51 protein-coding genes and 1 riboswitch (2 of these 52 running past the window's edge) are annotated in these 57,671 nt (G+C 56.4%); of the genes, 29 read left to right on the forward strand and 22 right to left on the reverse strand.

Translation table 11 applies throughout. The features are described 5' to 3' along the window. From mdtC to FA91_RS11695, 11 genes are all read left to right on the forward strand, one after another. Positions 1 to 3,015, forward strand: the 3' portion of a protein-coding gene (gene mdtC, locus FA91_RS11645) for a multidrug efflux RND transporter permease subunit MdtC (protein ID WP_034915912.1). 51 nt of this gene lie to the left of the window's left edge; 3,015 of the gene's 3,066 nt are visible here — the last part of the coding sequence; its start codon lies off the left edge, out of view; its stop codon occupies positions 3,013 to 3,015. Continuing rightward, complete coding sequence (gene mdtD, locus FA91_RS11650) at positions 3,015 to 4,415, forward strand: multidrug transporter subunit MdtD (protein WP_034915915.1); 1,401 nt, start codon at positions 3,015 to 3,017, stop codon at positions 4,413 to 4,415. Before mdtC ends, mdtD begins: the two co-directional genes overlap by 1 nt. Then, on the forward strand, positions 4,415 to 5,800 hold the full coding sequence (gene baeS / locus FA91_RS11655; RefSeq protein WP_034915918.1) for a two-component system sensor histidine kinase BaeS: 1,386 nt from the start codon (positions 4,415 to 4,417) through the stop codon (positions 5,798 to 5,800). Before mdtD ends, baeS begins: the two co-directional genes overlap by 1 nt. An 11-nt stretch (positions 5,801 to 5,811) precedes the next feature. Next, positions 5,812 to 6,516 carry a two-component system response regulator BaeR gene (gene baeR / locus FA91_RS11660; RefSeq protein WP_034915921.1) on the forward strand — a complete coding sequence of 235 codons (705 nt, stop codon included), beginning with the start codon at positions 5,812 to 5,814 and terminating at the stop codon, positions 6,514 to 6,516. Between the two features lie 76 nt (positions 6,517 to 6,592). Then, entirely contained in the window at positions 6,593 to 7,975 is a 1,383-nt protein-coding gene (gene yegQ / locus FA91_RS11665) for a tRNA 5-hydroxyuridine modification protein YegQ (protein WP_034915923.1), read from the forward strand. Positions 7,976 to 8,215: 240 nt separating this feature from the next. Next, on the forward strand, positions 8,216 to 9,118 hold the full coding sequence (yegS, locus tag FA91_RS11670; RefSeq protein ID WP_034915925.1) for a lipid kinase YegS: 903 nt from the start codon (positions 8,216 to 8,218) through the stop codon (positions 9,116 to 9,118). 199 nt (positions 9,119 to 9,317) lie between these two features. Then, positions 9,318 to 10,532, forward strand: a complete 1,215-nt coding sequence (gene manD / locus FA91_RS11675) for a D-mannonate dehydratase ManD (RefSeq protein ID WP_034915927.1) — start codon at positions 9,318 to 9,320, stop codon at positions 10,530 to 10,532. A gap of 17 nt (positions 10,533 to 10,549) precedes the next feature. Next, complete coding sequence (locus FA91_RS11680) at positions 10,550 to 11,560, forward strand: Zn-dependent oxidoreductase (RefSeq protein ID WP_034915928.1); 1,011 nt, start codon at positions 10,550 to 10,552, stop codon at positions 11,558 to 11,560. A 69-nt stretch (positions 11,561 to 11,629) separates the two neighbouring features. After that, the gene (locus tag FA91_RS11685) at positions 11,630 to 12,913 is read left to right on the forward strand and encodes an MFS transporter (RefSeq protein ID WP_034915929.1); all 1,284 of its coding nucleotides are present in this window, start codon (positions 11,630 to 11,632) and stop codon (positions 12,911 to 12,913) included. Positions 12,914 to 12,961: 48 nt separating this feature from the next. Beyond that, positions 12,962 to 14,422: a fructuronate reductase gene (locus FA91_RS11690; RefSeq protein ID WP_034915932.1), complete on the forward strand. Its 1,461-nt coding sequence runs from the start codon at positions 12,962 to 12,964 to the stop codon at positions 14,420 to 14,422. Positions 14,423 to 14,520: 98 nt separating this feature from the next. After that, a complete protein-coding gene (locus FA91_RS11695) occupies positions 14,521 to 15,207 on the forward strand; it encodes a GntR family transcriptional regulator (RefSeq protein ID WP_034915934.1) in 687 nt (228 codons plus the stop codon). 125 nt (positions 15,208 to 15,332) lie between these two features. On the opposite strand, the gene thiD is transcribed toward FA91_RS11695, so the two are convergent. After that, the gene (gene thiD / locus FA91_RS11700) at positions 15,333 to 16,133 is read right to left on the reverse strand and encodes a bifunctional hydroxymethylpyrimidine kinase/phosphomethylpyrimidine kinase (protein WP_034915936.1); all 801 of its coding nucleotides are present in this window, start codon (positions 16,131 to 16,133) and stop codon (positions 15,333 to 15,335) included. A gap of 203 nt (positions 16,134 to 16,336) precedes the next feature. Continuing rightward, positions 16,337 to 16,433, reverse strand: a riboswitch (TPP riboswitch). A gap of 155 nt (positions 16,434 to 16,588) precedes the next feature. On the opposite strand from thiD, the gene FA91_RS11705 reads away from it, so the two are divergent. Next, positions 16,589 to 16,837, forward strand: coding sequence for a hypothetical protein (locus FA91_RS11705; protein ID WP_034919241.1), 249 nt, complete (start codon positions 16,589 to 16,591; stop codon positions 16,835 to 16,837). Positions 16,838 to 16,840: 3 nt separating this feature from the next. Continuing rightward, entirely contained in the window at positions 16,841 to 17,263 is a 423-nt protein-coding gene (locus FA91_RS11710) for a GNAT family N-acetyltransferase (protein WP_034915938.1), read from the forward strand. Positions 17,264 to 17,271: 8 nt separating this feature from the next. On the opposite strand, the gene pagP is transcribed toward FA91_RS11710, so the two are convergent. Together pagP and apbC are read right to left on the reverse strand one after the other, a co-directional pair. Beyond that, the gene (gene pagP / locus FA91_RS11715) at positions 17,272 to 17,898 is read right to left on the reverse strand and encodes a lipid IV(A) palmitoyltransferase PagP (RefSeq protein WP_082212587.1); all 627 of its coding nucleotides are present in this window, start codon (positions 17,896 to 17,898) and stop codon (positions 17,272 to 17,274) included. 165 nt (positions 17,899 to 18,063) lie between these two features. Next, on the reverse strand, positions 18,064 to 19,176 hold the full coding sequence (apbC, locus tag FA91_RS11720; protein WP_034915941.1) for an iron-sulfur cluster carrier protein ApbC: 1,113 nt from the start codon (positions 19,174 to 19,176) through the stop codon (positions 18,064 to 18,066). A gap of 86 nt (positions 19,177 to 19,262) precedes the next feature. Between apbC and metG the strand changes: the two genes are divergently transcribed. From metG to sanA, 6 genes are all read left to right on the forward strand, one after another. Further along, positions 19,263 to 21,365, forward strand: a complete 2,103-nt coding sequence (gene metG, locus FA91_RS11725; RefSeq protein WP_072032304.1) for a methionine--tRNA ligase — start codon at positions 19,263 to 19,265, stop codon at positions 21,363 to 21,365. Between the two features lie 108 nt (positions 21,366 to 21,473). Beyond that, positions 21,474 to 21,863, forward strand: a complete 390-nt coding sequence (locus FA91_RS11730) for a CidA/LrgA family protein (RefSeq protein WP_034915945.1) — start codon at positions 21,474 to 21,476, stop codon at positions 21,861 to 21,863. Then, positions 21,856 to 22,548: a CidB/LrgB family autolysis modulator gene (locus FA91_RS11735; RefSeq protein WP_034915946.1), complete on the forward strand. Its 693-nt coding sequence runs from the start codon at positions 21,856 to 21,858 to the stop codon at positions 22,546 to 22,548. The genes FA91_RS11730 and FA91_RS11735 overlap by 8 nt, the downstream gene beginning before the upstream one ends. 125 nt (positions 22,549 to 22,673) lie before the next feature. Further along, positions 22,674 to 23,558, forward strand: a complete 885-nt coding sequence (gene cdd, locus FA91_RS11740) for a cytidine deaminase (RefSeq protein ID WP_034915948.1) — start codon at positions 22,674 to 22,676, stop codon at positions 23,556 to 23,558. A gap of 131 nt (positions 23,559 to 23,689) precedes the next feature. Then, on the forward strand, positions 23,690 to 25,387 hold the full coding sequence (locus FA91_RS11745; protein ID WP_034919246.1) for an NAD-dependent malic enzyme: 1,698 nt from the start codon (positions 23,690 to 23,692) through the stop codon (positions 25,385 to 25,387). A 161-nt stretch (positions 25,388 to 25,548) separates the two neighbouring features. Beyond that, complete coding sequence (sanA, locus tag FA91_RS11750; protein ID WP_034915950.1) at positions 25,549 to 26,280, forward strand: outer membrane permeability protein SanA; 732 nt, start codon at positions 25,549 to 25,551, stop codon at positions 26,278 to 26,280. Positions 26,281 to 26,321: 41 nt separating this feature from the next. Here sanA and mglC read toward each other — a convergent pair whose 3' ends face one another. From mglC to FA91_RS11785, 7 genes are all read right to left on the reverse strand, one after another. After that, entirely contained in the window at positions 26,322 to 27,332 is a 1,011-nt protein-coding gene (gene mglC / locus FA91_RS11755) for a galactose/methyl galactoside ABC transporter permease MglC (RefSeq protein ID WP_034915953.1), read from the reverse strand. A 19-nt stretch (positions 27,333 to 27,351) separates the two neighbouring features. Next, positions 27,352 to 28,872 (reverse strand): galactose/methyl galactoside ABC transporter ATP-binding protein MglA, encoded by a 1,521-nt coding sequence (mglA, locus tag FA91_RS11760; RefSeq protein ID WP_034915955.1) that lies wholly within the window; start codon positions 28,870 to 28,872, stop codon positions 27,352 to 27,354. An 87-nt stretch (positions 28,873 to 28,959) separates the two neighbouring features. Continuing rightward, positions 28,960 to 29,955 (reverse strand): galactose/glucose ABC transporter substrate-binding protein MglB, encoded by a 996-nt coding sequence (gene mglB, locus FA91_RS11765; RefSeq protein ID WP_034915957.1) that lies wholly within the window; start codon positions 29,953 to 29,955, stop codon positions 28,960 to 28,962. 310 nt (positions 29,956 to 30,265) lie between these two features. Continuing rightward, positions 30,266 to 31,306, reverse strand: a complete 1,041-nt coding sequence (gene galS / locus FA91_RS11770; RefSeq protein ID WP_034915958.1) for an HTH-type transcriptional regulator GalS — start codon at positions 31,304 to 31,306, stop codon at positions 30,266 to 30,268. A gap of 149 nt (positions 31,307 to 31,455) precedes the next feature. Continuing rightward, positions 31,456 to 32,619: a DUF418 domain-containing protein YeiB gene (gene yeiB, locus FA91_RS11775; RefSeq protein ID WP_034915960.1), complete on the reverse strand. Its 1,164-nt coding sequence runs from the start codon at positions 32,617 to 32,619 to the stop codon at positions 31,456 to 31,458. Positions 32,620 to 32,628: 9 nt separating this feature from the next. After that, positions 32,629 to 33,294: a GTP cyclohydrolase I FolE gene (folE, locus tag FA91_RS11780; protein ID WP_034919247.1), complete on the reverse strand. Its 666-nt coding sequence runs from the start codon at positions 33,292 to 33,294 to the stop codon at positions 32,629 to 32,631. A gap of 125 nt (positions 33,295 to 33,419) precedes the next feature. Beyond that, a complete protein-coding gene (locus FA91_RS11785) occupies positions 33,420 to 34,556 on the reverse strand; it encodes a YbfB/YjiJ family MFS transporter (RefSeq protein WP_034915961.1) in 1,137 nt (378 codons plus the stop codon). A gap of 117 nt (positions 34,557 to 34,673) precedes the next feature. On the opposite strand from FA91_RS11785, the gene FA91_RS11790 reads away from it, so the two are divergent. From FA91_RS11790 to fghA, 3 genes are read left to right on the forward strand one after another with little or no spacing between them, the layout of a single operon-like run. After that, positions 34,674 to 35,564: a LysR family transcriptional regulator gene (locus FA91_RS11790; protein ID WP_034915963.1), complete on the forward strand. Its 891-nt coding sequence runs from the start codon at positions 34,674 to 34,676 to the stop codon at positions 35,562 to 35,564. Between the two features lie 35 nt (positions 35,565 to 35,599). Continuing rightward, a complete protein-coding gene (locus FA91_RS11795) occupies positions 35,600 to 36,724 on the forward strand; it encodes an S-(hydroxymethyl)glutathione dehydrogenase/class III alcohol dehydrogenase (protein WP_034915966.1) in 1,125 nt (374 codons plus the stop codon). Positions 36,725 to 36,736: 12 nt separating this feature from the next. Further along, entirely contained in the window at positions 36,737 to 37,579 is an 843-nt protein-coding gene (gene fghA, locus FA91_RS11800; RefSeq protein WP_034915967.1) for an S-formylglutathione hydrolase, read from the forward strand. A 32-nt stretch (positions 37,580 to 37,611) separates the two neighbouring features. Here fghA and cirA read toward each other — a convergent pair whose 3' ends face one another. The 7 genes from cirA to FA91_RS11835 form a co-directional block, all read right to left on the reverse strand. Next, a complete protein-coding gene (cirA, locus tag FA91_RS11805) occupies positions 37,612 to 39,570 on the reverse strand; it encodes a catecholate siderophore receptor CirA (RefSeq protein ID WP_034915968.1) in 1,959 nt (652 codons plus the stop codon). A gap of 135 nt (positions 39,571 to 39,705) precedes the next feature. After that, positions 39,706 to 40,485 (reverse strand): ABC transporter ATP-binding protein, encoded by a 780-nt coding sequence (locus FA91_RS11810; RefSeq protein ID WP_034919250.1) that lies wholly within the window; start codon positions 40,483 to 40,485, stop codon positions 39,706 to 39,708. Next, on the reverse strand, positions 40,482 to 41,552 hold the full coding sequence (locus FA91_RS11815; protein ID WP_034915970.1) for an iron ABC transporter permease: 1,071 nt from the start codon (positions 41,550 to 41,552) through the stop codon (positions 40,482 to 40,484). The genes FA91_RS11810 and FA91_RS11815 overlap by 4 nt, the downstream gene beginning before the upstream one ends. 15 nt (positions 41,553 to 41,567) lie before the next feature. After that, complete coding sequence (locus FA91_RS11820; protein ID WP_231566766.1) at positions 41,568 to 42,659, reverse strand: ABC transporter substrate-binding protein; 1,092 nt, start codon at positions 42,657 to 42,659, stop codon at positions 41,568 to 41,570. Positions 42,660 to 42,793: 134 nt separating this feature from the next. Beyond that, positions 42,794 to 44,257 (reverse strand): amino acid permease, encoded by a 1,464-nt coding sequence (locus FA91_RS11825; RefSeq protein ID WP_034915975.1) that lies wholly within the window; start codon positions 44,255 to 44,257, stop codon positions 42,794 to 42,796. A 124-nt stretch (positions 44,258 to 44,381) separates the two neighbouring features. Beyond that, positions 44,382 to 45,248 carry a DNA-binding transcriptional regulator YeiE gene (yieE, locus tag FA91_RS11830; RefSeq protein ID WP_034915978.1) on the reverse strand — a complete coding sequence of 289 codons (867 nt, stop codon included), beginning with the start codon at positions 45,246 to 45,248 and terminating at the stop codon, positions 44,382 to 44,384. Positions 45,249 to 45,263: 15 nt separating this feature from the next. After that, positions 45,264 to 45,620, reverse strand: a complete 357-nt coding sequence (locus FA91_RS11835) for a YkvA family protein (RefSeq protein WP_231566767.1) — start codon at positions 45,618 to 45,620, stop codon at positions 45,264 to 45,266. Between the two features lie 203 nt (positions 45,621 to 45,823). Here FA91_RS11835 and nfo point away from each other — a divergent pair, with 203 nt between their 5' ends. Continuing rightward, positions 45,824 to 46,666: a deoxyribonuclease IV gene (gene nfo, locus FA91_RS11840; RefSeq protein ID WP_034915980.1), complete on the forward strand. Its 843-nt coding sequence runs from the start codon at positions 45,824 to 45,826 to the stop codon at positions 46,664 to 46,666. A 41-nt stretch (positions 46,667 to 46,707) separates the two neighbouring features. Here nfo and fruA read toward each other — a convergent pair whose 3' ends face one another. The 4 genes from fruA to FA91_RS11860 form a co-directional block, all read right to left on the reverse strand. Next, positions 46,708 to 48,402: a PTS fructose transporter subunit IIBC gene (fruA, locus tag FA91_RS11845; protein WP_034915981.1), complete on the reverse strand. Its 1,695-nt coding sequence runs from the start codon at positions 48,400 to 48,402 to the stop codon at positions 46,708 to 46,710. Between the two features lie 16 nt (positions 48,403 to 48,418). Then, positions 48,419 to 49,357 carry a 1-phosphofructokinase gene (gene fruK, locus FA91_RS11850; protein WP_034915984.1) on the reverse strand — a complete coding sequence of 313 codons (939 nt, stop codon included), beginning with the start codon at positions 49,355 to 49,357 and terminating at the stop codon, positions 48,419 to 48,421. Then, positions 49,354 to 50,487: a fused PTS fructose transporter subunit IIA/HPr protein gene (gene fruB / locus FA91_RS11855; protein WP_034915986.1), complete on the reverse strand. Its 1,134-nt coding sequence runs from the start codon at positions 50,485 to 50,487 to the stop codon at positions 49,354 to 49,356. The genes fruK and fruB overlap by 4 nt, the downstream gene beginning before the upstream one ends. A 326-nt stretch (positions 50,488 to 50,813) precedes the next feature. Then, positions 50,814 to 51,080: a YkgJ family cysteine cluster protein gene (locus FA91_RS11860; RefSeq protein WP_034915988.1), complete on the reverse strand. Its 267-nt coding sequence runs from the start codon at positions 51,078 to 51,080 to the stop codon at positions 50,814 to 50,816. Positions 51,081 to 51,251: 171 nt separating this feature from the next. Here FA91_RS11860 and yeiP point away from each other — a divergent pair, with 171 nt between their 5' ends. Beyond that, positions 51,252 to 51,824 (forward strand): elongation factor P-like protein YeiP, encoded by a 573-nt coding sequence (yeiP, locus tag FA91_RS11865; protein WP_034915990.1) that lies wholly within the window; start codon positions 51,252 to 51,254, stop codon positions 51,822 to 51,824. A 63-nt stretch (positions 51,825 to 51,887) separates the two neighbouring features. Here yeiP and FA91_RS11870 read toward each other — a convergent pair whose 3' ends face one another. Beyond that, entirely contained in the window at positions 51,888 to 52,196 is a 309-nt protein-coding gene (locus FA91_RS11870; RefSeq protein WP_034915991.1) for a hypothetical protein, read from the reverse strand. Positions 52,197 to 52,295: 99 nt separating this feature from the next. Here FA91_RS11870 and FA91_RS11875 point away from each other — a divergent pair, with 99 nt between their 5' ends. The 5 genes from FA91_RS11875 to FA91_RS11895 form a co-directional block, all read left to right on the forward strand. Next, positions 52,296 to 53,261, forward strand: coding sequence for a GTP-binding protein (locus FA91_RS11875; protein ID WP_034915994.1), 966 nt, complete (start codon positions 52,296 to 52,298; stop codon positions 53,259 to 53,261). Positions 53,262 to 53,311: 50 nt separating this feature from the next. Further along, entirely contained in the window at positions 53,312 to 54,019 is a 708-nt protein-coding gene (locus FA91_RS11880) for a phosphatase PAP2 family protein (protein WP_034919253.1), read from the forward strand. Positions 54,020 to 54,523: 504 nt separating this feature from the next. Further along, positions 54,524 to 55,099, forward strand: a complete 576-nt coding sequence (gene mepS / locus FA91_RS11885; RefSeq protein ID WP_034915996.1) for a bifunctional murein DD-endopeptidase/murein LD-carboxypeptidase — start codon at positions 54,524 to 54,526, stop codon at positions 55,097 to 55,099. Between the two features lie 245 nt (positions 55,100 to 55,344). After that, positions 55,345 to 56,916: a cyclic di-GMP phosphodiesterase gene (locus FA91_RS11890; RefSeq protein WP_034915997.1), complete on the forward strand. Its 1,572-nt coding sequence runs from the start codon at positions 55,345 to 55,347 to the stop codon at positions 56,914 to 56,916. A 108-nt stretch (positions 56,917 to 57,024) separates the two neighbouring features. Beyond that, positions 57,025 to 57,671 carry the 5' end (the start) of an extracellular solute-binding protein gene (locus tag FA91_RS11895; RefSeq protein ID WP_034915999.1) on the forward strand. Its footprint extends 1,162 nt past the window's final position, so only the first 647 of its 1,809 coding nucleotides appear in the window; the start codon lies at positions 57,025 to 57,027; its stop codon lies beyond the right edge, outside the window.

Genomic DNA, 57,671 nt, shown 5'->3' on the forward strand with positions numbered 1-57,671 from the left:
ACGCTTGCCATCACCCTGGCGGGCGTGCTGGGTTTTCGTCTGCTGCCGGTGGCGCCGCTGCCGCAGGTGGATTTCCCGGTGATTGTTATTTCCGCCTCGCTACCCGGCGCCTCGCCGGAAATCATGGCATCATCGGTCGCCACGCCGCTGGAGCGCGCGCTGGGGCGTATTTCCGGCGTCAGCGAAATGACCTCCACCAGCTCGCTGGGCAGCACGCGCATCATTCTTGTTTTTGATTTTGACCGCGACATCAACGGCGCGGCGCGTGACGTGCAGGGCGCGATCAACGCCTCGCAAAGCCTGCTGCCCACCGGCATGCCCGACCGCCCGAAATGGCGAAAAATCAATCCCTCCGACGCGCCGATAGCCATCATCAGCCTCACTTCGGATAGCTGGACGCCAGGTCAGATGTACGATTACGCCTCCACGCAGCTGTCGCAAAAGCTGGCGCAGATTGAAGGCGTGGGCGACGTCACGGTCGGCGGCAGTTCGCTCCCGGCGGTGCGCGTGGCGCTGAATCCGCAGGCGTTATTTAACCAGGGCGTCTCGCTGGACGCAGTACGCGAAACCATTGCTAACGCCAACCAGCGCAGGCCGCAGGGCGCCATTGAAGATCAGCAGCAGCGCTGGCAGGTGAAAACCAACGACGAGTTGAAAACCGCGGCGGAATATCAGCCGCTGGTCATTCATCACAGCAACGGCGCGGCGGTACGGCTGAAGGACGTCGCGACGGTAACGGACTCGGTGGAAGACGTGCGCAACGCCGGGATGGCAAACGCCAGGCCCGCGATCCTGATGCTGATCCGTAAGCTGCCCGAAGCCAATATCATCGATACCATCGATCGCATTCGCCAACAGTTGCCCGAGCTGCGCGCAGGCATGCCTGCCGCCATCAACCTTGAGGTTTCACAGGATCGCTCACCCACCATCCGCGCTTCGCTGGAGGAAGTGGAGCAGTCGCTGGCTATCGCCGTGGGGCTGGTGATCGCCGTGGTTTTTCTTTTCCTGCGCTCGGGCCACGCCACGCTGATCCCCGCCGTGGCAGTACCGGTATCGCTTATCGGCACCTTTGCCGCCATGTACCTGTGCGATTTCAGCCTCAATAACCTGTCGCTGATGGCGCTGACCGTGGCGACCGGCTTCGTGGTGGATGATGCGATCGTGGTGCTGGAGAATATTTCGCGCCATGTCGAAGCCGGAATGAAACCGCTTCAGGCATCGTTGCAGGGCGTACGTGAAGTGGGCTTTACCGTGCTGTCGATGAGCATTTCGCTGGTGGCGGTATTCCTGCCGCTGCTGATGCTCGGCGGGCTGATAGGACGCTTCTTTAAAGAGTTTGCCGTCACCCTCTCTGTCTCCATACTGATTTCACTGGTTGTCTCACTGACGCTGACGCCGATGATGTGCGCACGGCTGTTGCGCGCGCGGCCTGCCTCTGCACAGCCGCGCAAGCGGCGCATCGGCAGCGTGCTGAACGGGCTACAGCACGCTTACGGCCGGTCGCTGAAGCAGGTGTTAAATCACTCGCGCTGGACGCTGCTGCTGTTCCTCGGCACCATCGGCCTGACCCTGTATCTTTACGTGGCCATTCCGAAAACCTTCATGCCGGAGCAGGATACCGGACGGCTGATGGGCTTTATTCAGGCGGATCAAAGCATCTCGTTCCAGTCGATGCGCAGCAAGCTGGAAGACTTTATGAAGATCGTACGCAGCGATCCGGCCGTAGAGAGCGTGGTGGGCTTTACCGGCGGTTCACGCACCAACAGCGGCTCAATGTTTATTTCGCTGAAGCCGCTCGGCCAGCGCAGCGAGAGCGCGCAGCAGGTTATCGCCCGGCTGCGGGTGAAACTGGCGAAAGAGCCGGGTGCTAATCTTTTCCTGATGGCGGTGCAGGATCTGCGCGCGGGTGGACGCGAGTCCAGCGCCAGCTATCAGTACACGTTGCTGTCGGACAACCTTGACGATCTGCGCCTGTGGGAACCGAAGATCCGCAAAGCGTTCGCCACTCTGCCTGAACTGGCCGATATCAACTCCGATCAGCAGGACAATGGCGCAGAGCTGGCACTCACCTACGATCGCGCAACCATGTCGCGGTTAGGGATCAGCGTTTCAGATATCAACAACCTGCTGAATGACGCGTTCGGGCAGCGGCAGATATCCACCATTTATCAGCCGCTGAATCAGTATAAGGTGGTGATGGAGGTGGATCCGCGCTATACCCAGGACGTCAGCGCGCTGGATTTGATGTATGTCCTTAACAGCGACGGCAAGGCCATTCCGCTGTCGTACTTTGCCCGCTGGCAACCGGCCAACGCGCCGATTTCAGTCAACCATCAGGGGCTTTCCGCTGCGTCGACCATTTCCTTCAACCTGCCGGAAGGCGTCTCGCTATCTCAGGCCTCGACCGCTATCGATCGCAGCATGACCGCGCTCGGCGTGCCGAACAGCGTACGCGGCAGCTTCGCCGGCACCGCGCAGCTTTTTCAGCAGTCGCAGGGCAGTCAGATCTGGCTGATCCTGGGCGCTATCGCCACGGTCTATATCGTGCTCGGCATGCTGTATGAGAGCTACGTGCATCCGCTGACCATCCTCTCGACCCTGCCCTCGGCAGGCGTCGGCGCGCTGCTGGCGCTGGAGCTGTTTGGCACGCCGTTCAGCCTGATTGCGCTGATTGGCATTCTGCTGCTGATTGGCATCGTGAAAAAGAATGCGATTATGATGGTGGACTTCGCGCTGCATGCGCAGCGCAGCGGCCATCTCAGCGCGCGCGAGGCGATTTTTGAAGCCAGCCTGATGCGCTTCCGGCCCATTATGATGACCACCCTGGCCGCGCTGTTTGGCGCGCTGCCGCTGGTGCTGGCCAGCGGCGACGGTGCCGAGCTGCGTCAACCGCTCGGCATCACTATCGCTGGCGGCCTGGTGATGAGCCAGCTATTAACCCTTTACACCACGCCCGTGGTTTATCTGTATATGGATAAGCTGCGCCGCAAAAGAGGAATGGAGACTGTTAGCTGATGAATACGCTCCCCGCCACCGTGCGCTGGCAACTGTGGATCGTCGCCTTCGGTTTCTTTATGCAGACGCTGGATACCACCATCGTCAACACCGCCCTGCCCTCTATGGCCGCCAGCCTGAACGAAAGCCCGCTGAATATGCACTCGGTGATCGTCTCCTATGTGCTGACGGTGGCGGTGATGCTGCCGGTCAGCGGCTGGCTGGCCGACCGTTTTGGCGTACGCAATATCTTTTGTAGCGCGATTATTCTGTTCAGCATCGGCTCGCTGTTCTGTGCGATGTCGACCTCACTGGATCAGCTCATCGCCGCGCGCGTAGTGCAGGGCATCGGCGGCGCGATGATGGTGCCGGTGGGCCGCCTGACGGTGATGAAACTGGTGCCGCGCACGCAGTATATGGCGGCGATGACTTTTGTTACCCTGCCCGGCCAGATCGGCCCGCTGCTTGGCCCGGCGCTGGGCGGCGTGCTGGTCGAGTACGCCAGCTGGCACTGGATCTTCCTGATTAATCTGCCGGTCGGGCTGGCGGGCGCCGTGGCGACGATTATGCTGATGCAGAATCTGTCGCTGCCGCCGAAACGCTTCGATTTTCTGGGTTTCCTGCTGCTGGCGGCGGGCATGGCGACGCTGACGCTGGCGCTGGATGGTCAGCGCGGCTCAGGCATTCCACCGCTGCTGCTCTGTCTGCTGATCCTGACGGGCGTCTTTTCCCTGCTGTTCTATCTGCTGCATGCGCGCGGCAATGAAAAAGCGCTGTTCAGCCTGCGGCTGTTCGACAACCGGGTTTACACGCTGGGGCTGCTGGGCAGCCTGGCGGGACGTATCGGCAGCGGTATGCTGCCGTTTATGACACCGATTTTCCTGCAAATTGGCATGGGCTATTCGCCGTTTCACGCCGGATTGATGATGATCCCTATGGTGCTGGGCAACATGGGCATGAAGCGCATCGTGGTGCAAATCGTTAACCGTTTTGGCTACCGTAACGTGCTGACCGGCTCAACGTTTGCGCTGGCGGCGGTCGTGCTGCTGCTGCTGTTCGTGGCGATGATGGGCTGGAACCTGCTGCTGCCGGTGGTGCTCTTTTTCCAGGGGATGGTGAACGCCATTCGTTTTTCGGCGATGAATACGCTGACGTTAAAAGAACTGCCTGACGACCTGGCGAGCAGCGGCAACAGCCTGCTGTCGATGGTGATGCAGTTATCAATGAGTATCGGCGTGACCGTCGCTGGCCTGCTGCTCGGCACCTTTGGTCAGCCGACACAGTCCGATGGCCTTCACCAGGCCTTTATCTACACCTGGTTATGTATCGCGCTGATTATCGCGCTGCCGGCGCTGATCTTCTTGCGGGTGCCCAATGATATCAGTAAGAACGTCGTGCTCAGGCGCAGGAGGAAACCCTGATGTTTGCAAAGCTGCGCATTGGCATTACCGCCAAGCTCTTCGCCGCCATATTCTCCACCTGCATGCTGGTGCTGATCACCATGCACTGGGGCGTACGCTTAAGCTTTGAGCATGGCTTTATTGACTACATCAAGAAGGGAAACGAGCAGCGGCTGAATATGCTCAGCGACGCGCTGGCCGATCAGTACGAGCAGCACGGCAACTGGGATTTTTTGCGCCACAATAACAAACTGGTGTTTCAGATCCTGCGCTCGCTGGAACAGAATCCCGATGCCAATAATCAGCTGCCGCCGCACGGCTGGCGCACGGCATTTTGGGTACTCGATCAGCGTTTCCATGTGATGATCGGCCCGCGCGATCCAATACCGCCGGAAGGGTCGCGGCGCAATATCACCCTCAGCGATGGGCGCGTGGTCGGCTGGGTGATCGGTTCACCGCCGGAGCGACTGACGCGCAGCGCCGATATTAACTTCGATCAGCAGCAGCGCAGAACCAGCTGGATCATCGTGGGCCTGACCATGCTGTTGGCGGCGCTGGTCACCTGGCTGATGTCGCGCGGCCTGCTGGCGCCGGTGAAACGGCTGGTCGAAGGCACGCACCGCCTGGCGGCGGGCGAATTCACCAGCCGGGTGCAGGCCAACAGCCGCGACGAACTGGGCAGGCTGGGGCAGGATTTTAATCGTCTTGCCAGCACGCTGGAAAAAAATGAGAGCATGCGCCGCGCGTTTATGGCGGATATTTCTCACGAGCTGCGCACGCCGCTGGCGATCCTGCGCGGCGAACTGGAGGCGATTCAGGATGGCGTGCGCAAACTGACGCCTGAGTCCATCGTCTCGCTTCAGGGCGAGGTGGCGACACTGACCAAGCTGGTGGATGATGTGCATCAGCTCTCGCTTTCCGACGAGGGCGCGCTCGCCTACCGTAAAAGCAATACCGATCTGGTGCCGCTGCTGGAGCTGGTCGCCGGAAACTTTACCGGGCGCTTCGCCGCTCACGGCCTGACGCTGACGCTGAGGCTGCCGGAGCGTGCTGATATGTTTGGCGATCCCGATCGCCTGATGCAGCTCTTCACTAACCTGATGGAAAACAGCCTGCGTTATACCGATGCCGGCGGCGGCCTGGTTGTCACCCTGCTTTCACGGCCTGACAGCCTTATCATACAGTTTGACGACAGCGCGCCCGGCATTACCGACGCGCAGCGCCAGCAAATTTTTGAGCGTTTTTATCGCGCGGAAAGCTCGCGCAACCGCGCCAGCGGAGGTTCCGGTCTGGGGCTGGCCATTTGTCAGAATATCGTTGAGGCGCACGACGGCACTATCACTGCGCATCACGCTGATGCGGGCGGCCTGCAAATTGCGGTAAACTTACCGCTCAAGCATAACTGAAGCAGAGCGCTATGAACGAAACGCATGAACCGCTGATCCTTATCGTGGAAGACGAACCTAAGCTTGGCCAGCTGCTGGTGGACTATCTTCAGGCAGCAAACTATCGCACGCATCACCTGCTGCGCGGCGACGAAGTGCTGGCGTGGGTTCAGCAGACGCCACCCGACCTGATCCTGCTCGATTTAATGCTGCCGGGCATGGACGGTCTGTCGCTGTGCCGCGAAATCCGCCGTACCAGCGAGGTGCCGATCGTGATGGTCACGGCGAAAACTGAAGAGATCGATCGCCTGCTGGGGTTGGAAATTGGCGCCGACGACTACATCTGCAAGCCGTTCAGCCCGCGTGAAGTGGTCGCCCGCGTCAAAACCATTCTCAAACGCTGCCTGCGCTCACCGGAAGAAGCACAAAAAAGCTCGCGACTGGTGGTGGATGAAGGCCGCTTTCAGGCAAGCTGGGAAGGCGACGCGCTGGATCTCACGCCCGCCGAGTTTCGCATGCTGAAAACGCTCGCGCAGGAGCCGGGAAAAGTATTCTCACGCGAGCAGTTGCTCAACCACCTTTATGATGATTATCGCGTGGTGACCGATCGCACTATTGACAGCCATATCAAGAACCTGCGGCGCAAGCTGGAGTCCCTTGATGCCGATCAGCCCTTTATCCGCGCGGTTTACGGCATGGGCTACCGCTGGGAAGCAGATGTGTGCCGCTTGATCTAGCGCAATTTACATTCTTTCGGGCAACTTCTACAATTCCCGCTCTTTTGCGAGGTTGCCCGTTCACACCGAGATACTCATGTTTAAACCCGAACTTCTCTCCCCGGCAGGTACGCTGAAAAATATGCGTTTCGCCTTCGCCTACGGCGCTGACGCGGTATACGCGGGCCAGCCCCGCTACAGCCTGCGCGTGCGTAACAACGAATTTAACCACGAGAACCTGGCGACCGGCATCAATGAAGCCCACGCGCTGGGTAAAAAGTTTTACGTCGTGGTGAATATCGCGCCGCATAACGCCAAGCTGAAAACCTTTATTCGCGATCTGCAACCCGTGGTAGAGATGGGGCCGGACGCGCTGATCATGTCCGATCCGGGCCTGATCATGATGGTTCGCGAGGCGTTCCCGCAGATGGATATCCATCTGTCAGTGCAGGCCAACGCGGTAAACTGGGCAACGGTGAAATTCTGGCAGCAGATGGGATTAACCCGCGTCATTTTATCGCGTGAACTTTCGCTCGAAGAGATTGCTGAAATTCGTCAGCAGGTGCCGGACATGGAACTGGAGATCTTCGTGCACGGCGCGCTGTGCATGGCCTATTCCGGGCGCTGCCTGCTCTCTGGCTACATCAACAAACGCGATCCTAACCAGGGCACCTGCACCAACGCCTGCCGCTGGCAATATAACGTGCAGGAAGGCAAGGAAGATACGCTGGGAAATATCGTGCACCAGCAGCAGCCGATTCCGGTGCGCCACGTTGAGCCCGTACTTGGCGAAGGTCAGCCCACCGACAGCGTATTTATGATTGAAGAAGCGTCGCGCCCCGGCGAATACATGACGGCTTTTGAAGACGAGCACGGCACCTATATCATGAATTCGAAGGATCTGCGCGCGGTCGCACACGTCGGGCAGCTGACGAAAATGGGCGTCCATTCGCTGAAAATCGAAGGCCGTACCAAATCTCACTACTACTGCGCCCGCACCGCGCAAGTGTATCGCCGCGCGATTGACGATGCGGCAGCGGGCAAGCCGTTCGACGCTTCGCTGCTTGAGACGCTGGAGTGCCTGGCCCATCGCGGCTATACCGAGGGCTTCCTGCGCCGCCACACGCACGACAGCTATCAGAATTATGAACGCAGCCACTCCGCCTCGGACAGCCAGCAGTTTGTGGGTGAGTTTACCGGCGAGCGTCGCGGGCATCTGGCGCAGGTTGAAGTAAAGAACAAGTTCAGCGTCGGCGACAGTCTGGAAATGATGACGCCGCAGGGCAACGTGACCTTTCATCTGGCTGAGATGGAAAACAATAAAGGTCAGGCTGCACAGGTGGCGCCGGGCAACGGCCATATCGTCTGGATCCCGGTGCCGGAAGAGATTGATCTGGCCTTTGCGCTGCTGATGCGTAATTTCCCGGTCAGCCCCGCGCAGACTGATGGAAATGCCGCATTGGGACACCGCGTCTCATAATGTGACGGATATTAGAATTCGATCACACTCCGTACGCCGTTTTCTCGTTATCATGCTGCCTGCTTACAACGAGTAATTCTAAACAGCAGCGTAATCTCGTACCACCTCCTTGGCCCGACCGGCTCCCCCGGTCGGGCTTTTCTTTTTCCGGTTTCGTCCATGCCTTAACCGGATGCTTTCAAATATGCTATAAATGATGCACCTCAGGCTCGTGCGGCCTGCACTAACCGGACAGACTCTATGGATAAACATTCGCTCACGCTGCTCATTCTGAACGGCAAAGGAGCAGGGAATGAAGCCCTGCGCGAGGCCATTGTCACGCTGCGCAGGGAAGGTTTGCCCATTGAAGTTCGGGTAACCTGGGAATATGGCGACGGCGAGCGCTATGTGAACGAGGCCGTAGCGTTACAGGCCACAACGGTCGTGGCGGGCGGCGGCGATGGCACCATCAACGAAGTGGCCACCGCGCTGGCGGGACTGCCTGAAGGACAGCGGCCGGTGCTGGGCATTATCCCACTCGGCACCGCCAATGACTTTGCCACCAGCGCGGGTATCCCTGAAACGATGGATGCGGCTCTGCGTCTGGCGGTGTTTGGCAAGGCACAGCCCATTGATTTAGCGCGCGTCAACCAGACGCGCTATTTTATCAATATGGCGACCGGAGGATTCGGCACCCGTATCACCACCGAAACGCCGGAGAAGTTAAAGTCCGCGCTTGGTGGTGTTTCCTATTTTATTCACGGCCTGATACGCATGGATGCGCTGAAAGCTGATAGCTGTGAACTAAGCGGCCCTGATTTTTCCTGGCAGGGCGACGCGCTGGTGATCGGTATCGGCAACGGCCGCCAGGCGGGCGGTGGTCAGCGGCTTTGTCCGGCCGCGCTGATCAACGACGGTCATTTAGAGGTCAGCATCGTGACCTCCAGAGAGCTTCTGCCGGCGCTGTTCAATTCAGTGATTGGCGGCGACGATGACAATCCCAATATTGTCCGTGCTTCGTTGCCGTGGCTTGAAATCCGCGCGCCTCATGAAATGACCTTCAACCTCGACGGCGAACCGCTCAGCGGCACTTCGTTCCACATTGAAGTGATCCCTGCCGCGCTCGCCTGCCGTTTGCCGCCCTCCTGTCCCCTGCTCGCTTAATTCCCTTATTCTCAGGGCCGTTCTTTAGCGGCCCTCACCCGTGACCAGGGCTGCATCAGCGCCACATTAAACATTAATTTAACAATCAACCTTTCTGACCAACAAATGTGATCGCCGTCGAACATTCAATACGCCTTACTTGTATGGTAGTACGTCAAAGCGTAGGTTTATTTCATTGCTTCATATAAGGATCAAAGAGATGAAAATTACCCACGCTGAAGTCTTTGTCACCTGCCCCGGCAGGAATTTCGTGACGGTTAAAATCACCACCGACCAGGGTTTAACCGGTATTGGCGACGCCACGCTGAACGGCCGCGAGCTGCCGGTCGCTTCCTACCTGAAAGATCACGTTTGCCCACAGCTGATTGGCCGCGATGCCCATCAGATTGAGGACATCTGGCAGTTCTTCTACAAGGGCGCCTACTGGCGGCGCGGGCCGGTGACCATGTCCGCCATTTCGGCGGTGGATCAGGCGCTGTGGGACATCAAAGGTAAAGCGGCCAATATGCCGGTTTACCAGCTTCTGGGCGGCGCCTCGCGTACCGGCGTGATGGTTTACTGTCATACCACCGGCCACAGCGTGGATGAAGTTATTGACGACTACGCCAGACACAAAGAGATGGGATTTAAGGCCATTCGTGCGCAATGCGGCGTACCGGGCATGAAAACCACCTACGGCATGGCGAAGGGTAAAGGCCTGGCCTACGAACCCGCTACGAAAGGCAACTGGCCGGAAGAACAGCTCTGGTCAACAGAGAAGTATCTCGACTTCACGCCGAAGCTGTTTGAAAAAATCCGCGACAGGTTCGGCTTCGAAGAACATCTGCTGCACGATATGCACCATCGCCTGACGCCGATTGAGGCGGCACGCTTTGGTAAAAGCATCGAGGATTCACGCCTGTTCTGGATGGAAGATCCCACGCCTGCCGAAAATCAGGAGTGCTTCCGTCTGATCCGTCAGCACACCGTCACGCCGATTGCCGTTGGCGAAGTATTCAACAGCATCTGGGACTGTAAGCAGCTGATCGAAGAGCAGCTGATCGACTATATCCGCACCACCATTACTCACGCTGGCGGCATTACCGGCATGCGCCGTATCGCCGATTTCGCGTCGCTTTACCAGGTGCGCACCGGCTCTCACGGCCCGTCCGATCTTTCGCCGATTTGTATGGCCGCCGCGCTGCATTTTGATCTCTGGGTGCCAAACTTCGGCGTGCAGGAATATATGGGCTACTCCGAGCAGATGATGGAAGTCTTCCGGCACAACTGGACATTCGATAACGGCTACATGCATCCTGGCGACAAGCCAGGCCTTGGCATTGAGTTCGATGAGAAACTGGCGGCGAAGTATCCCTACGAGCCTGCCTACCTCCCGGTTGCGCGCCTTGAAGACGGCACGCTGTGGAACTGGTAAACGGACGAGGAGACGCTATGAAAAGTGTGGTAATTGAATGTCCCGGCACGCTGACGCTTCAGGAGCGTCCGCTGCCTGAGCCGACAGCAGGTGAGGTGCGGGTGAAAGTTCACTATGCCAGCATCTGCGGTTCCGACGTGCATATCTGGCATGGACACAACCCGTTTGCGCGCTATCCGCGCGTTATCGGCCATGAGTTTTTTGGCCTGATTGATGCGGTGGGCGAAGGCGTTTCCCCGGCGCGCATCGGTGAGCGCGTCGCGGTCGATCCGGTCGTGAGCTGCGGTCACTGCTACCCCTGCTCCGTTGGCCGCCCTAACGTCTGTAGCGAGCTTCAGGTGATTGGCGTGCATCGCGACGGCGGCTTCAGCGAATACGCCGTCGCGCCCGCCGCCAACGCGTATCGCCTGCCGGAGAGCATTCCTGACCACTTCGCCAGCCTGGTGGAGCCGTTTACCATTGCGGCCAATATCACCGCCTTTCTTAAGCCGCAGCCCAATGACGTGGCGCTGATTTATGGCGCCGGGCCGATGGGCCTGACCGCCATTCAGGTGCTGAAAGGTGTCTACAACGTTCGTGAAGTGATTGTTGTCGATCGCCTCAGCGAACGGCTGGCGCTGGCGAAAGACAATGGTGCGGACCGGGTATTGGATAACAGTGAAATCCCGCTGGCGGCGCAGCTTGAAGGCATAAAGCCTACCATCATCATCGACGCCGCCTGCCATCCTTCTATTTTGAGCGAGGCCGCGGCCATCGCCTCACCGGCCGGACGCATCGGCCTGCTCGGTTTTTCCGGCGATGCCTGCACCATCACACAGCAGAGCCTGACCAGTAAAGAGCTGTCGCTGTTTACTTCCCGTCTCAACAGCCATCGCTTCCCGGCCGTGATTGAGTGGATGGAAAAAGGGCTGATCCACCCGGAAAAACTGGTAACCCACACCCTGCCGTTGAACGAGATTGAGCAGGCGATGACGCTGTTTGAAAAAGATCCCCGACGCTGCTGCAAGGTTATTTTAGCCATTAGTTAACACCAGACGCGCCGGCCTGCACGGCGCATAATTCCTTACCTCCTACGATAAATATAACGAGGCATAACTATGTTTAAGAACCTCCGCTGGACAATAGTACTGCTGCTGTTTTTCGTCTACATGATCAACTATCTCGATCGCGTCGCGCTGTCGCTGACCGTACCGATGATCGAGAAAGATTTAATGCTTAACGCCGAACAGTTCGGTCTGATCTTCGGTAGTTTCTTCTTCGGCTATGCGCTGTTTAACTTTATCGGTGGCCTGGCAACGGACAAATTCGGCCCGACCATCGTCATGGGTGTCGCGGTGGGCATGTGGTCGCTGATGTGCGGCTTTACCGCGCTGGCTACCGGTTTCTGGTCGATGTTGATCCTCCGCGTAATGTTCGGCATGGCGGAAGGGCCGATCTGCGCCTCGGCAAACAAAGCCATCAACGGTTGGTTCCCGAAAAAACAGGCGGCTACCGCAATGGGCTTCCTCAGTGCCGGTTCACCGCTGGGCGGCGCCGTTGCCGGTCCGATTATAGGTTACCTCGCCCTCGCCTTCGGCTGGCGTCCGGCGTTTGTGATCATCTGCGCAATCGGTATCGTCTGGATGGTGATTTGGTTCTTTATCGCGTCGGATAATCCACTGAAAAGCCGTCGCGTCAGCGAAGAAGAGCGCACGCTGATTGCATCATTGAAAGAAGAGCAGACCAGCCCTGAGGAAGAACTGTCCCATGCCGCACATGGACTTGGCTACTACCTGCGTCAGCCGATCATCCTGGTGACCGCTTTCGCCTTCTTCTGTTACAACTACATCCTGTTCTTTTTCCTGAGCTGGTTCCCGGCCTATCTGGTACAGGCGCATAACCTTGATATTAAATCGATGAGTATGACGACCATGATCCCCTGGATCGTCGGTTTCGTCGGTCTGGCGCTGGGCGGCTGGATTTCAGACAAAATATTCAACATTACCGGCAAACTGCTGCTGTCGCGCAAAATCGTGCTGGTGACCTCGCTGCTGGCGGCGGCGATATGCGTCGCGCTGGCGGGATCGGTAAAAGGTGTCTATCCAGCGGTGATTTTAATGTCGGTGTCCATCTTCTTCCTCTATATCACCGGCGCAATTTACTGGGCTATTATTCAGGACGTAGTACACAAAAGCCGCGTTGGCGGCATCAGCGGTTTTATTCATCTGATCGGCAGTGTTTCAGGTATTGTCGGCCCCATCGTGACCGGCTACATCGTGCATCATACCGGCAAGTTTGACAGCGCCTTTGTACTGGCGGGTGTTGTTGCCGCGCTGGGCGCGCTGCTGGTGCTGTTTGTTATTAAAAATCCGAAAACGCAAAACAAAGCGGTTTCAGTTTGAACATCACAGGGCGCGGCAGTCCGCGCCCTGGCTGAGAAAGGACACACTATGCTCTCATCTGAATACCCCGGTAACATTATTCGTCCCGATTATGACCGCAGCAAACTGCGCACTCGCATGGTGCACATCGGTTTCGGCGCTTTTCATCGCGCTCATCAGGCACTCTGCACTGATAAACTGGCCAGCGCGCATCAGAGCGACTGGGGCTACTGCGAAGTCAATCTCAACAGCGGCGAACTGATTCAGGCACTGAAGCAGCAGAACTACTGTTATTCCGTGGCGGAAATGGCCGATGAGCAGATATTACTCCGCGTTGTTGGCGTGATCACCGCCGCCCTGCATGGACGCTCAGACGGCATTGATGCGGTGATTGACGCGATGAGCCAGCCGGATATCGCCATCGTTTCCATGACCGTCACGGAAAAAGCCTACTGCCATGAGCCGTCGAGCGGCAGACTGAACCTGACACATCCCGCTATCGCGCATGATATTGCCCACCCCGATGCCCCTGATTCCCTGCCGGGTTTGATCGTCGCCGCGCTGCGTCGTCGTCGGGAGCGCGGGCTGCCGCCGTTTAGCGTCATGTCCTGCGATAACATGCCGGAAAATGGTCATGTGACCCGCAACGTGGTGATCGCTCTGGCAAAGCAACAGGATACAGATCTGGCCGACTGGATCGGTGAAAATGTCACCTTCCCTTCCACGATGGTGGACCGCATCGTCCCGGCCATGACCGGGGAAACGCACGCGGTGCTGCGTGACAGACTGGGCTGCAACGATCCGGTTGGCGTGGCCTGCGAGCCTTTTTTTCAGTGGGTAATTGAGGACAACTTTGTCAGCGGCCGCCCCGCGTGGGAAAAAGCCGGTGCGGAGTTGGTCAGCGACGTGCTGCCGTATGAAGAGATGAAGCTGCGCATGTTGAACGGCAGCCACTCTTTTCTCGCCTACCTTGGCAATCTTGCTGGTTACCAGCACATCAGCGATTGTATGGCCGACACCCATTTTCGCACGGCGGCGCGTAAGCTGATGATGGCTGAGCAGGCACCCACGCTGCATACGCCCGATGTTGATTTGGCAGCCTATGCCGATTCGCTGATCGCCCGCTATGAAAATCGCGCCATTAAGCATCGCACCGCGCAAATCGCCAATGATGGCTCGCAAAAGCTGCCGCAGCGCTGGCTGGACAGCATCCGCTGGCATCTGCGAAACGGCTCTGACTTTACGCTGCTGGCACTGGGCGTGGCGGGCTGGATGCGATACGTCAGCGGCGTGGACGAACGCGGTGAACCGATTGAGATTAACGATCCTATGCGTGACAGGCTGGCGCAGATCGTTGCTGAGACGTCGTCAAATCAATCACGCGTGGCGGGTTTGCTGGCAGTGAATGCAATATTTGGTGAAGACTTGCCCACCGAGGGTAAATTTGTCGCCCGCGTTAATGATTTTTATCAGCAACTCACCACGCTTGGCGCAAAAGAAACGGTGAAACAGGCGCTATCGGCTGCCTGAGTCAATAAGCGCTGGCGCGCAGCCAGCGCGCTGTTTAGACTGAGGCTTTTATGCATTGTGCGGCTGGCTCAGGCCATCCGCTATACGGATATCGCCCAATGTCGATTGCCTATGTTATTACCGCTACCGAGCCGGTAAATCAGCAGATTTATCGCTTCCTGCGACAGGATATTGTGACCTGCGCTATTCCGCCCGGCTCGCTGCTGTCAGAAAAAGAGGTTTCCTCACGGTTCAGCGTATCGCGCCAGCCGGTGAGAGAAGCCTTTATCAAGCTGGCGGAAGCCGGACTGGTGCAGGTGCTGCCGCAGCGTGGCACCTTTGTGCGTAAGATCTCCGCGCAGCGCGTGGCGGATGGCCGTTTTATACGCGAAGCCGTCGAGGTGGCGGTAATACGTCGCGCTGCGCTGGAGGCAGGCGCAGACTCGCTTGCCAGCCTCGAGCATAATCTTCAGCTTCAGCGAATGGCCGCATCGCGTCACGACAGTCAGGCTTTTCTGCTGCTGGATGACGACTACCATCGGCTGATTGCGCAAAGCATCAACTGCGAACTGGCGTGGGAGACGGTGGAGAACATTAAAGCGGCAATGGATCGGGTGCGCTTTTTGACCCTGAGTAAAGTTTCTCCGCCGGAGAGTCTGATTCAGCAGCATGAAGAGATTTATCATGCGCTGCTCGCCAGAGATGCCGATGCGGCTGAACAGGCACTGCGGCGCCATCTTCAGGAGATGATTTTCTCCATTACCCCTATTGCCGAGCAAAACAGCGAATGGTTTGAGCAGTCCTGACCTGCTCCCGGTGAGAAGCAGGTCAGCGACCGTCAGACAACGGTGGCGACTTTGGCTATCAGCCTCACGCATGATGCAAACCGCTGACTCTATTTTGCAGAGCGTTCCCGGCTGAAAAAGTGTCGCTACCACCATTGCCAGAAATGGTGAACCGGGCCGATGCCGCTGCCGACTTCCAGCGAATCCGCCTGCGTCAGCGCGCCCTGTAGCCAGGTTTTTGCCTCCTGCACCGTCGATTCCCAGTCGCTGTGGCGGGGACGCAGCGCCGCCAGCGCCGCAGAGAGCGTACAGCCGGTGCCGTGGGTGTTATTTGTCGGCACGCGCGGCGCGCTGAAACGCTGCTCCCTGTCATGCGTAAACAGCCAGTCGGGGCTTTCTGCATCGCTCAGGTGGCCGCCCTTCATCAGCACCGCCTGGCAGCCCAGCCGGAGCAGCGCGTTGCCCTGTTGACGCATCTCCTTTTCATTCTGTGCCGGTGAACAGCCCAGCAGCGTGGCGGCTTCAGGCAGATTTGGCGTAATCAGTGAAACCATCGGCAACAGCGTGTCACGCAGCGTCGCCACGGCGCGCGGAGAAAGTAACGCATCGCCGCTTTTTGCCAGCATCACCGTATCCAGCACGATCCACGGCACCGCCGCGCTTTCGAGGCTTGCTGCCACCGTTTCAACGATGCCGCTCTCCGCCAGCATGCCGATTTTAATGCTGTCGATACGCACGTCATCCAGCACCGAGGCGAGCTGCGCCGCCACGAATTCGGCATCGATATGATGCACTGCCTGTACGCCGTGGGTATTTTGCGCCACCAGTGCCGTTACCACGCTGGCGCCATAGGCGCCGAGCGCGGAAAACGTTTTCAGATCCGCCTGAATGCCCGCGCCGCCGCTGGGATCGGTTCCGGCGATGGTCAATGCATTGATACGTTTCATCGCGTTACCTCCATGCGCAGCGTGCAGAGGAATGCCAGAGAGAAAGCGTAAGATGTTAGTAACCGGTTGTCGGTAAAGGTCTGCATTACGTCACGGGTCAGGGAACGTTGATGATACTGCGCGAGAGAGGCGGCGGCGTCAGCCGCAAGAACGGTGTGAGGTTGGATCATACATACTCCCAACCGGCGATCAAGAAGGCGATGCGCTCAGGCATCTGACTTCCCTACGCTGGCATTATCCAGTTCAGGTTCAACGGGTATTTCTCAGCCTTCGCGTGGAAGGGCACCCCGAGTCAGGTGGTAAACAGACTACTGGTCTGCTCGCCAGACAGTAAAGCAGATTGCAGAACGCGTTGTACAGCACTGCACCGTCGCCTGCTGCTAATTTTTACTATCCTCTGCCAATCCGCTACCCTGTTCAGCATCAGGCCGAAAGCGAAGCCGATGGAAGAAACGATGATAAGACCTCTTAACGAACAGTACGGCATCAGCCTGGCCGCGCTACGCATGCTGCACTATCTGGAACAGATCGCCCGCGGCGATCGCACATTTTCGATTCGTGATAGCACGCTGAATCACCGTTGCAACGTGACGCCGCCGGATAACTTTGCCTTACTGGATCAGCTATTTGAAGCCGGTAAGATCGATTATGACTATCGCGGCACCGGCATTGATGGTGAGCGCTACGTCATGCTGGTGGGATAAACGATGCACATTCGCCGCTTTACCGAAGACGACCGCCCTTTTCTGCGCACGCTTTTTCTGGCCTCGCGCAAAGCGAACTGGCGCTGGCTCGATGACAGCGACTGGCGGCTGGAAGACTTTGACCGGGTGACGCTGGGGGAGCGGGTCTGGGTGGCCGAGCAGGACGGCCGCCGTCTTGGCTTTGCCGCCGTGCTGCCTAATGATAATTTTCTGCACAGCCTGTTTATCGATCCTGACTGTCAGCGCCAGGGCGTTGGCAGCGCGCTGCTGAATGCAGTGCAGGAAAAATTTACCTCAACGGGCGCGCTGAAGTGCCTCAAAGCCAATGAGGCCGCGACCGCGTTCTATCAGCGCCACGGTTGGGAGATTGTTTCCGATGGCGAAGCCGAACACGGCGCGTACTGGCTGATGCACTTTGTGCGTTAACTCCCGGTTTAAAAGTGATATTTCAGCCAGGCGAAAAAGACGTTTCCATTATTGTAAGTGCCCGGAATATAGGTCATTTGCAAATCCAGATTGCCGTATCCCACCGCTGCCAGCGGCAGTACAGCGGACACAGGAATGTATTTCCAGTTATCGCGCGCGGTAAAACCGGCGGTATAGCCTGCTCCCCAGTGAAATTTGTCATCCGCTAACGGCCGCCAGGTGGCCACCCAGCCGTAACCACCAAAGGGCTCCCACTTGTTGAAAGAGTCTTTAAACGCCATCAGATAGAGACCATGCCAGTTACCTTTCTGGTCGTAGCGCGAAACGCCGCCACCGGCTCCCCAGGGGCGCTCGTTATATTTTTCGATATGTTCGTCATCGTAAGTCCAGCGGTTATGCCAGGTGATCGCCGGCAGGTAGATGTCGCCGCCGTCAGACTGTTGCCAGGTTTGCGCAACGTTATCGCTGAACGTATTCCAACTGTTTTTAATCTTTTGTGAAACGGTGGCTGAATGCGCAGAAAATGTCCCGCTGATCAGAAGCGCAATTGAAAGCGCGAAACCACGCTGCGCATCTCTTACCCTCTTCTCATGGAGGATGTGCGGCGCAAAACGCCTCAATCTTGCCGCTGTCATGAATATGTATCCCCGGATATTTTAAAGCGGCTGATAATAAGGACCGAAGTATAAATATTCAATGAACGACACGGTGGTCAGCGCAGGCAGAGGATAAAAAAGGAAGCTGGCCGCCGCGATTGGGCGGCCTGAAGACGGGAACGATCAACGATCCCGTTTTTCATACTAAAGCGCGCGGAAGGAGATATCGTCCGGGATCACCTCACCCTGCCAGTAGATCTGCGCGGCGACCGCACCTGCCAGATCGCGGTAAAGCTGAGTAAACTCGCTCTCCGGGCGACGCACCACCGTCGGCTGCCCGTCGTCCAGATCTTCCCGTACGGTAATGTGTAACGGAAGCTGCCCCAGCAGACGCGTATTATATTGCTGAGCAAGTTTCACTGCCCCGCCGCTGCCGAAAATCGGTTCGTGATGTCCACAGTTGCTGCAAATATGCATGCTCATGTTCTCTACAATCCCCAGCACCGGCACGCTGACCTTTTCAAACATTACGATGCCTTTGCGGGCGTCAACCAGCGCAATGTCCTGCGGCGTGGTCACCACCAGCGCGCCGGTGACCGGTACGTTCTGCGACAGCGTGAGCTGGATATCGCCGGTGCCCGGCGGCATATCCAACACCAGATAGTCCAGGTCCGGCCACAGCGTTTCGTTAAGCAGCTGCATCAGCGCTTTGCTGGCCATCGGGCCGCGCCAGACCATGGCGTTATCATCGGTCACCAGATAGCCGATAGAGTTGGTCGCCAGGCCGTGCGACATAATCGGTGCCATGTGCGTGCCGTCCGGCGAACTCGGGCGCTCACTCCGCGTACCGAGCATGTCCGGGATCGAAGGGCCATAGATATCCGCATCCAGCAGGCCGACCTTCGCGCCTTCAGCCACCAGCGCCAGCGCAAGATTCACAGCTGTGCTGGATTTTCCTACGCCGCCTTTGCCTGAACTGACTGCGATGATGTTTTTTACGCCGTTTACGCCGGGCTGATTTTTTACGCGCTTCATGGTCGCCACATCGTGGTTAAGGCGCCAGCTGATGGCCGTGGCGTGGGTTAAACGCAACAGTTCGGCGCTGGTCGCTTCCTTCAGCGCCTCAAAGCCGCTGCGCCAGACAAACGGCATCATCAGGTCGATATGCAGCGTATTATCCATCATGGCGCAGTGATGCAGCGACTTCAGCGTGGTCAGATTGTGCTTCAGCGTGGGATGTTCAAACGTGGTCAACACGCCCATCACCATAGCGCGCAGCGCTTCCGGCGAATGTTGCCCGGCAGAGTGAGAGGTCATCCTGGCTCCTTCTTTTTTCGATAAGTTCTGTACCGCACAGCATATCAGATGCGGCGGCGGCCGGATGCGAAAATCAACAGTAGAACATTTACCCGGACAGCACACTCGGTTACCATCTAGACCCTTTCTTTAACAGGTATGAGCTAAGTCTTACTATGACTCAAGTCGCGAAAAAAATATTGGTAACGTGCGCACTGCCGTACGCAAACGGCCCTATCCATCTCGGTCACATGCTTGAACACATCCAGGCGGACATATGGGTGCGTTACCAGCGAATGCGCGGCAACCAGGTTTACTTCATCTGCGCGGATGACGCCCACGGCACGCCGATTATGCTGAAAGCTCAGCAGTCCGGCATTGCCCCCGAGCAGATGATTGCCGAAATGAGTCAGGAGCATCAGACCGACTTTGCTGGCTTTAATATCAGTTATGACAACTATCACTCAACGCACAGCGATGAAAATCGCGAGCTGTCCGGGCTGATCTACACGCGCCTGAAAGAGAACGGTTTTATTAAAAACCGCACCATCTCTCAGCTTTACGATCCTGAAAAAGGCATGTTTCTGCCGGATCGCTTTGTGAAGGGCACCTGTCCGAAATGCAAATCCGCCGACCAGTATGGCGATAACTGTGAAGTGTGCGGCGCGACCTACAGCCCGACTGAGCTGATCGAACCCAAATCGGTGGTATCCGGCGCCACGCCGGTGATGCGCGAGTCGGAGCACTTTTTCTTCGACCTGCCAGCCTTCAGCGACATGCTGCAAGCCTGGACCCGCTCCGGTGCCCTACAGGAGCAGGTGGCGAACAAGATGCAGGAGTGGTTTGAGTCGGGCCTGCAACAGTGGGATATTTCCCGCGATGCGCCCTACTTCGGCTTTGAAATTCCGAACGCGCCGGGCAAGTATTTTTACGTCTGGCTGGACGCGCCAATCGGCTACATGGGCTCATTTAAAAATCTGTGCGATAAGCGCGGTGACATTGATTTTGACGCCTTCTGGCAGAAAGATTCTGATGCCGACCTTTACCACTTCATCGGCAAAGATATCGTCTACTTCCACAGCCTGTTCTGGCCGGCGATGCTGGAAGGCAGTAATTTCCGTAAGCCGACCAATCTGTTTGTACACGGGTATGTGACGGTGAACGGAGCCAAAATGTCGAAATCGCGCGGCACCTTTATTAAAGCCAGCACCTGGCTTAATCATCTGGACGCCGACAGCCTTCGTTATTACTACGCCGCCAAGCTCTCCTCACGCATTGATGATATCGACCTGAACCTGGAAGATTTCGTGCAGCGCGTGAACGCCGATATCGTAAACAAAGTGGTGAACCTTGCCTCACGTAACGCCGGTTTCATCACCAAACGCTTCGACGGAAAACTTTCTGCCGAACTGGCCGATCCGGCGCTGTATAAAACCTTCACCGACGCCGCAGCCGGTATCGGCGAAGCCTGGAGCAACCGTGAATTCAGCCGCGCGGTGCGCGAAATCATGGCGCTGGCCGATGTGGCCAACCGCTACGTTGACGAGCAGGCGCCGTGGGTCGTGGCGAAGCAGGAAGGCCGCGACGCCGATCTTCAGGCAATTTGTACCATGGGTATCAACCTGTTCCGCGTGCTGATGACCTGGCTGAAGCCGGTGTTGCCGAGCCTGAGCGAACGCGCTGAAGCATTCCTGAATCAGCCGCTACGCTGGGACGAGATTGAACAGCCGCTGCTGAACCACACGCTTTCTCCTTTCAAAGCGCTGTATAACCGTATTGAGATGGATAAGGTTAATGCGCTGGTTGCCACCTCCAAAGAGGACGCCGCTGCCGCGAACAAACCGGCCCTGACCGGCCCGCTGGCCGACGATCCGATTCAGGAAACCATTACCTTTGATGACTTCGCCAAAGTGGATATGCGTATCGCGCTGATCCAGAACGCCACCTTTGTGGACGGCTCCGATAAGCTGCTGAAGCTGACGTTGGATTTAGGGGGCGAAACGCGCCAGGTATTCTCCGGCATTCGTTCTGCCTACCCGGACCCGGCGGTGCTGATTGGCCGTCACACGGTAATGGTGGCAAATCTCGCGCCGCGCAAAATGCGCTTTGGACTGTCAGAAGGCATGGTGATGGCGGCGGGCCCTGGCGGTAAAGACATTTTCCTGCTCAGCCCGGACAGCGGTGCACAGCCGGGTATGCAGGTAAAATAACCGGCGACATCAAAAAAACAGGGCGACTTTCGCCCTGTTTTTTATCGTGAAATGTGACACACAACACGTCCCGACGTATGATTAGCATTCAGCAAACAGGAGCTTATCATGCGTACCGCGCTGTCGGTTCTCTGGCGCTATCTTCGCGCCTTTATCATTATTTATCTCGCGCTTTTTGTCGGTAACGGCCTGGCGGCCCTGCTGCCGGTGACCATCCCCGGTAGTATTCTCGGTATGCTTATTCTTTTTATCCTGCTGGCGATACGCATCATTCCCGCGCAGTGGGTGAAGCCCGGCAGTCATCTGTTGATCCGCTATATGGCGCTGCTTTTTGTGCCGATAAGCGTTGGCGTAATGAGCTATGTGGACGTGCTGACCGCCCAGTTTGGCCCGATTGTCGTCTCCTGCACCGTCAGCACGCTTATTGTGCTGGTCACCGTCGGTTTCTGTTCTCAACGACTGCACGGCGGACTGCCTTCAGGAGCGAAAGATGAGTGATATCTGGTGGTCGCTGCCGCTGACGGTCGCGGTTTTTTTTGCCGCCCGGCGGCTGGCGGCAAAGGTGAAAATTTCGCTGCTTAATCCGCTGCTGATTTCAATGGCGGTAATTATTCCGCTGCTTCTGCTGCTCAACCTGCCCTACGCGCGCTATTTTCAGGGCAGCGCAATGCTTAATCAGCTCCTTCAGCCCGCGGTAGTGGCGCTGGCGCTGCCGCTCTATGAGCAGATGCATCAGATCCGCGCGCGCTGGAAATCAATTATCGGCGTCTGCTTTATCGGCAGTCTGACGGCGATGGTATCCGGCACCGCCATTGCGTTGTGGATGGGCGCAACGCCGCAAATCGCCGCGACCATTTTGCCCAAATCGGTCACCACGCCGATTGCTATGGCCGTCTCCGCCACGCTGGGCGGCGTACCGGCGATCAGCGCAATCTGTGTGCTGATCGCGGGCGTACTGGGCGCGGTCTTTGGTCATATGCTGTTAAATTTACTGAAAATTCGGGCAAGGGCTGCGCGCGGTCTGGCGATCGGCAATGCCTCGCATGCGCTGGGCACCGCGCGCTGTGCGGAGATCGATCTTCAGGAGGGCGCGTGGAGTTCGCTGGCGCTGGTGCTTTGCGGCATTATCACTTCACTGCTGGCGCCGTTTGTTTTTCCATTGCTGCTTCAGCTCTTGGGCTGAACTTGCGATAAGTCGCGCAATGTTTGCATCTCTTTCATGAATTGCACTGCTAATGTGATTAAAATCACATACAACCGTGACACGGGCCGCCAGAATAGGCGGCCGAACATGCCAGAGAGGCCAATATGCACCCACGTTTTCAACCGGCGTTTACCACGCTGCCCGCGCCGTTGCAGAGTGCGCTGCATCCGATAGTGGATGCCGATGACTTTCCCGCTTTTTTTTCTCCTGAGCAGGTAGATGCTCTTCAGAAGGCCACCGGCCTTGACGTGCATGCGTTGTCCTTTGCGCTGCTGCCGCTGGCCGCAGCCTGTGCGGTTGCGCCGCTCTCTGGTTTTAACGTCGGCGCGCTGGCGCTCGGCAAAAGCGGACGCCTCTATTTTGGCGCTAATATGGAGTTCTCCGGCGCCACCATGCAGCAAACGATACATGCTGAACAAAGCGCGATAACCCATGCGTGGCTGCGCGGTGAGCCCTCGCTGACGTCCATTACCGTTAACTACACACCCTGCGGCCACTGCCGCCAGTTTATGAACGAACTGAACAGCGGCACCGCGCTCGGCATTCATCTTCCGGGCCGTAAACCCGCCACGCTGGGCGATTATCTGCCGGACGCCTTCGGCCCGCGCGATCTGGCCATTGAGACATTACTGTTGGACAACGTCGATCATGGCGTGCCTCTCAGAGGCGATGCGCTGACACGCGCGGCGCTTCAGGCCGCGAACCGCAGCCACGCCCCGTATACCCAGGCATGGAGCGGGGTGGCGCTTCAGGCAGAAAACGGCGACATTTTCGCCGGTTCCTACGCGGAGAACGCCGCGTTCAACCCCAGTCTGCCGCCGCTTCAGGCCGCGCTGATCCTGCTCAACCTGACGGGGCATAATTTGTTCACCCTTCAACGCGCCGTGCTGGCGGAAGCGCCGGAGGGCAAAGTGGTGCAGCGCCAGGCCACCGTCGCCACACTTCAGGCGCTGGGCTGCGGCAATATCACCACCGTTCCGCTGGTTTAAATAGTTACATTACCTCCGCTTTTCAACGAAGATCCCAGCTTTTGTTATAGCTTGTTAACAAAAGCTGTACTTTCAGACGATTTATTTTAGGATTGCCACACGACATCCCGCTTCGAATGAGTATTGACCGCATGGAACTCGAATACGAAAGTAAACGATCGCTCTATATCCCTTACGCTGGCCCTATCCTGCTGGAATTTCCGCTGTTGAATAAAGGCAGCGCTTTCTCCGTGGAAGAGCGTAATGATTTCAACCTTAATGGCCTGCTGCCCGAAACCGTGGAAACCATTGAAGAGCAGGCCCAGCGCGCATGGCGTCAGTTCCAGGAATTCAAAAACGATAACGACAAACACGTTTACCTGCGAAACATTCAGGACACCAACGAGACGCTGTTTTACCGCCTGCTGGATAATCACCTTGAAGAGATGATGCCGATTATCTACACCCCAACCGTGGGTGCGGCGTGCGAGCATTTCTCGGAGATCTATCGCCGTGCGCGCGGTCTGTTTATCTCCTATCCGAATCGCGCAAACATTGAAGACATGCTGCAAAACGCCACCAAACAAAACGTTAAAGTTATCGTCGTGACCGATGGCGAACGTATTCTTGGCCTGGGCGATCAGGGCATTGGCGGCATGGGCATTCCCATCGGTAAGCTCTCGCTCTATACCGCCTGTGGCGGCATCAGCCCGGCCTATACCCTGCCGGTGGTGCTGGACGTCGGCACCAATAATCAGCAGTTGCTGAACGATCCGCTTTACATGGGCTGGCGTCACCCGCGTATTACCGGCGAAGAGTATGAAAGCTTCGTCAACGAATTTATTCAGGCGGTGAAAAGCCGCTGGCCAAACGTGCTGCTTCAGTTTGAAGATTTTGCACAGAAGAATGCGATGCCGATCCTGGAGCGCTATCGTGATGAAGTGTGCTGTTTTAACGATGATATTCAGGGCACGGCGGCCGTTACGCTCGGCACGCTGATTGCCGCCAGCCGCGCCGCAGGCAGCCTGCTGCGTGAACAGACAGTGGTCTTTCTTGGCGCGGGTTCCGCGGGCTGCGGCATCGCTGAACAGATTATCGCGCAGATGAAATCAGAAGGCCTGAGTGATGAAGAAGCACGCGCTCGCGTGTTTATGGTCGATCGTTTTGGTTTGCTGACCGATCGTCTGCCTAATCTGCTCAATTTCCAGAGCAGGCTGGTGCAGAAAAGTGAAAAGCTGGCGAACTGGGACGTTGAATCGGAATCCCTCTCCCTGCTTGATGTGGTGCGCAACGCACGCCCGGATATTCTGATCGGCGTCTCCGGCCAGCCGGGGCTGTTCAGTGAAGAGATCGTGCGTGAAATGCACAAGCACTGCGCACGCCCGATTGTGATGCCGCTTTCCAACCCCACATCGCGCGTTGAAGCCACGCCGCAGGACATTATGGCCTGGACCGACGGCGCGGCGCTGGTGGCAACCGGCAGTCCGTTCTCCCCGGCGCACTGGAAGGATAAAATTTATCCTATCGCGCAGTGCAACAACTCCTATATCTTCCCTGGTATCGGTCTTGGCGTCATTGCGTCCGGCGCCGTCCGCGTGACCGACAGCATGCTGATGGCCGCAAGCCGCGCGCTGGCCGACTGCTCGCCGCTGGTTAACGATGGCGCAGGCCCGGTATTGCCGGAGGTGAAAGATATTCAGGGCGTCTCAAAAATCATCGCGCTGGCAGTGGGCAAAGCCGCACAGCTGGCGGGCGTGGCCGTTGTTACCTCGGAAGATGTGCTCTCCGCATCGATTGCCGCCAACTTCTGGCTGCCGCAGTATCGCAACTATCGTCGTACATCAATTTGATGTGTGATTATCGGGCACTAAGGTGCCCGATACCTCCTTCTTCCTTCCCTCTCTTTTCCTGCGTGAAAAGCCGCCATCCGCGATGACTGCCGCTTGCTTCACCACGCCGGGTAAAGTAGCCTTGAGCCATCTTTTTTCTGCGAGTCTGAGCAGCATCCGGCATGATAAAACGCGTGATATCAGGGTTGATAATCATCATATTATTGATGATGGGGACCGCGCTTGCCCTTGATCGCTGGATCGGCTGGAAAACCGCGCCCTACGTTTATGATGATCTGAAGGCGCTGCCGCATCGTCAGGTCGGCGTTGTGCTTGGCACCGCTAAGTATTACCGCACCGGCGTGATCAATCAGTATTACCTCTATCGCATGCAGGGCGCGCTTAACGCCTATAACAGCGGGAAAATTAACTACCTGCTGCTGAGCGGCGACAATGCGCAGCAAAGCTATAACGAACCGATGACCATGCGACGCGATCTGATTGCGGCAGGCGTTGCGCCAGCGGATATCGTGCTCGACTATGCGGGTTTCCGCACGCTGGACTCTATCGTCCGTACCCGCAAAGTGTTTGATACCAACGACTTTATTATTATCACCCAGCGTTTTCACTGCGAGCGCGCGCTGTTTATCGCCCTGCATATGGGGATTCAGGCGCAGTGCTATGCCGTACCTTCGCCAAAAAACATGCTGAATATTCGTGTGCGTGAAGTGGGCGCGCGGTTAGGCGCGCTGGCGGATTTATATTTACGGAAACGTGAACCGCGTTTTCTCGGGCCGCTGGTGCCCATTCCCGCCAGTCAGTCGGTGCCGGAGGATGCGCAAAGCTATCCTGCGGTTACGCCGGAGCAGTTGCTTGAACTGCAACAGAAGCTGAAACCGCGCGACGCGCAATAAAAAAGGCCAGGCATTGCCTGGCCGCGATAACCACGAAAGCGTTATTTCTTACGTGCGTACTTCAGCGAATCCAGCGCCACGGCAAAGATAATGATGCCGCCCTTAATGATGTACTGCCAGTAAGGGTTCACCCCGATATAGGTCAGACCGTAGTTGATAACGGTGAAGATCAGCACCCCGGTCACCACGCCAGCCACCGTGCCCACGCCGCCGGCAAATGACACGCCGCCAACCACACAGGCGGCAATCGCATCCAGCTCGTACATAAAGCCCAGGTTGTTGGTTGCTGAGCCGATGCGGCCTGCTTCGAGCATCCCGCCAAAAGCGTAGAACACGCCGGACAGCGCATAGATCAGGATCAGGTTGAAGTTTACGTTCACGCCTGACACTTTCGCCGCTTCAGGGTTGCCGCCGATAGCAAAAATGTTTTTACCAAAGCGGGTTTTATTCCACAGCACCCAGACGAAAAATATCGCGATGGCGGCGTAGAAGGTGATGTAGGAGAGTTTGAAATCGCCAAGACGAATAAAGCCCTGGGCAAAGGTTGAGAACTTCTCATCAAAACCGGCAATAGGCGACGCGCCCACGTAGTCGTAATAGAGCGAGTTGATGCCATAAACGATGATCATGGTACCCAGCGTGGTGATAAACGGCGTCACCTTCAGGTAGGCGATGATCAGGCCGTTAACCAGGCCGATAATGCCGCCGATGATGCACACCGTCAGGATCACCAGTGGGATCGGCACGGTATTCATATCAGGAAAGACTTTGTTGGCATTGTCCATTGCCTGTAGCAGCGTGGCGGCAACCACCGCCGCCAGACCTACCTGGCGTCCCGCAGAAAGATCGGTGCCCTGGGTGACAATCAGTCCCGCCACGCCGAGCGCAATAATAATACGGACGGATGACTGGGTTAAAATATTACTTAAGTTCATCAAACTTAAAAAAGTGGGGTCCTGGAAGATAATGATTGCCAGCAGCACCAGCAATACAACGTATATCCCGCCCTCTTTTAACCAGGTGAGCGCATTCTTTTTATTTACAGCATTCATGGTAACAGCCCTTACCCTATTAAAGATGCAACGATGCCAAACGTAAGATTTCGTTCTGCGTAGTCGTTTTCGTTTCAACAATACCTGCAACCATGCCGTTACTCATTACCAGTATCCTGTCGGTAATACCTAAAAGCTCCGGCATCTCAGAAGAAATAATGATGATGCCTTTCTCTCTTTTCGCCAGCTCAGAAATTAACTGATAAATTTCAAACTTGGCGCCCACGTCAATGCCGCGCGTCGGTTCATCAAGCATCAGTATTTCAGGCTGGGTTAACAGCCAGCGACCAATAATCACTTTTTGCTGGTTGCCGCCCGACAGTGAGCCAATGGAGGTGCGATGTCCCGGTGTTTTAACCCGCATAGAATCGATAACCCATTGGGTATCGCTTTTCATCCGGCTGTTATCCAACAATCCGAGGCTGTTTTTATATTTACGAATATTGGAAATGAGCGAGTTAAAACCGATATCCAGAAACGCATAAATACCGGTCGCGCGGCGTTCTTCGGTCACCAGCGCAAAGCCGTGATTAATGGCTTCGTTGGCGCTGTGATTATTAATCGCTTTGCCGTGCAGCTTAATGGTGCCGCCAGACTTTTCACGAATGCCGAACAGCGTTTCCACAATATCGGTACGCTTCGCGCCCACCAGCCCTGCCACGCCGAGGATCTCGCCTTTACGCAGGTCAAACGAAATATCGCGTATCGACGGCTGGCGCAGTGAGGTTAAGTTGCGAACTTCAAGAATGGTTTCGCCCGGCACGTTGCTTTTATCCGGGAAGCGCTGATTCAGTGAACGCCCCACCATCATGGCGATGATCCTGTCCATATCCAGCCCTTCCAGCGGCTGGGTGGCGATCCACTGCCCGTCGCGCAAAATCGTAATTTCATCGCAGAGCTGGAATATTTCTTCCATCTTGTGCGAGATATAAACGATGCCGCAGCCGCGCTCTTTCAGTTTACGGATAATAGTGAACAGATGGTTCACCTCTTTTTCCGTTAATGAAGAGGTTGGCTCATCCATAATGACGATTTTCGCGTCATAGGAGAACGCCTTGGCTATTTCCACCATCTGCATTTGCGAAACCGACAGCGTAATAACTTTGTCACGCGGATCGATATCAATATCCAGCTCGTCAAAAATGGCTTTGGTATCGCGGTACATTTTGTCCTGATCGACAAAAAAACCTTTACGTGGATAACGTCCCAGCCACATGTTATCCATTACCGTGCGCTGTAAAACCAGGTTGAGTTCCTGATGCACCATTGATACGCCATTTTCCAGCGCTTCTTTGGAGCTTTTGAAATCAATCTCATTGCCCTGAAAAACAATGCTCCCCGCATCTTTACTGTAAATGCCAAACAGGCATTTTAATAACGTGGATTTACCCGCGCCGTTCTCGCCCATCAGGGCATGAACTGAGTGAGGGCGAATTTTTAAATTCACGTTGTCCAGCGCTTTAACGCCGGGAAATGACTTGCTGACGCCAGTCATCTCCAGCAGATATTCACGCTGAGTCTGCACTTTATCGCTGCCCATAATTCTACCTGGCTAAACGTGGCATATTATCGGGCCGCCCGCAGGCGGGCCCGTAAAGGGGCGCGATCGCGCCCATAAACATCGTAATTACTTAGGTAACTCAGACAGATTATCTTTATCCACCGGCACGTAGGCTACGCGTACCACTTTCCCGTCCAGTTTGTAGTCGGTGCCTTCGGTGGCAGGTTTACCGTCCGCCAGGTTTTTGGCCATCTGGAAAGTAGCGCGCGCCTGGTTTTTCGCATCATTCAGCACCGTACCGGCCATTGCGCCTGATTTCACCATCGCCAGCGCTTCTGGCAGCGCATCCACGCCAAACACCGGTACACTGGCTTTATTATGCGATTTCAGCGCTTCAACTGCGCCCATCGCCATGGCGTCGTTATTGGCGATAACCACTTCAATCTTGTTACCGTTCGGGCCAGACAACCACGCGTCGGTTTTATCTTTAGCCTGTGCGGTATCCCACATGGCGGTATCCATATGCAGCTGCTGAGTTTTGATACCGTCTTTGTTCAGGGTTTCGATAACATATTTGGTACGCGCTTCAGCATCAGGATGGCCCGGCTCGCCTTTCAGCAGCACGAACTGGATCACGCCGTCTTTATTCAGATCCCAGGCCGGCGTGGCTTTCCAGTGTTTTTCAATCAGCTCGCCCTGCTTAACGCCGGACTCTTTTGAATCGGTGCCGACGTAATAGGCTTTATCATAGCTGGCCAGCGCTTTCGCGGTCGGCTCTTTGTTGAAGAAGACAACAGGAATGTCGTTGGCTTTCGCTTTGCTGATCACCACCGCGGCGGCAGCCGGATCAACCAGGTTAATAGCCAGCGCCTTCACGCCTTTCGCGACCATAACGTCAACCTGATCGTTCTGGGTGGACTGGCTGTTTTGAGAGTCATTCATCAGCAGTTGAACGCCGCTGCTGTTTTTTGCTTCTTTCTCAATATCTTTACGCACAACGGACATAAAGTTGTCATCGTATTTATAGATGGTCACGCCGATACGGGTATCAGCGGCGTGAGCCGTTGCGCCAAAAATCATGCTGGCAGCCAGGGCAGTGAGCGTGAAAGCCTTCTTATTCATGGTATCTCCGGTTTTATGTAGGGTCGTACTCAGCGCCGCGCCCGTTGACCAGGCGAGACGCTAATTTACCGGCGAGGCAGTAAGGTTAAGATAACGTTACGCAAAGCCGTTTAATTGTTAAAACAATGCCCGACTTCCCTGTACGGTAACGCTTCCAGAATGCTGTGAAATAAACCGTTTCATGAGCAGTGCAACGGGCGGTTCAGGGGGGCTGAACGGCGTTACATCATGTTTCACCCTCATTGAGTCGCTGCAATCATAGAGAAGACGATGTTAATTAACTGTGAATTTACTCACAAATTGAAAACGGTTACACCGCAGAATCGCTTGGGTTAGTGACTGCCGCCACACTTTGGCAGATCGCCACGGAATGGCGGCGCACCAGCGTCGGCATAAAACAGTGCTGCGCGGTGTCATCAAGCAGCCCGGCAGCGCCCATTAATGCCAGCTCAGTCGCTGTTTTTGCCATTGAAACAATGGGATAGCGGACTGTCGTCAGTTGCGGGTCGGTATAGCGGGAAATGGGAATGTCATCAAAGCCAATGACGGACATTTGCTGCGGCACCGCAATGCCGTTGTCCTTCAGCGCCGCCAGCGCGCCCGCCGCCATGCTGTCGTTGTAGGCAAACACTGCGCTGAGGTGCAGATTACGCCCCAGCAGCTCAACCATCGCCGCCTCGCCGCCCTGCATATCGGGTTCGGCGCTGGCCGTCCAGCTTTCCGGCGGGTTAATGCCCTGCCCCACCAGCGCCTGCTTCCAGCCGCTGCGCCGCTGCTCCACGTCCTCAATCGGATGGCTGGATCCCAGAAAACCAATTCGCTGGTGTCCCTGCTGTTGCAGCATGCGCGTCGCCATCAGCGCACCGCTGATGTTATCCAGACAAACGCAGCGATGCGCGAAACCCGGAATGATACGGTTTATCAGTACCATGCCCGGCACCTGCTGCATCAGCGCGCTGAGTTCGCTATCACCCAGCGCCTTGGCATGCACCACCAGCGCGCTGCACCGTTGGCGGATCAGCACTTCGATGGCGTGACGCTCTTTATCCGCCTGATGATAGGAGTTGTTGATAAGCACATGTTTTTGCGCGAGCTGCGCAACGGTGTCCACCGCTTTGACCAGCGCGCCGAAGAAGGGATCGGAAACGTCCATGACCACCACGCCGATGGTATCGCTGACCTGCGTTGCCAGCGCCTGCGCGTTGGCGTTGGGCCGGTAGCCAAACGAGTCGACGATTTTCAGCACCATGTCACGCGTGTCCTGCGTCACGGCGGCGCTGTTGTTCAGCACGCGCGATACGGTTGCAACGGAAACGCCTGCGGCGCGGGCCACATCACGGATGGTAATCATCAGCGATTACCTTTGATTAAAATTTGCATAGCCCTTCCAGTCACACAGTGTCTGGCGGCTATTCTGGCAGGGGTTTGCAGGTTACTGCGTGAATCACGTCACAATCATGAAAACGGTTACATACAATTCTGCAACCTTTGTGATGCCGGTCATCTTCCGCCTGAGGCTGTTTCTGACGGTTTGCCGCCGCCCAGCACCGTCAGCCGGCGCCACAGCCACTCCACCGGGCCCTGACGAAAGTAGCGCAGCCAGAGCACGGAGAATAGCAGATTGATGGCCCAGACCAGCGGCACGACGGCCAGCAGTTGCAGGCGGCTCAGCGTATTAAACCAGCCGAAGACATTGAACAGCAGCGTACACAGCAACGTTTGCAGCAGATAGTTACTGAGCGCCATGCGTCCGACGCAGCTTACCGCACGGGTGATTTTGAACTGCGCCAGCGTTGGCCAGAAGCCAAAACAGAGCGCGGCATAGCCAATGGCCTGAAGCGGCGCGCTCAGCTCACGCGGCACCTGAAGGAAAAAGGCGCTCCAGCGGTAATCCCAGCCGGTGGCCCATTGCAGATAAATAGCAGGAATATTGATAATCCAGGCCAGCGGGATCAGCAGCGCTGCCGCGCGCCGGTAGTGCTGAATGCCCCAACTGCCGCGCAGCCAGCCGCTGCGCATCAGCGCGCCGCCGATCATCATCAGCCCTGCCAGTTGCCAGCCGTACTGTGCGGCCAGCCCCAGCAGGCCTGAGGAGAAGAGCTGTAAGCGATTTTGCACTGCCTGCCAGCCGCCCTGCGTCTTCCACAGGGTTTCGTACTGTACTTCAGCAAACCCGGGCTGCCAGGCGCTGTTCGCCTGATGGCCTGAAGAGAGCCCCAGCAGCAGCAGAACGGCGGTGCCGACCAGAAACAGTAACACGCCCGTGTTGAACAGCTGGCGGGAGGAAGGAACATCGCGGATCATCCGCCACGCCACCAGCCCAATCAGACCGTAGTCGAAGAGGATATCTCCTTCCCAGAAAAAAATGCCGTGCAGCAGGCCCAGCAGCACCAGCCAGGTCAGACGCGCCTGGAGCCAGCGTTTGCCGCGCGGCAGCAGCATCTGCAAACCCGCGCCAAACAGCAGCGCAAACAGGGAGAGGAATTTCAGTTGGGCAAGCAGATCGAGAACCGCCCACGTCAGGGCATCGGGCAGTGAGGCCGCGCCCTGCCAGGCGGGATTGAGATAGGCCGCGTGCGGCTGACCAAAGGCGACAATGTTGAGCAGCAAAATCCCGGTAATGGCCAGCCCGCGAATAAAATCCAGCGTATCAATGCGCGGCATCGGCGGCGATCAGACGTGACGAACCGCGCGTAAAAATTCCTGGCGCGTGTTCTGGCTCGACTTGAACAGCCCGCCCAGCGAGGTGGTGGTGGTGGCGCTGGTGGCGTCACGAATGCCGCGCGCCTTCACGCAGTAGTGCACCGCATCAATCGACACCGCCACGTTGTTGGTGCCAAGCAGCGTTTGAAGCGCCAGCAAAATTTGCTGGGTCAGACGCTCCTGCACCTGTGGGCGGGAGGAGAAAAACTGCACAATGCGGTTGATTTTTGACAGGCCAATCACCTTATCCTTCGGGATATAGGCAACGGTCGCCTTACCATCGATTATCACAAAATGGTGTTCGCAGGTGCTGGTCAGGGTGATGTCACGTACCGTCACCATCTCATCAACCTTCATTTTGTTTTCAATCAGGGTGATTTTTGGAAAGTTAGCGTAGTCGAGGCCGGAAAACACCTCATTCACGTACATTTTAGCGATACGATGCGGCGTTTCGGCCAGGCTGTCATCGTCCAGATCGAGGTTAAGCAGCTGCATGATTTCCGTCATGTGTTCAGCGATCAGGCGCTTACGGGTTTCATCATCCAGCTCGCGCGCGGGTGCGCGCAGCGGGGTTTCCAGCCCACGGGCGAGCAGCGCTTCGTGAACCAGTGCAGCTTCCTGACTTAACGTAGCCATGGCGATATTTTCTCCGGCAGGTGACACGCCCGTACTCATGGGAACGGGCAAAATTCTGAGGCGCTATTTTGGAACACAATCTGGCGTTAATCCAGTGAATCCCTGTCAATTGCCATGAAACAGTTTCACGCTGCCGCCGCATCGCGTCGCCAGACCAGCGCGCCCGCAACCACCAGCGCCGCGCCTGCAATCCACAGCGCCGGTTCAAGCCGGTGGGTCAATGCTGTTGAAATAGCAGACAGCATCGGCCCCACCAGTTGCCCTACCGCATAGCCGGTGGTCAGCAGGCCCGCCATGTAACGCGTGTGCAGCGGCGCCAGCTCGCGACCGTACAGCAGGGAAAGCTGTACCGCGCAGAGAAAGCCACCGCCGATCAGCGCCGCGCCCAGCGTCAGTCCGGCGATCCCCGGAATTATATCGGCGCAAAATACACCGAGGGCCTGCGCCCAAAGCACGATCGCCAGCCGCGTGTTGGCGTGACCGTAGTGCCGCGTCAGGATCACCAGACCGATGCCGATTACCGCCGCGCCGCCGAAAATCGGCCAGATAAACTGCGCAAAAAGACTGCCCGGAAAACGTTCGGCAGCCATTTGCGAAAGGAAAGTTGCGGGCAATATATAGCCAAAGCCCGCCAGACTGTAGCTCCAGACCAGTTTTTTCAGGCCCGGCGTCAGAACCAGCGGTTCCGGCGCGGTTTCGGGACGGTGAAGCTCGCCTTTGCGCGGGAGGTTGCGCGCGACCAGCGCGACCAGCGCCAGCGCCAACAGTCCGTAGGCACACCATGCCCACGCCGCGTTAATGCTGTACTTATGCAACAGCACCGCCAGCATTCCGCTAAGAAAAATACCGGTGCCCGGCCCGGCAAAGACCGCCGCGCTCATTTTTGTCCGCCCCAGCCGGTGCAGTTGTTCATTGCTCCAGGCGGCTACCAGCACCATTGCCCAGCCGCTGGCCCAGCCGATAAAAAAGCGGATGGCGCCATGCAGCCAGGGGCCGGAGGCTGCCGCCGACAGCAGCGTCAGCGCCACCGCGCCCCACAGACCGACCTGAAGCCGCCGCTCGACATGCCGCGTCGTGCGCATCGCATTCCATGAGCCGCAGAGATAGCCGAGGTAGTTAAACGCCGCCACCACGCCTGCGCTGGTCAGTGAAAGCTGATGCTCGCCGATCATCAGCGGCACCTGTGGCGTGAAGGCGAATCGTCCAATGCCCATTGCCACTACAAGGGTGATAAACGCGGTGAGCGCCACGCGAAAAGCCATAGTGATTTCCTTGTTTTTATAAGCAGGTGTTAACCAATCGTTGCCTCAATCATGGCGCATGGTTAAACTGACGAAAAGTGAATAATCAACAACACTTTATTCCCTGAAAGAGAATACATGGATCTGACTCAGCTAAAAATGTTCTGCGCAGTCGCCGAAACCGGCTCGGTGATCCGTGCGGCAACGCAGCTGCACCGCGTGCCCTCGAACCTCACCACGCGCCTGCGCCAGCTGGAGCAGGAGATGGGCTGCGACCTCTTTATTCGTGAGAAGCAGCGTCTGCGTCTTTCCCCGCTGGGCCATAACTTTCTTAACTATGCACGGCGCATTCTTGCGCTGAGCGAGGAAGCGCTGAGTATGGCGCACAGCGGCGAACCCGGCGGCCAGTTCGCGCTGGGTGCGATGGAGAGCACCGCCGCCGCCCGCCTGCCCGATCTGCTGGCCGCCTGCCATCAGCGCTATCCCACAATGGTCATCTCGCTGATTACGGATACCTCCAGAGAGCTTATCCAGCGCGTACGTCAGGGTTCGCTGGCAGCGGCGCTGGTGGACGGGCCGGTGCTGGCCGAAGAACTCAACAGCTGCATTGCGTTTCAGGAGCAGATGGTGCTTATCTCCAGCCCCGAGCGGCCGTCCATTGCACAGCCTGCCGACGCCGAAGGCTACACGCTGTTTGCCTTCAGGTCCGGTTGCTCTTACCGCCTGCGCCTTGAAAACTGGTTCCGCAGCAGCGGCGTCGAGCCGGGACCGGTCAGGGAAATTCAGTCTTATCATACCCTGCTTGCCTGTGTTGCCGGCGGCGCGGGACTCGCGTTATTACCCGAATCCGTGCTTGCGCTGATGCCGACGCAGGCGCGCTTTAAACGTCATGCCCTGCCCGATGACGTTAGTGAGGCAACCACCCGCCTCATCTGGCGCCGCGACGCGTTTACCCCCAACGTTGAAGCACTCAAATACCTGATCATTGCGCAACGCGACAATGAGCCAGTCAGTGAAACTGGTCCATAATGACTATTACCCCCCGAAACATGAAAGAGAAGACGATGGAAATGATTAAAACACGTGCCGCCGTGGCCTGGGCCGCCGGCGAACCCCTGAAGATTGAAGAAGTGGATTTAATGCCGCCGCAGAAAGGCGAAGTGCTGGTGCGCATTGTCGCCACCGGCGTGTGTCATACCGATGCCTATACGCTGTCAGGCAAAGATCCTGAAGGCGTTTTTCCGGCGATTCTGGGCCATGAAGGCGGCGGCGTGGTGGAAGCGGTCGGCGAAGGCGTGACCAGCGTGGCGGTCGGCGATCACGTGATTCCGCTCTACACGCCTGAATGCGGCAAATGTAAGTACTGTTTGTCTGGTAAAACCAACCTTTGTCAGGCGATCCGCACCACGCAGGGCAAAGGTCTGATGCCGGACGGCACCACGCGTTTCTTTAAGGACGGCAAGCCGATTTTCCACTATATGGGTACCTCCACCTTCTCGGAATACACCGTGGTACCGGAAATTTCGCTGGCAAAAATCAGCAAAGAAGCGCCGCTTGAAGAAGTTTGCCTGCTGGGCTGCGGCGTGACCACCGGCATGGGCGCGGTGATGAACACGGCAAAAGTGAAGGAAGGCGATACCGTGGCCATCTTCGGTCTGGGCGGCATCGGCCTTTCGGCAATCATTGGTGCGCGGATGGCAAAAGCCGGACGCATCATTGCCATTGATATCAATACCAGCAAGTTCGATCTCGCCACTAAACTGGGCGCCACCGATCTGGTGAATCCAAAAGATTACGATAAGCCGATTCAGGAGGTCATTGTCGACATGACCGACGGCGGCGTGGATTTCTCGTTTGAGTGCATCGGCAACGTCAACGTCATGCGTTCCGCGCTGGAGTGCTGCCATAAGGGCTGGGGCGAATCGGTAATTATTGGCGTGGCGGGCGCGGGCGAAGAGATTTCGACCCGTCCGTTCCAGCTGGTTACCGGTCGCGTCTGGCGCGGATCCGCATTTGGTGGCGTGAAGGGCCGCTCGCAGCTGCCTGGCATCGTTCAGCGCTATATGGACGGTGAATTCCAGCTTAATGATTTCATCACTCATAACCTGCCGCTGGAAGAGATTAATGACGCCTTCGACCTGATGCATGAAGGAAAGTCGATTCGCTCCGTGGTGCACTTCAACAAATAATCGGGAGGATGGATGGCATCATCGCTGGAACTTCTGGAAGAACATCGTCTGTTTGGCGGCTGGCAGCAGCGTTACCGTCACCGTGCAGACACGCTGAACTGCGATATGACGTTCAGTATTTTCCTGCCCGCACCAAAAAATGACACCCCGCCTGCGGTGGTGTGGTTTCTGGCGGGTTTGACCTGCACCGATGAAAATTTCGCCACCAAGTCCGGCGCGCAGCGCGTTGCTGCTGAGTTGGGGCTGGTGCTGGTAATGCCGGATACCAGCCCGCGCGGCGAAGGCGTGGCGAACGATGAGGGCTACGATCTCGGTCAGGGCGCGGGGTTTTATCTCAACGCCACCCGGGCACCGTGGGCTGCGCACTTTCACATGTATGACTACCTTAGCGAAGAGCTGCCGACGCTGATTGCGGATAACTTTCACGTCAGCGAGCGCCAGGCGATCATGGGACACTCAATGGGCGGTCACGGCGCGCTGATGCTGGCGCTGCGCGCGCCAGAGCGCTTTGTTTCCGCCTCGGCCTTTGCGCCCATCGTCAACCCGGCCGACGTGCCGTGGGGTCGTAAAGCGTTCAGCGCCTATCTGGGCGATTCAGTGGAAACCTGGCTGCCTTATGACAGCTGCTGGCTGATGCGTCAGGCGAAAGCAGCGGTGCCGATGCTGATCGATCAGGGCGACAGCGATCAGTTTCTTGCCGATCAGCTTCATCCTGAACGGCTGGAAGAGATTGCCAGAGAGAAAGGCTTTCCGCTCACCGTGCGTATTCAGCCAGGGTACGATCACAGCTACTTTTTTATTTCCAGCTTTGTGGAAGACCATCTCCGTTTCCATGCAGAACACCTTTCTGCTTAAAAAATTAAGGCCGGTTATCCGGCCTTTTTTATTCAGAAGCTGTAATCAACTGCCGCAAAATAGCGGCGACCGTCTTCATTAAAGCCATAGCTGTCGCGGTTCAGATCTTTGTCGCCGACATTCTGCACGCCCGCTCTTACCTTCACGGCTTTACTGGCCTGCCAGCTCCCTCCGCTATTCCACACCACGTAGCCGCCCGGCGTCAGACCATCGTCTTTCAGCGTACGGCGCTCGCCAGAATATTTCGCCTGAACGTAGAACGCCCAGTCTGCCAGCGGCGACCAGTCCAGCGTGCCGTTAGCGGTATGCAACGGCAGCGTCTCCAGCGGTTTATTGCCGCCGCCGCTGCGGTCGCGCCCATCGGCATAGGTATAGTTCAGCGTCAGTTTCCAGGCAGGAGAAATCGGAATTTTCAGCTCGGTTTCAACACCATTGATAAGCGCCCGGTTGACGTTGTAATAGTGAAATACCGGTTTGCCATTTTCAACGCCCACGAAGTTACTGTAACCCGGCGCGTCGGTAAGCGAGGCGGTGCGGGCGATATCAATGCGATCCTTTACCCTGGTCTGAAAGGCGGTAAGGCTGGCGATAACGCCGTCGAACGCGCCCTCGTCGCCATGATAGTAAAGGCCCAGTTCGACGCTTTCGCTGGTCTCCGGTTTAAGATCGCTATTACCGATGATTGTACAGGAACCGCGACAGGACGCCGTTTTCCAGTCAGGGCTCAGTTCCAGCAGCGACGGCGCCTTAAAGGCATTGGCCCAGCCGCCCTTCAGCGTGACAGTCTCACTGGCGTTATAGACCAGATAGGCGCGGGGGCTCCAGCGATCGCCGTAGGTTTCATGCTTGTCCATGCGCACGCCGCTGGTCAGCGACAGCGAATCCAGCATCTGCCACTCGTCTTCAACGAACAACGCATACTGGCTGGCCGATGCCCGCCCGCTGCCCTGAAGTTTCACCGAATCTGCCAGCCGATCGTGACGAAGCTCGCCGCCGACGATCAGCAGTTGACGAATGTCTCCCAGCGGCAGGATCAGCTTTCCGTCCAGCGACTGGTTGGTGGAAACCAGGTCGCCGTCACTGATGACGTTCTCAATGCGGTCGCCGTATAAGCGCAGTTCGGTCTGGCTCCAACCCCAGCGCCCGTTATGACTGAGCGAGTAGTTTTGGCGCTCAAGCCGGGTTTTATCCAGCGAGTCGGAATCGCGATCCTGACGGTCGAAGCCGTAGCCGACGGCGAAATCCTGCGTTTCCGAAGGCGTGAACGAGAATTCGACATCGGCGTTGCGCGCGCTGTAGCCCTCAATACGCGGCGTCCAGCCGGTGGCTGAGGTGGAAGACGACTGCTGCGCATCTTTACCGCGCCTGCCCAGACTGCCGTAAGTCTTGACGCTAAGCACATCATCTACCAAAGGCCCGCTGGCAAAAAAGTTACCGTTGTGGCTGTCGCCGCGGTCACGGTGCGACTGGAAGGTGGTGTCCGCACTCAACGTTCCGTGCCAGGCCTTGCCCGTTTGTCGGGTAATAATATTGATCACGCCGCCCAGCGCATCTGAGCCGTACAGCGATGACATCGGCCCACGCACCACTTCAATCCGCTCAATGGCGTCCACCGGCACCCAGTTAAGGTCGTAGTCGTTGTGGCGGAAAACGGCATGGCGGGAGTTGACCCTTTTGCCGTCGATAAGGATGAGGGTATAGCTGCTGTCCAGCCCGCGCAGGCCGACGCCTTTACGGTTATCGCCTTCGCTGATGAGCTGTACGCCCGGCACGTCTCGCAGTACATCCTTCAGATTTTGTACCGGTTTTCGTTTGAGATCTTCAGCGGTGATCACGCTGATGCTGGCGGGGGCGTCTTTCAGATTTACCTCTACTGCCGATGCGGTAACCACCAGCGTATCCTGCTGCCTCTCCTCAGCGTGAGCCGTTAAGACGAATAAAGAAACGGAGGTATAAAGACCATAGCGTACAAATGTGTTCAACCTGAACATACTCTCTCCTTGAGGCGCATTTATAGTTAAAGGGTATTTTGCCCACACTAAAACAGCAGAACGTTTTCTGCTTAATTAAACTGGATAATTATTCGGGCAGTATTGCGCTGCCCGTTAAGTTGTTATTTGACCGGATCAGAAAGTCGGTTCGGCAACCAGACCATCAATTAATACCTGGGGTTTCCCCTGCGAGCAGCGCTCAATGCGCCCCCGCACACCATAGACTTTCGCCAGCGTTTCCGGGGTAATCACGTTTTCCGGCTGGCCATCAGCAATGAGTTCTCCATTTTGCAGCATTAATACGTGGTCACCATGACGCAGAGCGATATTAATATCATGTACCACCACCACCGTAATAATATTGCGCTGCTGTGTTTCCCGTCGAATTAACGACATAACGTGAAACTGATAATTTAAATCCAGCGCGCTCAGCGGTTCATCAAGTAATAACAGCGACGGACGACGAATAAGCGATTGCGCCAGACCGACCAGCTGTTTTTGTCCGCCGGAGAGCTGATCGAGATAGCTCAGCGCCAGGTGCTCAATGCCGAGCCGCTTCAGCAGGGCCATAACGTCTGACTCGCTGCCCCGATTGCCCGACGCGCGCTGAGCGACAATAATTGATTCCAGCACGTGCAGGTGGACACCCGCAGGCAGCGACTGCGGCAGATACACCACGCGATCGGCGCGCTGCGCAAACGACAGCGACATCAGATCTTCGCCGTTGAGCCGCAGTTCGCCACGGCCACTATTCAGCCCGGCGATGGCACGCAACAGCGTCGACTTACCACAGCCGTTCGGCCCCAGCAGCACCGTTATTTTTCCGGCAGGCAGCAGAGGCACGTTAAGATCGCGGATCACCTCACGCTTCGGATAGCCTGCCTGGAAATGAGCAAGGGATAATCCTTCCATCAGACGCTCCCACGGTGGCGCAAAATAATGCTCAGAAAGAAAGGCACACCCACCAGCGAGGTGACGATGCCTACGGGGACGATAACGCCCGATACCAGATTTTTCGAGACGATAGAGGCCAATGACAGCACCAGCGCACCGGTCAGCGCGCTGGCGGGCAGATAGTAACGGTGATCTTCGCCGAAAATCAGACGGGCGATGTGCGGCGCAACCAGACCAATAAAGCCAATCGGGCCAACGAAGGCCACCGCCAGCGCGGAAAGAATGCTGATGCGCAACAGCGTGGCGAGACGCAGGCGACGCACGTCGATACCAAAGCTGAGCGCACGATCTTCGCCGAGCCGCAGCGCCGTAAGCTTCCACGAACTCATCATCGACAGCGGTGCCAGAATGGCGAACGCAATCAGCAGCACGCCCAGCTTCTCCCAGGAGGCGCGCGCCAGGCTGCCCATCGTCCAGAATACCAGCCCCTGCAAAGTATCTTCGCTGGCGATAAACTGCATCATTGATACCAGCGCGTTAAAGGTAAAGACCAGCGCGATGCCAAACAGCACCACGCCGGACGTTGCTACGCGCGTCCAGCGGGTGATGCCGTCGAGCATCAGCGCGGCGAACAGCGCAAAAACAAAGGCGTTGGCCGAAATAAACCACTGGTCGGCAATACCAGGAATGCCCAGCCCCAGCACAATGGCCAGCGCGGCGCCGAACGCCGCCGCCGACGAGACGCCGAGCGTAAACGGACTGGCCAGCGGGTTATTCAGAATGGTTTGCATCTCCGCGCCTGCCAGCCCCAGCACCAGCCCCACCATCACCGCCATCAGCGCATAAGGCAGGCGAATATCCCAGACGATCACCCGCGTTCCCGCGTCCACGCTCTCCGGCGAAAGCAGCGTCTGCCAGAGCGTACTGAGCGACAGGCCGGACGGACCCAGGGTAAAGTCCAGCACCAGCGAGGTAAAAATAGCCAGCAGCAGTACGCCGATCATCAGTAAGCGATAGCGCAGCAGCCGATGGTAACGCACCATAATGGATGCATCGCCGGTTGTCGCTGGCGGAGAAGAAACGTGCATGAGTAATACCTGCTGTTATTTTGCCGACATCCAGTATGTGCCCGTTGGCTCTACCGCCAGAAACTGCCGATAGAGCTGCGCTTCCGTTACGGCAGGATCGAGATCGGCGAATTTTTCGGGATAGAACCACGTGGCGAAGGCCTGGATCGCCAGGATGTTATAAGGCGAGTTGTAGAAATTATGCCATATTGCCCAGGCATGCCCCGCTTTTACCGCCTCCAGATCACGGATCCCCTGTCGTGAAAGCGCAATCGCCAGGCTTTGCTGCGCCTGCTGCGGCGTCACCTGCGCGCCCAGTTGAATCCCCGGCGCGGTGCCAGGTGCTTTACCGCCGCTGGCAATATACACATTTGGCTGGCTGGCGATAACTTTTTCGAGGTTTACCGTGCCCAACGGGCCAGGCAGCAGATCCCGCGCGATATTGTCGCCCCCGGCCAGATCGATAAAGTCGCCCATATTTCCTTTACCGGCAGAGCCGCAGCACTCGTCCCGCATCCCCGCGTGAAGTTCAATAAAGACCTTTGGCTTATCGGCGGCGGCAATCGCCTGAGTAATATCCGTCACCCGCCGGAGGTTTTGTTGATAAAAATCGATATAGCTTTCCGCCTGCTGCTCCCGGTGCAGGACTTTGCCCAGCAGGCGCATACTTGGTACGGTGTTTTTAAGCGGCGCCGTGCGAAAATCGACAAAAACCACCGGCACGCCGGCGCGCTCAAGTTGATTAACCAGCTCGCTGTGCCTGCCCGGCCCGTGTCCGGCCAGACCAAAGACGGCAATATCCGGATTGAGCGTTAACACTTTTTCCGGGCTGATGCTGTCGGCAGACGTGTGGCCGATGAGAGGAATATCATCAATTTTGGGGAATTTTTTGCGGTACTGCGCGTAGGTTTGCGTATCCAGCTTGCGGAAGTCGCCCTGCCAGCCAACGATACGATCCAGCGGCTTCTGCCCTTCCAGCAGCGAGAGGGCGTAAAACAGTCGTCCTTCTCCCAGCAGAATGCGATCCACCTTTTCAGGGACAGTCACCTCGCGTCCGGCAATATCGGTTACCGTGGCGGCCCAGCCGTTACTGATGGCGAGTGAGAAAAACACTAAAAGACATTTCACTATCGATCCGTTGAACATCGTTGCCTGCTCCATAGCGTCAAAAAGTCACGCCCGAGACAATAACGAAAGTGATAATAATTATCAATACTGTTTTCATAAAAAAGGCGCACGACGCGCGCCTTTCATTGCATCGGCTATTTTGTATCAGGAAACTGCATGTCCTGATATTTCACAAAACGGGATTTTTTAGTCAGCTTGTAGCCAAACCAGATGACTAAAAACAGCGGGATGCCGATGTAGGTGGCCGCTACCGCATACCAGTCAATGCGATCTTCAAGGAACGCCTGATAGTTCTGCCCAAGGGTGATGATCAGACAAAGAATGAAGGCGAAGATCGGGCCGAGCGGGAAGAAACCGGACTGATAAGGCAGGTCTGACAGATCGCGCCCCTGCGACACGTAACCGCGACGGAAACGATAGTGGCTGACCGCGATGCCCAGCCAGGCAATGAACCCGGTCATGCCGGAGGTATTCAGCAGCCACAGATAGACCGTCTGATTACCAAACATAGAACTGAGGAAACAGAGCGCCGCCACCACCGTGGTGGCATACAGCGCGTTGCGCGGAACGCCGCCTTTGGAAAGCTTGCCGAAGAGGCGTGGCGCTTTGCCTTCCCGCGCCAGGGTAAAGAGCATGCGGGTTGAGGCATACATGCCTGAGTTGCCTGCCGAGAGCACCGCGGTCAGGATCACCGCGTTCATCACCGCCGCAGCGGAGAGCAGTCCGGCATGCTGAAAGACCAGTGTGAAGGGGCTGACGCTGATATCTTTCACGTCATTACGCAGCAGGTTGCTATCGGTATAGGGAATAATCAGGCTGATCACCAGGATCGCAAAGACGTAAAACAGCAGGATGCGCCAGAACACCTGCCGCACCGCGCGAGGGATATTTTTTGCCGGCTCTTCCGACTCACCGGCGGCGATACCAATAAGCTCGGTGCCCTGGAAAGAGAAACCGACGATCATCGCCACGCCAATCATCGCGGAGAATCCTCCTGCAAACGGCGCGTCGCCGATCTGCCAGTTATGCCAGCCCGCACCTTCGCCGCCGCGCAAAATGCCGACGATCATCAGTACGCCCACGCCGATGAAGATAATGACCGTGACTACTTTAATCAGCGAGAACCAGTATTCCGCCTCGCCGAAGCCTTTTACTGAAATGTAGTTAAGCAGGAAAATCAGACAAAGAAACAGCGCGCTCCAGATCCAGCCGGGCGTGTCCGGGAACCAGTACGTCATCACCAGCTGCGAGGCGACGAGATCGACAGCGATGGTTACCGCCCAGTTGTACCAGTAGTTCCAGCCCAGCGCGAAGCCAAAACCTTCTTCAACATAGTTTGCGCCGTAGGTAGAAAACGAACCTGAAACGGGCATAAACGCCGCCAGTTCACCAAGGCTGGTCATCAGAAAATAGACCATCAAGCCGATCAATATATAAGAGAGCAGCGCGCCGCCCGGCCCCGCCTGAGAGATCGTCGCGCCGGAGGCGACGAACAGGCCCGTACCGATAGAGCCGCCAATGGCGATCATGGAGAGGTGGCGCGCCTTAAGCTCGCGTCGTAGCGCAGGCTGTTCTGTTGTTTTTGTGTCCTTAACCATCTTGAAATGCTGTGTCCTGGGTAAAATAAGGCGCGATTGTAGCAAACTGCTTCCTGACGGGTAGTGATTCCGCCCCGTTATAAGATAGCTTCATGATCGCCGCGCAATTATAAGTTTTGCGCCGTTATTCCGTGCAATAGCTAAGGAATCTCAGCAGAGATTTGGAGAGATGTTTCTGACGGTGGTGAATACGATAGAGCGTGCGTTTAAGCGGCGGCAGCGGGATGCGGACTTCGCGAAGCGTGCCTACCGCCAGTTGCTCCTCAATCACGCGGCGCGACAGGCAACTGATGCCCATGCCGTGCCGCACAGCGTGTTTAATGGCTTCCGAGTTGCCTAACTCCAGCGCCAGCCGAAACGGCGGCAGATGGGAAAGCAGCAAATAATCAACGATTTCACGCGTGCCGGAGCCGTGCTCGCGCAGGATCCACGACGCGGCGGCGAGGGAATCCAGCGTGACCGGCTGCCGGAAAATCGTTGCATCCGGCGCGGCAAAAACCACCAGTTCGTCCTCCAGCCACGGTTCGCTAATCAGCCCGGTCATATGGCTTGGCCCTTCGATCAGACCGATATCAACGCGAAAATCCGCTACCGCGTTAATCACGTCCTGGCTGTTGCCTACGCTTAATTCGAGCGGCAGTTCAGGAAAATCGCTGCGCCAGCGGGCAATCATGCCGGGCAGCAGATAGTTGCCGATGGTGCTGCTGGCGAACACGCGTAGCGCGCCGTTATCCTCACGGAAAAGCTGCTCGATCTCAGTGGCCTGTTCCAGTAACGCCACCGCGCGCGGATAGAGCAGCCGCCCGTGCTCGTTAACCATCAGCCGTTTACCTACGCGATCAAAAAGCTGTACGCCAAGCTGCCCTTCCAGATCCGCCAGCGCAGCGCTCACCGCCGACTGCGACAGTGACATAACCTGTGACGCCTGGGTGGTGGAGCCGCTTTTCAGCACTTCGCTGAACACCTCAAGCTGTCGTAACGTGATATGCATTGTTCTTGTACCTCACTAACGCCAGATAAGGTAAACGGTCAGCGCCAGCCACAGCAGGATAAATAAGCCCACCATCGTCAGCGGTGTAAAACGCCTGCCCTTTCCTGGCCGCCGCGTGGCCCGGGCCTCGCTGGCCCGCTTCACCTCCGCAGGCAGCAGCCGAATCAGCAGCGCGATGCCGCCTGGCACGATAACCGCATCATCCAGCAGACCGACAAACGGAATGACGTCGGGTATAAGATCGACAGGACTTACGGCATAGACGCCAAGTCCGGCGGAGAGCAGCTTGATCCAGCCCGGCGTAAGCGGGTTACGACAGGCATACCACAGCAGCAGCACGTTTTTATTAAAGAATCCCAGCCATCGACGCATTCGCCTGAACATGCCTTCTCCTATTACTTATTCTGGTTAATTATAAATATATAATCAATTTCACTTTTAAACCACCTCTACGCGTACTGCCAGCGCGACGCCGGGACGTTTGCTCTGAGCGGCGCTAAGCTTTGTTGTGATAAACACGCCGTTTATGGTTATCATTGCCGCTTACGTTCTGGTGCCCTGACAGGAGAAACGGCATGAAATACATTGGTGCTCACGTCAGCGCCGCAGGCGGCGTGGATCAGGCGGTGCTTCGCGCCCACGAGCTGGACGCCACGGCGTTTGCATTATTTACCAAAAATCAGCGACAGTGGCGCGCTGCCGATCTGAGCGACGCGGTGATTGACGCCTTCCGTACCGCCTGTGAAAAATATCATTATAACGCCGGACAAATTCTTCCCCATGACAGCTATCTGATCAACCTCGGCCATCCGGTCCGGGAGGCGCTGGACAAGTCGCGCGAGGCATTTCTTGATGAAATGCGCCGCTGCGAACAGCTTGGGCTGGCGCTGTTGAACTTCCATCCGGGCAGCCACCTGCATCAGATTGACGAAGATCAGTGCCTGAAACGTATCGCCGAGTCGATCAATATCGCGCTGGAGAAAACGCATGGCGTGACGGCGGTCATTGAGAATACCGCCGGACAGGGTAGCAACCTCGGCTTTCGCTTTGAGCATCTGGCCGCGATCATTGACGGCGTCGACGACAAGTCCCGCGTCGGCGTCTGCATTGATACCTGCCATGCGTTTGCCGCGGGTTACGATTTACGCAGTGCGGAAGCGTGCGAAAAAACCTTTGATGAGTTCTCGCGTATCGTGGGCTTTGACTACCTGCGCGGCATGCACCTTAACGATGCCAAAAGCGAATTTGCCAGCCGCGTCGATCGCCATCACAGCCTCGGCGAAGGCAATATCGGAAAAGCGGCGTTTAGCTGGCTGATGAAAGACCAGCGTTTTGACGGCATCCCGATGATTCTGGAAACGATAAATCCGGATATCTGGAAGGATGAGATAGCCTGGCTGAAGGCTGAGCAGGCATAAAAAAAGCGCGGGCAACCGCGCTTTTTTCTTTCTGACGTTATTTATGCTTTTACGGCTTCCACTTCGGGGCGTTTCAGTACGGCATAGGCAAGGCCCGCCACAACGGTTCCCACCACAATCGCCATCAGGTAACCCAGCACTGGCGTAATCGCGCCAGGGATCAGCAGGACGAACAGCCCGCCATGCGGCGCCATCAGCTTCGCGCCCACCGCCATCGAAATGGCGCCGGTCAGCGCACCGCCAATGATACAGCAGGGCAGAACGCGCATCGGATCGCGGGCGGCAAACGGAATTGCCCCTTCAGAGATAAAGCACAGGCCAAGCACCAGCGCCGCTTTGCCGCCTTCCTGCTGGCCTTTATTGAATTTCTTACGCGCCACCAGCGTCGCCAGTCCCATCGCCAGCGGAGGAACCATGCCCGCCGCCATGATCGCTGCCATCGGCGCGTAGGTTTGGGAACTCAGCAAGCCAACGCCAAACGCATACGCCACTTTATTGACCGGGCCACCCATGTCGGTACACATCATACCGCCGAGGATCGCGCCCAGCACTACCGCATTCGCCGTCCCCAGGTTAGCCAGCCAGTGTGTCAGCCATGTCATGATCCCGGCAACCGGTTTGCCGACCACGTAAATCATCAGCAGGCCGGTAATCAGGCTGGCCACCAGCGGAATAATCAGGATAGGTTTTAGCGCTTCCATACTTTGCGGCAGCCTGACCTTCGAGCCGATCAGCTTCGCAGCGTAACCGGCTATGAAGCCCGCAATGATACCGCCAAGAAAGCCGGCATTGATGCTGGTGGCGATCATACCGCCGATCAAACCCGGCGTCAGGCCGGGACGATCGGCAATGGAGAAAGCGATAAAGCCCGCCAGCACTGGCACCATCAGCGCAAAGGCGCTGCCGCCGCCGATCTGCATCAGCGCCGCGGCCAGCGTGCCCTGCTCTTTAAATGCCGTAATACCGAACGCGAAGGAGAGTGCAATGCTCAGACCGCCCGCCACCACCATCGGCAGCATGTACGATACGCCGGTCAGCAGATGACGATAGGCGCCAGACCCCTCTTTTTTCTCGCTGCCCTGCGGCTGGCTGCCGCCTTTCGGCTGATAAGGGCGCGCTTCCGCAACCGCTTTATCCAGCTCCTGCGCCGTTTTCTTCAGCGCCAGACCGGTTGAGGTGCGATACATCGGTTTACCGGCAAATTTCGCCAGATCCACGTCGATATCTGCCGCCACAATCACCAGATCGGCTTCCGCCACCTCTTCCGGCGTAATGGCATTGCCTGCGCCTACGGAGCCGCGGGTTTCAACTTTCACCCACCAGCCGCGTTTTTTGGCTTCAGCATCAATCGCTTCCGCCGCCATGAAGGTGTGCGCGACGCCCGTCGGGCAGGCGGTAACGGCGACGATGCGCTTCATCCCTGACGGCGCGGCCGCAGGGCTGGCAACCGCAGCCGTTGGCGCGGGTGCATGCCAGGGTTTCGCTTCGCTCTGTGCTTTCGACAGCACGGCATCGGGCTGGCGAAGAAGCTGTTCGATATCCGCCAGGTAAATTGCCTTACCGTTCAGGCTGGCATCGTTCGGCATATTTTTGCCTGCCACGATAACCTGATCGGCGTCAGCGACGTTGTCTGTAAGGGTGATGCCAAGGCCGCCCGCCGCCGCGGTAGCCATATTTTTTGCCAGATAGCCCGTTGCCAGCCCCAGCGAAGAATCTATTATCAGCAGCGTTTTCATTGTACCTCTCCTGCTGTCAGTTAAAGGGTTCCAGCTTGACGCGCGCCATCATTGCGGCCAACTGGGTACGATCGGTAACGCCTACGTTGCTCTGGCTGACCGCCAGGGCTGCCACAGCCGTGGCAAGTCGCAGCGTGTGCTCGCTGGACTCGCGCATCAGCAGGCCGTAAATCAGCCCGCCGACCATTGAATCCCCTGCGCCAACGGTGCTGACCACTTCGCATGCGGGAGGTTTGGCGATCCATTCACCTGAAGCGTTTACCCACAGCGCGCCTTCCGCGCCCAGTGAAATGACTACGTGGGCGATGCCCTGCTCGCGTAGCGCGTGTGCGGCCTCAATGACGTCCTGTAATGTGGGAAGTTTGCGACCGGCCCAGATTTCCAGCTCGCGGCGATTGGGTTTGACCAACCACGGCGCCGCCTTCAGACCCGCCACCAGCGCCTCGCGGCTGCTGTCAAAAATGATGCACGGGCAATGGGTTCGCAGCGCGCTCATCCATTCGGTGAACGCATCTGGCGCCACGCCTGCCGGAAGACTGCCGCTGACGCAGACCATGTCGAACTGACCGAGCCAGGTCAGCGAGTCGGTGGTGAAGCGTTCCCAGTCCTGACCGGTAACCTCAAAGCCGGAGAAATTCAGGTCGGTCACTTCGCCATCTTTTTCTGTCAGCTTAACGTTGATGCGGGTGCGTCCTTCAACCACCTGAAAGCGGTTGGCGATGCCCAGCTCGCTGAACAGATGCTGAAAGCCGTCCTGATTCTCTTTACCGAGAAATCCGCCAACGGTGACGTCGATGCCTAAATCTTTCAGCACCTTCGCCACGTTAATGCCTTTACCCGCCGCGTGAAGGCCGGTGGTTTTCACCAGGTTAACCTCACCGCGCTCGATTTCCGGCGTGTAACCTACCAGGTCGTAAGCCGGGTTTAGCGTAATGGTGGCAACGCGTCTGCTCATGCTGCCCCCTCGCCAAGACCGCTGGCGATGGCCGCGCCGATAGCGTCCAGCGCCGCGCGGGCATCCTCGCCGCTGGAGGTAAAGCGCAGGCGATGGCCTTTTTTCACGCCCAGCGCCACCACTTTCATCAGGCTGCGGCCGTTCGCCGGTTTGCCGCTACCGTCCAGATTGATGACGCTGACGTCGCAATTGAACTGCTTGATCACGCTGACCAGCGCCGTGCCCGGACGGGCATGCAGGCCATGTTCGTTGCGAATGGTGAACTCTTCCGTCAGCGTGTCGGCCTGTTCGGTAACCTCGCTGGTGAGCAGCGCCAGAATGCCTGCCGCATCGGCACTCAGCAGACGATCTGCCTGCTGATTGATCAGAAGATCGCTCAGGTAGTTGAGGACAGTCAGTGGACGATCGTCGGTGACCGAAACCGTGACCAGCAGCGCGGCTTTCTCGCCCTCAACCTCAAAAGGCGTTGCGCTGCGACTGACCGCCACCGCGCTGCCAAGATTGCCTTCGGTGCTGTCGCTCAGCCAGATGCCCTGCCCCAGATTGAGCGGACGTGAGGTAATCACGCGGCTGACAAACGCCGCATCGACCGCGCCCGCCTGCTGTAAACGGCCCGCGTTCAGCGCCTGAAGCGTCATCAGATCGCCGGCCGCAACGTCCGTTGCAATCAGCGACGTATCGAACTGAAATTCGCCGCCCTGTTTTTCGCCCATCAGCAGGCTGCGCAGCGTCTCGGCAGAGTCCGTGGTTTTCAGCGATTCGGCCACGCTGTCATCGCTGAGAACGTGCGTAAGCTGACGCAGCAGCGCGAGGTGCTCATCTGATTTTGCCGCAATACCGATGACCACATAAGCGGTCTGGTCGTCGCCCCAGGCAATACCCTGTGGAAACTGATAGACCTGTACGCCGGTTTTCAACACCAAATCACGGGTATCGGTGGTGCCGTGAGGAATAGCAATGCCGTTACCTAAATAGGTTGAGGTTTGCTGTTCGCGCGCAAGCATGCCGTTGACGTAGCCTTCGCCCACGTTACCGGCACGCGTTAGCGCGGCGGCAACCTGACGAATGGCATCCTCTTTGTTCCCGGCGGCTGCGCCAGGATGGATAGCGGATAATTCAAGCTGGAACATAGTTCTCCTCGCTGCCGAAATTGAATCGTTTCAGCTAAGTTGAGAAAAAAAGCGTCATCCGGTGCTGGCAGAGCCTGAGAGATAACGCTGAAACGTTTCAATTAGTGTGTTCCTGTTCCCTCTTCCGACGCAAGTTTTAGCGAAAACGGCGTAGTAAATTTTTGACGACACGCACACTTTGTCACGTTAAGCACATAAATTAACGGCTGAGCGGGTTCAATGCTGACGGGGCGCTGAAGGCGGATAAGGATGGCTTTATTGTGCTGAAAGCAGGTTCAGCGGATAACAGTTACGGGCACTCATAAGGCCGCCAGCCGTTGACTGGCTTAGTTAACGCTTCCGGGCGCCGTTTGACGTTCAAGATCGAGCAGATAGATCATTGCTGCCTGGCTGCTGGTGCCGCACATCTCCGCATCAGGCATCAGGCTGGCACAGACGGCGGGTCGCAGGGGTGATAAGAATATTTTGCAGCGGCGCTGCTCGTCGAGTTGAATACACGGCGTATTGGCAGGCTTGCCTTCAGGCATGCCGGGGATCGGTGTCGAGATTGAGGGCGCGATACAACAGGCACCGCAGGCCGCGCGGCATTCCATCTGGCTTACCTTTCATGGCAAAACGCGACAATAGCAGCCGGATTGATGAAATACTATCCTTATACTCTGGACATTTCCCTTGATGAACGCCGGACGTGCTTGCCTGACGTCCTGAGCAAGAGTAAGTTGTCGCGATGATTTTTCTGCCCTTCTAAATTTGAGAAACTTTTTATGCCAAGAGCAAACGAAATTAAAAAAGGTATGGCCGTCAGCTTCAACGGCAAACTGCTGCTGGTAAAGGATATCGACGTGCAAAGCCCCAGCGCGCGCGGCGCATCCACGCTGTATAAAATGCGCTTTACCGATATCCGCACCGGCCTGAAAGTTGAAGAGCGTTTTAAGGGCGACGACATTCTTGAGGCCATTTCCCTCAGCCGCCGTCAGGTGACATTTTCCTACGTTGACGGCGATGAATACGTCTTTATGGATGACGAAGACTATACGCCTTACGTCTTCAAAAAAGATCAGATTGAGGAAGAACTGCTGTTCATCCCCGACGGCGGCATTCCTGGCCTTCAGGTGCTGACGATGGACGGACAAATTCTGGCCCTTGAGCTGCCGCAAACGCTGGATATGGAAATTATTGAAACCACGCCGGGTATTAAAGGCGCTTCCGCCAGCGCGCGAACCAAACCCGCTACGATGAGTACGGGTCTGGTCATCCAGGTGCCTGAATATCTCAGTAACGGTGATAAAATTCGTATTCATATTCCGGAACGTCGTTACATGGGTCGTGCTGAATAACGTTCAGGTTGAAAAAAGGCGAAGCGGGTGCGCTTCGCCTTTTTTTGTTATAATATAACAATATCAGTTATAGCTGACGGTAACAATGGCGCGGCTTCGCTGGGGATTCAGCCAGCGTATTTGCTGTTGCGCGATATGACTTTGAAGCGTTTCTTCAGCGTAGGTCATCGTTCGTAGTGTACTGATACCATTGAGGTCGCATAAACTGATCATCTCGCTGGCCTGTTGCGAGACGCGACAGGTAGATTCAGTAATCTTTCCGGTAAAAGAAATGTTTTCCGAACTGTTAAAGGCCTCCGCCAACTCTGCCCGGGCACCGCTCATCCCTGAGGTTAAAAGCATAATGACCAGCGCCGTTTTGATGCCCTTCATATTAACCTCATTCTGTTAGTGACGATGGATGTCACCTTCTCAGATTATCGCCTGATGGTAAAAAAGTTAAATAAAACTTAATAATTTACAGAGAGTATTATGACACGCGTTAATTTAGTTACCGGTTTTCTTGGCAGCGGTAAAACCACAACGCTGCTTCATCTTCTTTCACAAAAGCCCGATAGCGAGAAATGGGCGGTGCTGGTCAACGAGTTTGGTGAAGTAGGGATTGACGGCGCCCTGCTGGCGGAGAGCGGCGCGGTGCTCAAAGAGATCCCCGGTGGCTGCATGTGCTGTGTGAACGGACTGCCGATGCAGGTAGGGCTGAACATGCTGCTAAAACAGACCGCGCCGGATCGCCTGCTGATTGAGCCTACCGGGCTTGGCCATCCTAAGCAGATCCTGGATATGCTTGGCGCTGACGTTTATCGTCCCTGGCTCGCGCTTGATGCCACATTCTGCCTGCTTGATCCGCGCCAGCTTAGTGACAGGCGCGTGGTGGAAAACGAAAATTTCCGCGACCAGCTTGCCGTGGCCGATATTATTATTGCTAATAAAGAAGACCGCTGGTCGGAGGCTGACCGTCTGGCGCTGGCGGCGTGGCAGGCGCAGGATGACTCCCGTCGCGACGTGGTTAACGTCAGTTACGGCAATATTGATGCGCAGTTATTGACTCGCCCGCGAAAAAATCATCGCGTGCTTCCAGATGCGAAGCATCATCATGCGCACGATGCCGGGCTGTCGGCGCTGGCTTTGACGCCTCATGCCCGCTGGCGTCGCGCGCTTAACGAAGGCCAGGGCTATTTTGCCTGCGGCTGGGTGTTCGATGCTGATACCGTTTTTGATACGGTTGGCCTGCTCGAATGGGTACGTCTTGCGCCCGTAACGCGAGTAAAAGGGGTTTTACGCATTCGGGAAGGGCTGGTAAGCGTGAACCGTCAGGGCGACGATTTTCACATTGAAACACGCCCCGCTCCCCCACCGGACAGTCGGGTTGAAATGATTAACGAATCATTAGCAAACTGGAACGAACTGCAAGCCAGTTTGTTGAAACTTCGTTTATGATAAGTAGCATAATCTTCGACGCTACAATTCTTCATATGATCTTAATGAAAATGACCTTTAACCGTTTATTGGCCATCCTGTTGTTGAATGCAGCGGGTCTGGCGCTGTTTTTTTCCTGGTATCTGCCTGCCAATCATGGCTTATGGTTTGTGCTGGATAAAAACATTTTCTACTGGTTCAACGATCGGCTTGTCACTAACAAAGCGCTGCTCTGGCTGCTGGCTGTGACTAATTTCCGCGCTTTTGATGGCGTCGCGTTACTGGCGATGGGCTATCTCTATTTGACCTTCTGGCGACGTGAAACGCCGGAGGGACGCCGCCGCCTGCTGGCCATTGGCGTAGCGATGCTGATTTCTGCTGTGGTGCTGAATCAGCTGTGTCGTCTGATCCCGGTCTCGCATCCCAGCCCAACCCGGTTCTTCCCGAACGTCAATCATGTGACACAGTTAACCGGCATTCCCGCCAAAGATGCGTCGACGAACAGCTTCCCCGGCGATCACGGTATGATGCTGATGATCTTTGCCTGCTTTATGCTGCGCTATTTTACGCGGCGAGCCTTCTTTATTGCCGTGGCGATCGTGCTGGTATTTGCCACGCCACGCATTATGATTGGCGCGCACTGGTTTACCGATGTGGTGGTTGGCTCGCTGAGTATTGTGCTGGTAGGAATGAGCTGGTGGTTAATAACCCCCGCCAGCGATTATCTGGTCAATGCGCTATATCGTTATCTGCCCGGTAAATATAAACCGGTGAACTGAGCCATTCATATTTGTGTATGATGTCGCCGTTATTTTCCCGCGAGTAAATAATGGCGAACAGATAATTAGCCTGCTAATCAAGTTAGTGACAAGCCTGTCGTATGACGTACAGCAGTGATTTACACTGTGAAGCGTAAATGTAAACACAGATTTGTCTCAGTTTACCCTTCTCTACACGTTTAACGTCTGAAATGCGCCACGGATATTCAAGCTTTTTCGGATTTTGTCGATAACGTGGCCGCTTTGTTACAATCTTATTTCATATCATTAAAACCTATAAAAAAGTCGCTAAAACCCCTCGCCATGCGGCCTCTAATCGGTTAACCTCAGTTTCGATTAGGCCCTATAGTAAAATATTTCCAGAATTTACACTTTAAAGTGTGCACTACAACACGTTTTGGGTATTCAGGAATTGTCTTACCTTGTCGCGCTAATTAACCTCGTTCCGTTTCGCATTATTCTGACGACTCTCGTCGTTAAGGACTTCAAGGGATCACAAACATAATGGTCAAGTCTCAACCGATATTGAGATATATCTCGCGGATTTTACCCGCTGTCGCCTTAGCGACGTTGTTGTCAGCATGTAGTTCAACGAATACCCATAACAATGCGCAAACTGATACGCGTGCAGTTAAAAACCAGGATAGTTTTTTACTTCAAGCGTCTCAGGATGAATTCGAAAAGCTGGTTCAGAACGTGGATGTTAAATCCCGCCTGATGGATCAGTATGCAGACTGGAAAGGCGTGCGTTATCGCCTGGGTGGCACCAACAAACGCGGCATTGACTGCTCTGCGTTTGTGCAAACCACCTTCCGCGAACAGTTTGGACTTGACCTGCCGCGTTCTACTTACGAGCAGGAAGGAACAGGAAAAAGCATTCAGCGTGCAAGGCTGCGCGCAGGGGATCTGGTTCTGTTTCGCGCCGGTTCAACGGGACGCCACGTAGGCATCTATCTCGGTAATGACAACTTTGTTCATGCATCAACCAGCAGTGGCGTGATGATCTCGAATCTGAACGACAGCTACTGGAAAAACCGCTACCGCGAAGCGCGGCGGGTTTTAGCAAACAAACAAAGCTGATGTCCTTCCCCTGAAGTCTGCGAAAACGAGAATGAAAAACGCCGCTTGCGGCGTTTTTTTTTGCCTCTCCTCTCCCTGACGTTTCAGATAAAACCGTCCTTTATCCCACCTTATGCCTCGTTCGCGACAGAATGTCATATTTATCATCTTAAATGCAGACACCCTTTCGCCAGCGTTATATTCTGGCGAACACCGGGAAACTGTTGCCGCAGTGAATAATAATAAAAGCGCTTTCGGGAGAGCCCATGCCACTCACCGCACTTATTGCGCGGCAGGTAAACAGCCCGCGCAAAATTTTTAGTCTGAGCGCCCTGTTCGGCCTGACCATTTGTGCCCTGTTTGTCGCCGTTACGCTGCTGATTATCTGGCAGCGGATCACCGATCAACACGATCGTTTTGCCCGTGCGGCGCAAGCCTCGGCTGAAGCCAGGCTGAATGGATTAACTCATGCGCTTGCGCCGTTGCGTAATCAGACCCAGGCGCATTGTGCTGATGTCAGTAACGAACTGACCCGCCGCGCGGCGTTTACCGGCAGCGTGCGGGCTATTTTGCTGGTTAACCAACACAACTCCTTTTGCTCGTCCGCTACGGGTGATATGCAGCTGGATATTTCACGTATTTCACCGACCACCCGGCTGGAAAATGACAAAGACATCCGGCTGATGTCAGGCACACCGCTGGCGCCCGGCCAGCCAGCCCTTGTTTTGTGGTTGAAAGATCCGCGCTTTGCCGCCAGCGGCGTACTTATTACGATGAATATTACGCTGCCGCCTGCGTTATTGCTTGCCGCCAGAGAGCATGAAGTGACCGGTATGGCCATCGTTGCAGGCGATAAGGCCTTTACCACCGCATCATCGGGCATTGTCGCCACGCGCGCGTTGACTGAACCGCCAGTCAGAAGCCTTCCCGTTAACGGTTATCCCCTCCGGATTCTGCTGTATGGCTCTCCTGTGCCGACCAACTATCTTGATATGACCCTGCTGGCCGGACTGGTGCTGGGGCTGTGTAGCGCCTTAGCCTGTTTTATGCTGCTGACCTTAAAAGCGCGGCAGGGCAAAGAGATCTTGATGGGTATTAAACGAGGCGAATTTCATGTTGAATATCAGCCTGTTGTGGAAGCCTCAACCGGAAAAACCGTCGCGCTGGAGGCCCTGATGCGCTGGACGCATCATACGCAGGGGCGTATTCCACCCGACGCGTTTATCAGCTACGCGGAACTGCAAAACCTGATGGCGCCGCTTACCCGCCACCTTTTTGAACTTGTAGCCCGGGATGCGCATGCCCTGATGCATGTCACGCCTGTTGGCACGCGCATGGCGTTAAATATTTCTCCGGCACATCTTGTCGATAACGATTTCCGTCAGGATGTGCTTAACTGGCTTGCAGCAATGCCTGCTAACCATTTTGACTATGTTTTCGAGTTAACCGAACGCACAATGGTCAGCGAGAAGAACGCTGCGCAAGAATTCAGATGGTTACAGCAGCAGGGCATCCGTATTGCTATTGATGATTTTGGTACCGGACACAGTGCGCTCATCTATCTGGAGAAATTCAATTTTGATTTTCTGAAGATCGATCGCGGATTCGTGCAGAGTATCGGGCTGGAAACCGTCACCTCACCCGTGCTGGATACGGTACTGACGCTGGCTGAGCGACTTGATTTAAATACGGTGGCGGAAGGTGTTGAAACCTGGGAACAGGCAGGGTGGCTGGTGGAACATGGCGTCACTTATTTGCAGGGCTACCTGTTTAGCCGTCCGTGCAACGTTTCGCATCTTATCGACTATTTTCATCGCGAGAATCAGCCCGCTGTTTGAAGACGGGTAAAAAACGTAAATAACTGTTTAAGCGCATTGCCTTCGTCTTTGGCCTGCTGTTAGGCTTGCCGTCATCGTCGGCCTCTTTCGCTGGAGTCAATTAACACCATGATATTTCGCTGGTTTGCCCTGTTAATGTGCATTTTTGCGACGCAATACGCGCAGGCAGAAACCGTTCATCAGGGCGATGCGTTTGCCCAACCCGGCGAACCCAAATATGGCTCCGGCTTCAGCCATTATGACTACGTGAATCCGAATGCGCCCAAAGGCGGCACGATCACGCTGTCGGCTATCGGTACTTATGACAATTTCAACCGTTTTGCTTCGCGAGGTAACCCCGGCGCGCGGACGGATGAGTTATACGACCGTCTGTTTACCAATTCTGAAGATGAGCCAAACAGCTATTATCCCCTTATTGCTGAATCTGCCCGCTATCCCGACAGCTATCATTGGGTGGAAATCACGCTCAATCCCAGGGCGCGATTTCATGACGGCAGCCCGATAACGGCCCGCGACGTTGCCTTCACTTTTCGCAAATTTATGACCGAAGGCGTGCCGCAATACCGCGTGGTCAATAAAGGCATTACTGCCAGGGTTATTTCTCCTCTCACCGTACGCTTTGAGATGCCGGATGGCGACAAAGACAAGATGCTGTCGATGCTCTCACTGCCGGTATTTCCTGAAAAATTCTGGCAGCATCACCGGCTTGATGAGCCACTGCGATCGCCACCACCTGGCAGCGGCCCCTATCGCAT

The sequence above is a fragment of the Erwinia sp. 9145 genome (assembly GCF_000745075.1).
Taxonomy (GTDB): domain Bacteria; phylum Pseudomonadota; class Gammaproteobacteria; order Enterobacterales; family Enterobacteriaceae; genus Erwinia; species Erwinia oleae.

What these genes read in the sequence shown, in the direction of transcription:
- FA91_RS11795 (WP_034915966.1), top strand. Translation starts at nt 35,600, where the DNA reads ATGGAAATGATTAAAACACGTGCCGCCGTGGCCTGGGCCGCCGGCGAA.
- FA91_RS11745 (WP_034919246.1), top strand. Translation starts at nt 23,690, where the DNA reads ATGGAACTCGAATACGAAAGTAAACGATCGCTCTATATCCCTTACGCT.
- FA91_RS11835 (WP_231566767.1), bottom strand. Translation starts at nt 45,620, where the DNA reads ATGCGTCGATGGCTGGGATTCTTTAATAAAAACGTGCTGCTGCTGTGG.
- mdtD (WP_034915915.1), top strand. Translation starts at nt 3,015, where the DNA reads ATGAATACGCTCCCCGCCACCGTGCGCTGGCAACTGTGGATCGTCGCC.
- FA91_RS11785 (WP_034915961.1), bottom strand. Translation starts at nt 34,556, where the DNA reads ATGGCTTTTCGCGTGGCGCTCACCGCGTTTATCACCCTTGTAGTGGCA.
- pagP (WP_082212587.1), bottom strand. Translation starts at nt 17,898, where the DNA reads ATGACAGCGGCAAGATTGAGGCGTTTTGCGCCGCACATCCTCCATGAG.
- FA91_RS11815 (WP_034915970.1), bottom strand. Translation starts at nt 41,552, where the DNA reads ATGCACGTTTCTTCTCCGCCAGCGACAACCGGCGATGCATCCATTATG.
- yeiB (WP_034915960.1), bottom strand. Translation starts at nt 32,619, where the DNA reads ATGCCGCGCATTGATACGCTGGATTTTATTCGCGGGCTGGCCATTACC.
- FA91_RS11730 (WP_034915945.1), top strand. Translation starts at nt 21,474, where the DNA reads ATGCGTACCGCGCTGTCGGTTCTCTGGCGCTATCTTCGCGCCTTTATC.
- mglB (WP_034915957.1), bottom strand. Translation starts at nt 29,955, where the DNA reads ATGAATAAGAAGGCTTTCACGCTCACTGCCCTGGCTGCCAGCATGATT.
- sanA (WP_034915950.1), top strand. Translation starts at nt 25,549, where the DNA reads ATGATAAAACGCGTGATATCAGGGTTGATAATCATCATATTATTGATG.
- FA91_RS11825 (WP_034915975.1), bottom strand. Translation starts at nt 44,257, where the DNA reads ATGGTTAAGGACACAAAAACAACAGAACAGCCTGCGCTACGACGCGAG.
- folE (WP_034919247.1), bottom strand. Translation starts at nt 33,294, where the DNA reads ATGGCTACGTTAAGTCAGGAAGCTGCACTGGTTCACGAAGCGCTGCTC.
- mepS (WP_034915996.1), top strand. Translation starts at nt 54,524, where the DNA reads ATGGTCAAGTCTCAACCGATATTGAGATATATCTCGCGGATTTTACCC.
- FA91_RS11890 (WP_034915997.1), top strand. Translation starts at nt 55,345, where the DNA reads ATGCCACTCACCGCACTTATTGCGCGGCAGGTAAACAGCCCGCGCAAA.
- yeiP (WP_034915990.1), top strand. Translation starts at nt 51,252, where the DNA reads ATGCCAAGAGCAAACGAAATTAAAAAAGGTATGGCCGTCAGCTTCAAC.
- baeR (WP_034915921.1), top strand. Translation starts at nt 5,812, where the DNA reads ATGAACGAAACGCATGAACCGCTGATCCTTATCGTGGAAGACGAACCT.
- fghA (WP_034915967.1), top strand. Translation starts at nt 36,737, where the DNA reads ATGGCATCATCGCTGGAACTTCTGGAAGAACATCGTCTGTTTGGCGGC.
- FA91_RS11735 (WP_034915946.1), top strand. Translation starts at nt 21,856, where the DNA reads ATGAGTGATATCTGGTGGTCGCTGCCGCTGACGGTCGCGGTTTTTTTT.
- yegS (WP_034915925.1), top strand. Translation starts at nt 8,216, where the DNA reads ATGGATAAACATTCGCTCACGCTGCTCATTCTGAACGGCAAAGGAGCA.
- FA91_RS11705 (WP_034919241.1), top strand. Translation starts at nt 16,589, where the DNA reads ATGATAAGACCTCTTAACGAACAGTACGGCATCAGCCTGGCCGCGCTA.
- galS (WP_034915958.1), bottom strand. Translation starts at nt 31,306, where the DNA reads ATGATTACCATCCGTGATGTGGCCCGCGCCGCAGGCGTTTCCGTTGCA.
- manD (WP_034915927.1), top strand. Translation starts at nt 9,318, where the DNA reads ATGAAAATTACCCACGCTGAAGTCTTTGTCACCTGCCCCGGCAGGAAT.
- yegQ (WP_034915923.1), top strand. Translation starts at nt 6,593, where the DNA reads ATGTTTAAACCCGAACTTCTCTCCCCGGCAGGTACGCTGAAAAATATG.
- mglA (WP_034915955.1), bottom strand. Translation starts at nt 28,872, where the DNA reads ATGGGCAGCGATAAAGTGCAGACTCAGCGTGAATATCTGCTGGAGATG.
- nfo (WP_034915980.1), top strand. Translation starts at nt 45,824, where the DNA reads ATGAAATACATTGGTGCTCACGTCAGCGCCGCAGGCGGCGTGGATCAG.
- FA91_RS11690 (WP_034915932.1), top strand. Translation starts at nt 12,962, where the DNA reads ATGCTCTCATCTGAATACCCCGGTAACATTATTCGTCCCGATTATGAC.
- thiD (WP_034915936.1), bottom strand. Translation starts at nt 16,133, where the DNA reads ATGAAACGTATCAATGCATTGACCATCGCCGGAACCGATCCCAGCGGC.
- FA91_RS11695 (WP_034915934.1), top strand. Translation starts at nt 14,521, where the DNA reads ATGTCGATTGCCTATGTTATTACCGCTACCGAGCCGGTAAATCAGCAG.
- FA91_RS11685 (WP_034915929.1), top strand. Translation starts at nt 11,630, where the DNA reads ATGTTTAAGAACCTCCGCTGGACAATAGTACTGCTGCTGTTTTTCGTC.
- fruA (WP_034915981.1), bottom strand. Translation starts at nt 48,402, where the DNA reads ATGAAAACGCTGCTGATAATAGATTCTTCGCTGGGGCTGGCAACGGGC.
- fruB (WP_034915986.1), bottom strand. Translation starts at nt 50,487, where the DNA reads ATGTTCCAGCTTGAATTATCCGCTATCCATCCTGGCGCAGCCGCCGGG.
- mglC (WP_034915953.1), bottom strand. Translation starts at nt 27,332, where the DNA reads ATGAATGCTGTAAATAAAAAGAATGCGCTCACCTGGTTAAAAGAGGGC.
- baeS (WP_034915918.1), top strand. Translation starts at nt 4,415, where the DNA reads ATGTTTGCAAAGCTGCGCATTGGCATTACCGCCAAGCTCTTCGCCGCC.
- FA91_RS11875 (WP_034915994.1), top strand. Translation starts at nt 52,296, where the DNA reads ATGACACGCGTTAATTTAGTTACCGGTTTTCTTGGCAGCGGTAAAACC.
- FA91_RS11680 (WP_034915928.1), top strand. Translation starts at nt 10,550, where the DNA reads ATGAAAAGTGTGGTAATTGAATGTCCCGGCACGCTGACGCTTCAGGAG.
- yieE (WP_034915978.1), bottom strand. Translation starts at nt 45,248, where the DNA reads ATGCATATCACGTTACGACAGCTTGAGGTGTTCAGCGAAGTGCTGAAA.
- FA91_RS11860 (WP_034915988.1), bottom strand. Translation starts at nt 51,080, where the DNA reads ATGGAATGCCGCGCGGCCTGCGGTGCCTGTTGTATCGCGCCCTCAATC.
- FA91_RS11880 (WP_034919253.1), top strand. Translation starts at nt 53,312, where the DNA reads ATGACCTTTAACCGTTTATTGGCCATCCTGTTGTTGAATGCAGCGGGT.
- cdd (WP_034915948.1), top strand. Translation starts at nt 22,674, where the DNA reads ATGCACCCACGTTTTCAACCGGCGTTTACCACGCTGCCCGCGCCGTTG.
- FA91_RS11710 (WP_034915938.1), top strand. Translation starts at nt 16,841, where the DNA reads ATGCACATTCGCCGCTTTACCGAAGACGACCGCCCTTTTCTGCGCACG.
- apbC (WP_034915941.1), bottom strand. Translation starts at nt 19,176, where the DNA reads ATGACCTCTCACTCTGCCGGGCAACATTCGCCGGAAGCGCTGCGCGCT.
- cirA (WP_034915968.1), bottom strand. Translation starts at nt 39,570, where the DNA reads ATGTTCAGGTTGAACACATTTGTACGCTATGGTCTTTATACCTCCGTT.
- FA91_RS11790 (WP_034915963.1), top strand. Translation starts at nt 34,674, where the DNA reads ATGGATCTGACTCAGCTAAAAATGTTCTGCGCAGTCGCCGAAACCGGC.
- fruK (WP_034915984.1), bottom strand. Translation starts at nt 49,357, where the DNA reads ATGAGCAGACGCGTTGCCACCATTACGCTAAACCCGGCTTACGACCTG.
- FA91_RS11870 (WP_034915991.1), bottom strand. Translation starts at nt 52,196, where the DNA reads ATGAAGGGCATCAAAACGGCGCTGGTCATTATGCTTTTAACCTCAGGG.